General features: G+C 63.8%; 57 protein-coding genes and 6 pseudogenes (1 of these 63 cut by a window edge). 37 read left to right on the forward strand and 26 right to left on the reverse strand.

The genetic code is table 11. The annotated features are described in order from the left end of the window. The first annotated feature begins 394 nt into the window (after positions 1-394). The 9 genes from AB3X99_RS37765 (at position 395) to AB3X99_RS37805 (ending at position 10,053) form a co-directional block, all read left to right on the forward strand. On the forward strand, positions 395-1,237 hold the full coding sequence (locus tag AB3X99_RS37765) for a potassium channel family protein (protein ID WP_368619891.1): 843 nt from the start codon (positions 395-397) through the stop codon (positions 1,235-1,237). A 237-nt stretch (positions 1,238-1,474) separates the two neighbouring features. After that, entirely contained in the window at positions 1,475-3,220 is a 1,746-nt protein-coding gene (locus AB3X99_RS37770) for a PHA/PHB synthase family protein (RefSeq protein WP_368619944.1), read from the forward strand. A 66-nt stretch (positions 3,221-3,286) separates the two neighbouring features. Next, the gene (locus tag AB3X99_RS37775; RefSeq protein WP_368619892.1) at positions 3,287-5,029 is read left to right on the forward strand and encodes an ABC transporter permease; all 1,743 of its coding nucleotides are present in this window, start codon (positions 3,287-3,289) and stop codon (positions 5,027-5,029) included. A 25-nt stretch (positions 5,030-5,054) separates the two neighbouring features. After that, positions 5,055-6,389: a nitrate/sulfonate/bicarbonate ABC transporter ATP-binding protein gene (locus AB3X99_RS37780; RefSeq protein WP_368619945.1), complete on the forward strand. Its 1,335-nt coding sequence runs from the start codon at positions 5,055-5,057 to the stop codon at positions 6,387-6,389. Between the two features lie 126 nt (positions 6,390-6,515). Next, positions 6,516-7,553 carry a zinc-dependent alcohol dehydrogenase family protein gene (locus AB3X99_RS37785; RefSeq protein ID WP_368619893.1) on the forward strand — a complete coding sequence of 346 codons (1,038 nt, stop codon included), beginning with the start codon at positions 6,516-6,518 and terminating at the stop codon, positions 7,551-7,553. Between the two features lie 5 nt (positions 7,554-7,558). Beyond that, complete coding sequence (locus AB3X99_RS37790) at positions 7,559-8,419, forward strand: LOG family protein (protein ID WP_368619894.1); 861 nt, start codon at positions 7,559-7,561, stop codon at positions 8,417-8,419. A gap of 37 nt (positions 8,420-8,456) precedes the next feature. Continuing rightward, positions 8,457-8,969: a hypothetical protein gene (locus tag AB3X99_RS37795; protein WP_368619895.1), complete on the forward strand. Its 513-nt coding sequence runs from the start codon at positions 8,457-8,459 to the stop codon at positions 8,967-8,969. Beyond that, a complete protein-coding gene (locus tag AB3X99_RS37800; protein WP_368619896.1) occupies positions 8,966-9,274 on the forward strand; it encodes a DUF1488 domain-containing protein in 309 nt (102 codons plus the stop codon). The genes AB3X99_RS37795 and AB3X99_RS37800 overlap by 4 nt, the downstream gene beginning before the upstream one ends. 89 nt (positions 9,275-9,363) lie before the next feature. Further along, a complete protein-coding gene (locus AB3X99_RS37805) occupies positions 9,364-10,053 on the forward strand; it encodes a CBS domain-containing protein (protein WP_368619897.1) in 690 nt (229 codons plus the stop codon). Between the two features lie 183 nt (positions 10,054-10,236). Here the strand turns inward: AB3X99_RS37805 and AB3X99_RS37810 are convergent, their stop codons facing one another. After that, positions 10,237-10,731, reverse strand: a complete 495-nt coding sequence (locus AB3X99_RS37810; RefSeq protein WP_368619898.1) for a universal stress protein — start codon at positions 10,729-10,731, stop codon at positions 10,237-10,239. A gap of 44 nt (positions 10,732-10,775) precedes the next feature. After that, positions 10,776-11,615 carry a universal stress protein gene (locus tag AB3X99_RS37815; RefSeq protein ID WP_368619899.1) on the reverse strand — a complete coding sequence of 280 codons (840 nt, stop codon included), beginning with the start codon at positions 11,613-11,615 and terminating at the stop codon, positions 10,776-10,778. Positions 11,616-11,868: 253 nt separating this feature from the next. Here AB3X99_RS37815 and AB3X99_RS37820 point away from each other — a divergent pair, with 253 nt between their 5' ends. From AB3X99_RS37820 to AB3X99_RS37840, 5 genes are all read left to right on the forward strand, one after another. Then, positions 11,869-12,303 carry an Hsp20/alpha crystallin family protein gene (locus tag AB3X99_RS37820; RefSeq protein WP_368619900.1) on the forward strand — a complete coding sequence of 145 codons (435 nt, stop codon included), beginning with the start codon at positions 11,869-11,871 and terminating at the stop codon, positions 12,301-12,303. A 172-nt stretch (positions 12,304-12,475) separates the two neighbouring features. After that, entirely contained in the window at positions 12,476-13,309 is an 834-nt protein-coding gene (locus tag AB3X99_RS37825) for a universal stress protein (RefSeq protein ID WP_368619901.1), read from the forward strand. A gap of 111 nt (positions 13,310-13,420) precedes the next feature. Beyond that, positions 13,421-14,428: a universal stress protein gene (locus tag AB3X99_RS37830; RefSeq protein WP_368619902.1), complete on the forward strand. Its 1,008-nt coding sequence runs from the start codon at positions 13,421-13,423 to the stop codon at positions 14,426-14,428. Between the two features lie 109 nt (positions 14,429-14,537). Then, complete coding sequence (locus AB3X99_RS37835) at positions 14,538-14,777, forward strand: UDP-glucose 4-epimerase (protein WP_368619903.1); 240 nt, start codon at positions 14,538-14,540, stop codon at positions 14,775-14,777. A gap of 69 nt (positions 14,778-14,846) precedes the next feature. Next, entirely contained in the window at positions 14,847-15,197 is a 351-nt protein-coding gene (locus tag AB3X99_RS37840; protein ID WP_368619904.1) for a hypothetical protein, read from the forward strand. A 29-nt stretch (positions 15,198-15,226) separates the two neighbouring features. On the opposite strand, the gene AB3X99_RS37845 is transcribed toward AB3X99_RS37840, so the two are convergent. The 7 genes from AB3X99_RS37845 to AB3X99_RS37875 all read right to left on the reverse strand — a co-directional run bounded on the left by AB3X99_RS37845 (position 15,227) and on the right by AB3X99_RS37875 (position 21,954). Then, entirely contained in the window at positions 15,227-15,595 is a 369-nt protein-coding gene (locus AB3X99_RS37845; RefSeq protein ID WP_368619905.1) for a DUF3564 family protein, read from the reverse strand. Between the two features lie 20 nt (positions 15,596-15,615). Continuing rightward, on the reverse strand, positions 15,616-16,011 hold the full coding sequence (locus tag AB3X99_RS37850; RefSeq protein ID WP_368619906.1) for a c-type cytochrome: 396 nt from the start codon (positions 16,009-16,011) through the stop codon (positions 15,616-15,618). A 218-nt stretch (positions 16,012-16,229) separates the two neighbouring features. Continuing rightward, on the reverse strand, positions 16,230-17,018 hold the full coding sequence (locus AB3X99_RS37855; RefSeq protein WP_368619907.1) for a helix-turn-helix domain-containing protein: 789 nt from the start codon (positions 17,016-17,018) through the stop codon (positions 16,230-16,232). Between the two features lie 13 nt (positions 17,019-17,031). Next, positions 17,032-17,439 (reverse strand): response regulator transcription factor, encoded by a 408-nt coding sequence (locus AB3X99_RS37860; protein WP_368619908.1) that lies wholly within the window; start codon positions 17,437-17,439, stop codon positions 17,032-17,034. A 126-nt stretch (positions 17,440-17,565) separates the two neighbouring features. Further along, positions 17,566-18,219, reverse strand: a complete 654-nt coding sequence (locus AB3X99_RS37865; RefSeq protein ID WP_368619909.1) for a response regulator — start codon at positions 18,217-18,219, stop codon at positions 17,566-17,568. Further along, positions 18,216-20,300, reverse strand: coding sequence for a PAS domain S-box protein (locus AB3X99_RS37870; RefSeq protein WP_368619910.1), 2,085 nt, complete (start codon positions 20,298-20,300; stop codon positions 18,216-18,218). Before AB3X99_RS37870 ends, AB3X99_RS37865 begins: the two co-directional genes overlap by 4 nt. 214 nt (positions 20,301-20,514) lie before the next feature. Then, positions 20,515-21,954 carry an MBL fold metallo-hydrolase RNA specificity domain-containing protein gene (locus tag AB3X99_RS37875; protein ID WP_368619946.1) on the reverse strand — a complete coding sequence of 480 codons (1,440 nt, stop codon included), beginning with the start codon at positions 21,952-21,954 and terminating at the stop codon, positions 20,515-20,517. Positions 21,955-22,172: 218 nt separating this feature from the next. Between AB3X99_RS37875 and AB3X99_RS37880 the strand changes: the two genes are divergently transcribed. Further along, positions 22,173-22,634, forward strand: a complete 462-nt coding sequence (locus AB3X99_RS37880; protein WP_368619911.1) for a hypothetical protein — start codon at positions 22,173-22,175, stop codon at positions 22,632-22,634. A gap of 17 nt (positions 22,635-22,651) precedes the next feature. Here the strand turns inward: AB3X99_RS37880 and AB3X99_RS37885 are convergent, their stop codons facing one another. The 4 genes from AB3X99_RS37885 to AB3X99_RS37900 form a co-directional block, all read right to left on the reverse strand. Further along, the gene (locus tag AB3X99_RS37885; protein ID WP_368619912.1) at positions 22,652-23,776 is read right to left on the reverse strand and encodes a PAS domain S-box protein; all 1,125 of its coding nucleotides are present in this window, start codon (positions 23,774-23,776) and stop codon (positions 22,652-22,654) included. 157 nt (positions 23,777-23,933) lie between these two features. Continuing rightward, positions 23,934-24,959: a nitroreductase gene (locus AB3X99_RS37890; protein ID WP_368619913.1), complete on the reverse strand. Its 1,026-nt coding sequence runs from the start codon at positions 24,957-24,959 to the stop codon at positions 23,934-23,936. A gap of 43 nt (positions 24,960-25,002) precedes the next feature. After that, a complete protein-coding gene (locus AB3X99_RS37895) occupies positions 25,003-25,809 on the reverse strand; it encodes a universal stress protein (RefSeq protein WP_368619914.1) in 807 nt (268 codons plus the stop codon). A 66-nt stretch (positions 25,810-25,875) separates the two neighbouring features. Continuing rightward, on the reverse strand, positions 25,876-26,694 hold the full coding sequence (locus AB3X99_RS37900; protein WP_368619915.1) for a universal stress protein: 819 nt from the start codon (positions 26,692-26,694) through the stop codon (positions 25,876-25,878). 234 nt (positions 26,695-26,928) lie between these two features. On the opposite strand from AB3X99_RS37900, the gene AB3X99_RS37905 reads away from it, so the two are divergent. After that, positions 26,929-27,675 (forward strand): beta-ketoacyl-ACP reductase, encoded by a 747-nt coding sequence (locus AB3X99_RS37905; protein ID WP_368619947.1) that lies wholly within the window; start codon positions 26,929-26,931, stop codon positions 27,673-27,675. A gap of 55 nt (positions 27,676-27,730) precedes the next feature. Here the strand turns inward: AB3X99_RS37905 and AB3X99_RS37910 are convergent, their stop codons facing one another. Next, positions 27,731-27,958 carry a hypothetical protein gene (locus AB3X99_RS37910; protein ID WP_368619916.1) on the reverse strand — a complete coding sequence of 76 codons (228 nt, stop codon included), beginning with the start codon at positions 27,956-27,958 and terminating at the stop codon, positions 27,731-27,733. Positions 27,959-28,118: 160 nt separating this feature from the next. Here AB3X99_RS37910 and AB3X99_RS37915 point away from each other — a divergent pair. From AB3X99_RS37915 to ftsH, 4 genes and pseudogenes are all read left to right on the forward strand, one after another. Further along, positions 28,119-28,229 (forward strand): annotated as a pseudogene (locus AB3X99_RS37915) (1-phosphofructokinase family hexose kinase); the annotation flags it as partial. Positions 28,230-28,305: 76 nt separating this feature from the next. Continuing rightward, positions 28,306-28,582, forward strand: a pseudogene (locus AB3X99_RS37920) (TolC family protein); the annotation flags it as partial. A gap of 109 nt (positions 28,583-28,691) precedes the next feature. Beyond that, on the forward strand, positions 28,692-29,150 hold the full coding sequence (locus tag AB3X99_RS37925) for a universal stress protein (protein ID WP_368619917.1): 459 nt from the start codon (positions 28,692-28,694) through the stop codon (positions 29,148-29,150). 35 nt (positions 29,151-29,185) lie between these two features. Further along, positions 29,186-30,911 (forward strand): annotated as a pseudogene (ftsH, locus tag AB3X99_RS37930) (ATP-dependent zinc metalloprotease FtsH); the annotation flags it as partial. Between the two features lie 134 nt (positions 30,912-31,045). Here ftsH and AB3X99_RS37935 read toward each other — a convergent pair. The 6 genes and pseudogenes from AB3X99_RS37935 to acs all read right to left on the reverse strand — a co-directional run bounded on the left by AB3X99_RS37935 (position 31,046) and on the right by acs (position 36,114). Further along, positions 31,046-31,408: a sigma factor-like helix-turn-helix DNA-binding protein gene (locus AB3X99_RS37935; protein WP_368619918.1), complete on the reverse strand. Its 363-nt coding sequence runs from the start codon at positions 31,406-31,408 to the stop codon at positions 31,046-31,048. Further along, the gene (locus AB3X99_RS37940; RefSeq protein ID WP_368619948.1) at positions 31,333-32,130 is read right to left on the reverse strand and encodes a sigma-70 family RNA polymerase sigma factor; all 798 of its coding nucleotides are present in this window, start codon (positions 32,128-32,130) and stop codon (positions 31,333-31,335) included. Before AB3X99_RS37940 ends, AB3X99_RS37935 begins: the two co-directional genes overlap by 76 nt. A gap of 230 nt (positions 32,131-32,360) precedes the next feature. Next, a pseudogene (locus tag AB3X99_RS37945) lies at positions 32,361-32,800 on the reverse strand (hypothetical protein). Positions 32,801-32,851: 51 nt separating this feature from the next. Continuing rightward, the gene (locus AB3X99_RS37950; RefSeq protein ID WP_368619919.1) at positions 32,852-33,502 is read right to left on the reverse strand and encodes a nitroreductase family protein; all 651 of its coding nucleotides are present in this window, start codon (positions 33,500-33,502) and stop codon (positions 32,852-32,854) included. A gap of 22 nt (positions 33,503-33,524) precedes the next feature. Continuing rightward, positions 33,525-34,121 carry an acetate uptake transporter gene (locus tag AB3X99_RS37955; protein WP_368619920.1) on the reverse strand — a complete coding sequence of 199 codons (597 nt, stop codon included), beginning with the start codon at positions 34,119-34,121 and terminating at the stop codon, positions 33,525-33,527. A gap of 16 nt (positions 34,122-34,137) precedes the next feature. Then, a complete protein-coding gene (acs, locus tag AB3X99_RS37960; protein ID WP_368619921.1) occupies positions 34,138-36,114 on the reverse strand; it encodes an acetate--CoA ligase in 1,977 nt (658 codons plus the stop codon). A 242-nt stretch (positions 36,115-36,356) separates the two neighbouring features. Between acs and AB3X99_RS37965 the strand changes: the two genes are divergently transcribed. After that, a complete protein-coding gene (locus AB3X99_RS37965) occupies positions 36,357-36,494 on the forward strand; it encodes a universal stress protein (protein ID WP_368619922.1) in 138 nt (45 codons plus the stop codon). Positions 36,495-36,654: 160 nt separating this feature from the next. Continuing rightward, the gene (locus AB3X99_RS37970; RefSeq protein ID WP_368619923.1) at positions 36,655-36,960 is read left to right on the forward strand and encodes a DUF4158 domain-containing protein; all 306 of its coding nucleotides are present in this window, start codon (positions 36,655-36,657) and stop codon (positions 36,958-36,960) included. A 10-nt stretch (positions 36,961-36,970) separates the two neighbouring features. Here the strand turns inward: AB3X99_RS37970 and AB3X99_RS37975 are convergent. After that, positions 36,971-37,186, reverse strand: a pseudogene (locus AB3X99_RS37975) (IS5/IS1182 family transposase); the annotation flags it as partial. A 676-nt stretch (positions 37,187-37,862) separates the two neighbouring features. On the opposite strand from AB3X99_RS37975, the gene AB3X99_RS37980 reads away from it, so the two are divergent. The 3 genes from AB3X99_RS37980 to AB3X99_RS37990 all read left to right on the forward strand — a co-directional run bounded on the left by AB3X99_RS37980 (position 37,863) and on the right by AB3X99_RS37990 (position 39,655). Next, entirely contained in the window at positions 37,863-38,582 is a 720-nt protein-coding gene (locus AB3X99_RS37980; protein WP_368619925.1) for an ATP-binding domain-containing protein, read from the forward strand. 87 nt (positions 38,583-38,669) lie between these two features. Further along, the gene (locus tag AB3X99_RS37985) at positions 38,670-39,176 is read left to right on the forward strand and encodes an antitoxin Xre/MbcA/ParS toxin-binding domain-containing protein (RefSeq protein WP_083245708.1); all 507 of its coding nucleotides are present in this window, start codon (positions 38,670-38,672) and stop codon (positions 39,174-39,176) included. Beyond that, positions 39,173-39,655: an RES family NAD+ phosphorylase gene (locus AB3X99_RS37990; RefSeq protein WP_368619926.1), complete on the forward strand. Its 483-nt coding sequence runs from the start codon at positions 39,173-39,175 to the stop codon at positions 39,653-39,655. Before AB3X99_RS37985 ends, AB3X99_RS37990 begins: the two co-directional genes overlap by 4 nt. A gap of 76 nt (positions 39,656-39,731) precedes the next feature. Here the strand turns inward: AB3X99_RS37990 and AB3X99_RS37995 are convergent, their stop codons facing one another. Next, entirely contained in the window at positions 39,732-40,013 is a 282-nt protein-coding gene (locus AB3X99_RS37995; protein ID WP_368619949.1) for a hypothetical protein, read from the reverse strand. On the opposite strand from AB3X99_RS37995, the pseudogene AB3X99_RS38000 reads away from it, so the two are divergent. Both AB3X99_RS38000 and AB3X99_RS38005 read left to right on the forward strand, forming a co-directional pair. After that, a pseudogene (locus tag AB3X99_RS38000) lies at positions 39,995-40,978 on the forward strand (2-isopropylmalate synthase); the annotation flags it as partial. The gene AB3X99_RS37995 and the pseudogene AB3X99_RS38000 sit on opposite strands and share 19 nt — an antisense overlap. 133 nt (positions 40,979-41,111) lie before the next feature. Then, positions 41,112-42,206 carry a branched-chain amino acid aminotransferase gene (locus AB3X99_RS38005; protein WP_368619927.1) on the forward strand — a complete coding sequence of 365 codons (1,095 nt, stop codon included), beginning with the start codon at positions 41,112-41,114 and terminating at the stop codon, positions 42,204-42,206. Positions 42,207-42,371: 165 nt separating this feature from the next. Here the strand turns inward: AB3X99_RS38005 and AB3X99_RS38010 are convergent, their stop codons facing one another. Continuing rightward, a complete protein-coding gene (locus tag AB3X99_RS38010) occupies positions 42,372-42,551 on the reverse strand; it encodes a hypothetical protein (protein WP_342947535.1) in 180 nt (59 codons plus the stop codon). A 685-nt stretch (positions 42,552-43,236) separates the two neighbouring features. Beyond that, positions 43,237-43,785 carry a carboxymuconolactone decarboxylase family protein gene (locus tag AB3X99_RS38015; RefSeq protein WP_368619928.1) on the reverse strand — a complete coding sequence of 183 codons (549 nt, stop codon included), beginning with the start codon at positions 43,783-43,785 and terminating at the stop codon, positions 43,237-43,239. 633 nt (positions 43,786-44,418) lie between these two features. Between AB3X99_RS38015 and AB3X99_RS38020 the strand changes: the two genes are divergently transcribed. Beyond that, complete coding sequence (locus tag AB3X99_RS38020; protein WP_368619929.1) at positions 44,419-44,637, forward strand: BON domain-containing protein; 219 nt, start codon at positions 44,419-44,421, stop codon at positions 44,635-44,637. 104 nt (positions 44,638-44,741) lie between these two features. Here the strand turns inward: AB3X99_RS38020 and AB3X99_RS38025 are convergent, their stop codons facing one another. Continuing rightward, positions 44,742-45,638 carry a LysR family transcriptional regulator gene (locus tag AB3X99_RS38025; protein ID WP_069269311.1) on the reverse strand — a complete coding sequence of 299 codons (897 nt, stop codon included), beginning with the start codon at positions 45,636-45,638 and terminating at the stop codon, positions 44,742-44,744. Between the two features lie 98 nt (positions 45,639-45,736). Here AB3X99_RS38025 and AB3X99_RS38030 point away from each other — a divergent pair, with 98 nt between their 5' ends. The 9 genes from AB3X99_RS38030 (at position 45,737) to denD (ending at position 54,379) form a co-directional block, all read left to right on the forward strand. After that, positions 45,737-47,041: a citrate:proton symporter gene (locus AB3X99_RS38030; protein ID WP_342947532.1), complete on the forward strand. Its 1,305-nt coding sequence runs from the start codon at positions 45,737-45,739 to the stop codon at positions 47,039-47,041. Positions 47,042-47,059: 18 nt separating this feature from the next. Further along, a complete protein-coding gene (locus AB3X99_RS38035; protein ID WP_368619930.1) occupies positions 47,060-48,433 on the forward strand; it encodes an acyclic terpene utilization AtuA family protein in 1,374 nt (457 codons plus the stop codon). Further along, positions 48,420-48,734 carry a hypothetical protein gene (locus AB3X99_RS38040; protein ID WP_368619931.1) on the forward strand — a complete coding sequence of 105 codons (315 nt, stop codon included), beginning with the start codon at positions 48,420-48,422 and terminating at the stop codon, positions 48,732-48,734. The genes AB3X99_RS38035 and AB3X99_RS38040 overlap by 14 nt, the downstream gene beginning before the upstream one ends. A 126-nt stretch (positions 48,735-48,860) precedes the next feature. Continuing rightward, on the forward strand, positions 48,861-49,565 hold the full coding sequence (locus AB3X99_RS38045; RefSeq protein ID WP_368619932.1) for a FadR/GntR family transcriptional regulator: 705 nt from the start codon (positions 48,861-48,863) through the stop codon (positions 49,563-49,565). Positions 49,566-49,634: 69 nt separating this feature from the next. Further along, positions 49,635-50,525, forward strand: a complete 891-nt coding sequence (ltnD, locus tag AB3X99_RS38050) for an L-threonate dehydrogenase (protein WP_368619933.1) — start codon at positions 49,635-49,637, stop codon at positions 50,523-50,525. Positions 50,526-50,545: 20 nt separating this feature from the next. Then, a complete protein-coding gene (gene otnK, locus AB3X99_RS38055) occupies positions 50,546-51,868 on the forward strand; it encodes a 3-oxo-tetronate kinase (protein ID WP_368619934.1) in 1,323 nt (440 codons plus the stop codon). After that, positions 51,865-52,521 carry an aldolase gene (locus tag AB3X99_RS38060; RefSeq protein WP_368619935.1) on the forward strand — a complete coding sequence of 219 codons (657 nt, stop codon included), beginning with the start codon at positions 51,865-51,867 and terminating at the stop codon, positions 52,519-52,521. Before otnK ends, AB3X99_RS38060 begins: the two co-directional genes overlap by 4 nt. 28 nt (positions 52,522-52,549) lie before the next feature. After that, a complete protein-coding gene (gene otnI / locus AB3X99_RS38065; protein WP_368619936.1) occupies positions 52,550-53,338 on the forward strand; it encodes a 2-oxo-tetronate isomerase in 789 nt (262 codons plus the stop codon). A gap of 51 nt (positions 53,339-53,389) precedes the next feature. Next, positions 53,390-54,379 (forward strand): D-erythronate dehydrogenase, encoded by a 990-nt coding sequence (gene denD, locus AB3X99_RS38070; protein WP_368619937.1) that lies wholly within the window; start codon positions 53,390-53,392, stop codon positions 54,377-54,379. Positions 54,380-54,459: 80 nt separating this feature from the next. Here the strand turns inward: denD and AB3X99_RS38075 are convergent, their stop codons facing one another. After that, on the reverse strand, positions 54,460-54,751 hold the 3' portion of the coding sequence (locus tag AB3X99_RS38075) for an alpha-keto acid decarboxylase family protein (RefSeq protein ID WP_368619938.1). It continues 1,424 nt past the right edge of the window; only the last 292 of its 1,716 coding nucleotides appear in the window; the start codon falls outside the window, past its right edge; its stop codon occupies positions 54,460-54,462.

Below are 54,751 nucleotides of genomic sequence, written 5' to 3' on the forward strand. Positions count from 1 at the left end.
GCTAATTCCATTAGGGCCTGCAGGCGCATACCGACCTGCGAAAACGGGCCGGACATAAGCGTGCTGCCTTTACCTGAAAGCCAAAAATCGCAACACTGTTTGCAATCCGGGAGGCGTCCACATAAGAACTCCCTACAAACGGCTTCCGCGCGCCACGGTGAAACTGCCCGAACGGGACAAGGCGCGGGGCACAAGGAGCGGGACTACCCGTTCCGCTTCGTTGAGGAGCGGTTCTGAGCCGTCTTGATCCAGGTCACAGCCAGGTCCGGCAACGGTGAGACGCTGAGCGTATTTCCGTGCACGGAGTTCCCGACGTGACCTGCGATGAAATCTCGCCTGAACCGCAAACGCGACCTCCACGCCGCCGCGACTTGCATAACGAGGGAGACGGCAAATGAGTGTCGGCTGGCACAAGGCAGGGCTCGCGGGCGTCGATTCACATGACGGCCCCGCTGCACAGCGCGCGTGGTCGCACGCCCGTTGGGTTTTGCTTGCGGGCTGCCTGATTGCCATTCCGGCTTTCTATGTCGAACTGCTCGCAACGTCGAGTTCGATGCTCCTGACCGCACGCGTACTCTACGGCGCCATGGCGGTGGCGTGCGCGGCCGCCGTTGCGCGAACCGCATGGTCGAGCCGCAAACCAGCACGGTTTCTGGATCGCAATGCGTTCGATGTGGCGATCGCTTGTGGCGCGCTCGTCAGCATGATGGGCGGAGCGAACCCCTGGTCTTCGATCGAATGGGTGCTCAGACTCGCGTTGATGGCGATGATTGCGCTGCGTATCGTCGTTGCCCTGAGTTCGTATTTCGAACTCAACCGGCTCGCGCTGCTCCCGCTCGCAGGCGGGATCGTTCTGTTACTTGGTGGTGCGGGATTTTACGCGCTGGAGCCGCGGGTGCACAGCTACGCCGAAGGACTGTGGCTCGCATTCGAAAGCAGCGCCACAGTAGGCTATGGCGACATCGCGCCTACGACGCCCGCCTCACGTGTATTTGCCGTGTTCGTCGTGCTGCTCGGCTACGGCATGCTTTCGCTGGCATTTGCCGGCATTGCCGCGTGGCTGATCGGCAAGGAAGAGCGGCGCCTCAGGCGCGAGATGCATCGGGATATCAAGACCCTGCATGCGGAAATTGTGTCGCTGCATCGCGAGCTGGAAGGGCTGCGAGATACGCTCGCGCCGAGCCGCAGCGGTTCGCAACGAGGAGACAACGCGGCCCGACAGATCGGAGCCGGCTGATCGCGCGAGACGTGGCGTGCCACCGCATCGTTCTTTCCTCGTCCCGCCTGCCCGACGCTCGCATGGTTGATTCAGATCAATCGCCGCCCTCCCTAGCCAACGCACAGTAGTACGGTTGACGCCGCCGCCGGGCCGTACCGCGCACGGACGGTCCGACAAACGAAGAGCGCCCCCACCATGACCGATTCCGCTGTTAGCGACGCCGACTCATTTCATGTGAGCCGGGCAATCCACCGGGTGCCTGCGCATGCCACGGAGTGCAGGCAGCCGGACGACTCGCCCGCCGATCAGTGGAACCGTGCAGCCCATGCGAGTCTGGCCGCGGCGACATTCGGCCTTTCGCCGCTCGCGCTCATGCTTTCGGCGTTCGACTGGGCGGGGCACCTCGCAGTCTCACCGGGAAAATGCTTCGACCTTGCTACAAACAGCTGGCTACCGGCAACGTTTCCATCGCGATTGCGCCCTACCGGTGACGAAGCGCAGGAGGGCGGGATGACGGTGTACGCTGGACTTGCCGACCCTCGTTTCGCATCCACCGCATGGTCGAACTGGCCATTCCGGATGTACCGTGATGCGTTTCTGGCGATTGAGCGCTGGTGGCGCGAAGCGACGCGCGGGGTTCCGGGCGTCGAGCGGCACCACGAGGAGCTGGTCGGCTTCGCGGCGCGTCAATGGCTCGACGCGTGTTCGCCAGGCAACTTCATCGCGACCAATCCAGAGGTGTTGCAGGCCACGGTGCGCAGCGGTGGCGCCAACCTCGCTGCGGGCATGCGCAACTGGCTTGATGACGCGAACGCCATGGCCGACACGCTGCGAGGCGCGCGAGCACGCGTGGCACAGCCCTGGACTCCGGGGCGAGACGTCGCGGTGACGCCAGGTCGCGTCGTCTGGCGCAACGAGTTGTGCGAACTGCTGCAATACGCGCCCACGACACCGGATGTTGCGCGCGAGCCGATCCTGATCGTGCCGTCGTGGATCATGAAGTACTACATCCTCGACCTGCAACCGCACGACTCGCTGATCCGGTTTCTGGTCGAACAGGGTTACACGGTGTTCGCCATCTCGTGGCGCAACCCAGGCCCGGAAGCGCGCGATCTCGGCCTCGACGACTACTTGCGCGACGGGTTCCTGGCGGCGCTCGAGTCAGTTCGCACCCGGTGCGGCGAGGCAATCCACGCGGTCGGGTACTGCCTCGGCGGCACGCTGCTCGCGATCGGCGCGGCGGCGCTCGCACGCGACGGGCGGCGCGACTTGCTGTGCTCCATCACGTTGCTGGCCGCACTCACCGATTTCAGCGAGCCGGGCGAGCTTGGCTTGTTCATCGACGCAAGCGAACTCGCCGCGCTCGACGCGCTGATGTGGCGGCAGGGCTATCTGGACGGCGCGCAGATGTCCGCGGCGTTCCAGTTGCTCAACGCGCGCGATCTGATCTGGTCCCGCATGATGAGCGAGTATCTGCTGGGCCGGCGCACGAAGCCGAACGACCTCATGTCGTGGAACGCCGACACGACGCGCATGCCGTACCGCATGCACAGCGAATATCTCACGCATCTATTTCTCGACAACGATCTCGCGGCGGGACGCTATTGCGTGGACGGACAGCCGATCGCACTCTCGGACATCGAAGCGCCGATGTTCGTCGTCGGGACCGAGCGCGATCATGTTTCGCCGTGGCGTTCGGTCTACAAGCTGCATCTGCTCACGCACAACGCGCTCACGTTCGTACTCACGGCGGGCGGCCACAACGCTGGCATCGTGTCCGAGCCGGGTCACCCAGGGCGTTACTTCCGATGCGCGACGCGCGAACCCGACGCGCCGTACCGCAGCCGCCATGAGTACGTGAGCGACACACCCGTGATCGACGGTTCGTGGTGGACCTGCTGGTGCGACTGGCTGCACGAGCACTCGACGGGCGAGGTTCCGGCGCGCACGCCGGAGGCCGGGCTTGGGCCGGCGCCCGGTGAATACGTGCTCGAAAAATGAACGCGCGCAGCCAGTCAGCGGGCAAGTGGTTCGAGGTCAAACGCAGCCGGGCGGGCAGGTAATGCCATGGAGCATCATGCCGAAGTATTGAGAGGAATGCGCTGGTACCCGCGCATGCCAGGCTGGCGCGACGTTGCGGCCGTGGTGCTGGTATTCGGCACGATCGTGTTGCTGGGCGAAGGCGCGCGCCAGATGACCGGCCCGCTGGCGGGCGGCCACGGAGCCTCGATCGCGCTCTCGCCCGCGGCGCTGCCGGGCTATACGCTGCGCACCGTGCTGCGCATGCTGATCGCACTCGTCGCTTCGTTCATCTTTACGTTCACATACGCGACGCTCGCGGCAAGGAGCCGCCGGGCGGAGCGCATCCTCATCCCGCTGCTCGACGTGCTGCAGTCGGTGCCGATACTCGGCTACCTGTCGTTCACGGTGGTGTTCTTCATGTCGCTCTTTCCGGGCAACGTGCTGGGCGCCGAACTGGCCTCGATTTTCGCTATTTTCACGAGCCAGGCGTGGAACATGGCGTTCAGCTTCTATCAGGCGCTGCGCACCGTGCCCTCCGATCTGGACGAGGCGAGCCGCAGTTTCCGTCTGTCCGGGTGGCAACGGTTCTGGCGGCTCGAAGTGCCGTTCGCGATGCCGGGGCTCGTATGGAACGCGATGATGTCGATGTCGGGCGGCTGGTTCTTCGTGGTGGCTTCGGAGGCCATCTCCGTGGGCGACGTGCAGGTGGCACTGCCCGGCGTGGGGTCGTGGGTGGCGCAGGCGATCATGAAGCGCGATCTCGCGGCGGTGGGTTGGGCGATACTCGCCATGAGCCTCGCGATCATGCTTTACGACCAGTTGCTGTTTCGCCCGCTGGTGGCCTGGGCCGACCGGTTTCGTTATGGCGATATCGCGGCGCAGGCTTGCCCGCGCAGCTGGCTGCTCGACCTCTTTCATCGCTCACCGTGGATGCGGCACGCGTGCCGCCCGGCTGGCGCGGCGCTCGCGCGCGCCGCGCATTTGCGGCTCTCGCCCGGAGCAGGTTGGCGCGGCTTCGCACTGGCAAACGGGCCGTTTTCGCGACGCGCCGGCGAAGCGGTCTGGTTCGTACTGTGCGCTGCGGCCGTAACCGCTGCGGCGATCGCCGTGCTGCGCTTCGCTGCGCCGGCTCTCGGATGGGCCGACGTGGTCGATGCAGCACGCAACGGCTTGCTCACGTTGCTGCGAGTCGCGGTACTCATAGCGCTCGCCTCCGTGATCTGGGTTCCGGTGGGCGTGGCGGTGGGGCTTCGCCCGATGCTCGCGGCCTGGGTCCAGCCGGCCGCGCAATTTCTGGCCGCCTTCCCCGCCAATCTGCTGTTCCCCGTCGTCGCGTTCTGCATCGTGCGCTTCAGGCTCGCCCCGGAGATCTGGTTGTGCCCGCTGATGATCCTCGGCGCCCAGTGGTACATCCTCTTTAACGTGATAGCCGGCGCTACCGCCTTGCCGAGCGATTTGCGCGAGGCGGCGAGGAGCCTGCGGCTGCGGCGGCGTGCGCGGTGGCTGCAGGTGCTGCTGCCCGGCATCTTCCCGTATTACGTGACGGGCGCGCTCACGGCGAGCGGCGGTGCGTGGAACGCGAGCATCGTGGCCGAAACCGTCAGCTGGGGCACGACCAGCCTGAGCGCAGGCGGCCTCGGCGCCTATATCGCGCAGATGACGGCAAGGGGAGACTACCCGCGCATCGCCCTCGGCATCGCCGTTATGTCGATCATGGTCGTCGCTGCCAACCGTTTGATCTGGCGACCTCTCTACGCCTTTGCTGAGCGCCGTACGCGGCTTGCCTGAACGCTTTGCCATGGAAATTGCCCCAATGCCCGACGCCGCACGCTCCGCGCTGGCACTTGATGACCCGCTGCATGGTGACTCCGCTGCGCCGGTGCTCGAACTCGACCACGTGGGCATGGCGTTCGCGCGGCCCTCCGGCGAACCGCTGCCGGTGCTTGTGGATATCGACGTGACGCTGCGCGAAGGCGCAATCCTCGGCCTGCTCGGGCGCTCTGGGTCGGGCAAGTCGACGCTCTTGCGCGTAGCAGCCGGCCTCGCGCGGCCGACTTCGGGCCGCGTGCTGTACCGAGGCGCGACACTCGCGGGTCCCGCCGAGGGCATCGCCGTGGTGTTCCAGACCTTCGCGCTCTACCCGTGGCTCACGGTGCTCGCCAACGTCGAGCTGGGGCTCGACGCATCGGGACTCGCGCCTGGCGTGGTGCGCGAGCGTGCGATGTCCGCTATCGAGATGATCGGGCTCGACGGCTTCGAATCCGCGTTTCCGCGCGAACTTTCAGGCGGCATGCGCCAGCGTGTGGGTTTTGCGCGGGCGCTGGTGAGCGAGCCGAAACTGCTGCTGATGGACGAGCCGTTTTCGGCGCTCGACGTGCTCACCGCCGAAACGCTGCGCAGTGACTTTCTCGACCTGTGGACCCAGCGGCAAACACCGATCAAGGCAGTGCTCATGGTCACGCACAATATCGAGGAAGCGGTGCTGATGTGCGACCGCATCCACGTGCTGGGCGGCCATCCGGGCCATATCGAGGCGACGCTGAACGTGCCGCTGTCGCGCCCGCGCAACCGGCTTGACCCGGCTTTTCGCGCCATCGTCGACACGCTGTATGGAATCCTGACCGCTCGCCTCGCGGAGTCCGCCAACGGCTCGGGCACTGTGCGCGGCGCGTTTGGACTGCGACTGCCGGCGGTCTCGAGCCATCGTCTTGTCGGATTCCTCGACGCGCTCGCGGCAGCCACGCACGACGGCCACACAGAATTGGCCTCGATGGCCGCGGCGCTGATGCTCAAGCCCGATGAGCTCTTTCCCGTGGCTGCGGCGCTGCACCTGCTGGCATTCGCGGAGCTGCAGGAGCGCACGATCAAGCTCACTGCGGCTGGACGCATGTTTGCCCACGCCGACGACAGCGAGCGCAAAAAGCTTTTTCGCGAACACGTGGTGCAGTTCGTGCCGCTCATCGCCCATATCCGCGAGGTCCTTGACGAACGCGAAGGGCACCGCGCGCCGCGTGCGCGTTTCGAACTGGAACTGGAGGACCACCTGCATCGCGCCGATGCCGAGACGACCCTGCGCAGCGCGATCGACTGGGGTCGGTACGCCGGATTGTTCAGCTACGACGATCACTCGCGCACGTTTGGCGATTGAATCTGCCAGCCTGGGCGGTACTTGATCGATGTCAAATCTTGCGGCCTCACCGCCGCTCATCATGAGACAGGTGTTGATACCGTCACGGCCACGCCGGCCGTCGTTCCGAACATTCTCGGAGGGAACATGAAAGCACTGGTCTACAACGGCCCGGGCAAATTCGCAGTCGAATCGCGGCCGATGCCCGCCTTGCAGGGACCCGGCGACGCGATCGTCAAGATGTCGAAAACGACGATTTGCGGCACCGATCTCCACATTCTCAAGGGCGACGTGCCGGGTTGCGAGCCGGGCCGGATTCTCGGCCACGAAGGCGTGGGCGTCGTGCATGAAATCGGCAGCGGCGTGTCGACGCTGAAAGTCGGCGATCACGTGCTCGTCTCGTGCATCTCGAGCTGCGGGCAGTGCGAGTACTGCCGGCGCGGCATGTATTCGCATTGCAAGACGGGCGGCTGGATACTCGGTAATCGTATCGACGGCACGCAGGCCGAATACGTGCGTACGCCGCACGCGCAAACGAGCCTGTACCGGATTCCCGACGGCCTCGACGAAGCCGCGCTCGTGATGCTCTCCGATATCTTGCCGACGGGTTTCGAATGCGGCGTGCTCAACGGCAAGGTCGAACCCGGCAGTACAGTGGCCATTGTCGGCTCCGGGCCGATCGGGCTGGCCGCGCTCCTGACCGCGCAGTTTTATTCGCCCGCGCAGATCATCATGATCGATATGGACCCCAACCGCCTGGAATGCGCGAAGAAGTTCGGGGCGACGTCATGCATCGATCCGCGCGCAGGCGACGCCGTGGATGCGGTGATGAAGCTCACGGATGGTGTGGGCGTGGACTGTGCCATAGAGGCAGTCGGCGTACCTGCGACGTTCGAACTCTGCGAGCAGCTCGTGGCGCCGGGTGGCGTGATCGCGAACATCGGCGTGCATGGCGTACCGGCGTCGCTTTTCCTAGACAAGCTGTGGGACCGCAACGTGGCGATCACGACCCGTCTCGTCGATACAGTGAGCACGCCCATGCTGCTCAAGACCGTGTGTGCCGGACGCATCGATCCCAGTCGGCTGATCACGCACCGCTTTGCGTTCGAGGACGTGCTCAAGGCCTACGAGACGTTTTCACACGCGGCCGACACGCAGGCATTGAAAGTCATCATCGAGATGTGATTCACATGGGCAACCGGGGCATCTCCGTTGCAGAGCGTCTCGCGCCTCGCGTGCGCCGGCTCGTCGAAAGCCAGAGCTATGTTCAGGCCGACGAGGACGCGGCGTTTCTGCGACGCCCGGAAATGTGCGGTGTGCGGCTCCAGCTCGACTACTGGAAAACCGAAGAGCGGCTGCAGCAACTCGGCATCGCGCATACCGTGGTCGTCTACGGAAGTACGCGCGTCGCGAGCCCGGCGCAAGCGCGCAAGCGGCTCGCCGCGGCGCGCCGTCTCGCCGTGGCCGATACAGACGCCGCACAGCAACGCGAACTGCGCGTGGCGCAAGCGCTCCTTCGGCGCAGCATCTACTACGACGTCGCGCGCAAGTTCGGTACGCTGGTCGGTCATGCGCCGGGCACCGACAAGCTCCCCAGGCTCACAGTCGTGACGGGCGGCGGCCCCGGCATCATGGAGGAGGCCAACCGTGGCGCGTTCGATGCCCGCGTGCCCACGGTGGGGATGAATATCACCTTGCCGCACGAACAGTTTCCGAATGCGTATCTAACGCCGGAACTGTGCTTCCGCTTTCACTACTTCGCCATTCGCAAGCTTCATTTTCTGGAGCGGGCGAAGGCAGCCGTCTTCTTTCCCGGCGGATACGGAACCTGTGACGAACTCTTCGAAGTCCTGACGCTTCTGCAAACGGGAAAGATCGCGCCAATCCCCGTCCTCCTGGTGGGAGAGACGTGGTGGCGCGGCGTAGTCAACTTCGATGCTATGGCCGAGGCCGGCATGATCGACCCTGACGATCTTGCGCTCTTTCGCTTCTGCGAATCAGCTGAGGATCTCTGGGACGCAATACGCAACTGGTATGGAGAAGAGGGCTGAGGCGGCATGTCCGACAGTCCGATGCAAGGAGAGAGAGATGAACTGGCTTACCGACTACTTCGCTCAACGCACACCTGAACTGTGCCTTTCGCTCGCGGCATGGCCACCTCTGCGCCTCGGACCCGAAGGTCCAATACCACAATCGCCGCGCTGTCTGCCGTATCAGGGAGCAACGCTGGTTTACCGGCCTGCAGGTCGGGTTTCCCACGGCGAACAGACCATCGAGTTGCCGGCGTGCTATGTGATGCGCAGTCCCACGCCTTCGCAAGCGACAGAATGGGCACGCAACGCGGATGGCGCGGTCTTTTTTAAAGCGGTAAAGATTTTTGCGCCGTCGTGCTACAACCCAGAATTTCTCGTCTCGATCAGCAACTCGTTCTCCTTCGTTCCGGTGTTTTCGGTCGACGGCGCCCCCGGCTTTTTTGGCTCGTGCATGGCGCGCGCCAACCACGACAGAGATATTGCACATGGAACTGCCGTGGTCCTTCCAGGGTTACATCACGATCTAGCTCGTTCACGAGCGCCCATGCGCAGGAGTGCATCAGCATGAACATCATCTTTTCCGACCGGTCGCCGCAGTATGACGCCAGCCGGCTCGCGTTGACCTTTCCTGCCACGGCCGGCGGCACGCGCGTCGAATGCGCGATCACAGCGGAGGCGCTCGAGGACCATTTCGGCGCCGCATCCCTGCGGGAAACGGATTTGCGCGGCGCGTTCCTTGCCCACCGGGCCGCGATAGAAGGGGCAGCAGCTCGCATGATCGAGGCGACGCAGTCCGAAGCGATCACGCCCCACAGCGGCTACTTCCGCATGTACAGGGATTCGGACGATGCCGTGAAAACCCGTCCGCAGTGAGGCCGTTCGCTTGATTCAAGTCAATGCCCGCAGCCCCGCAAACGTTAAATTGAATCACATCGGGGCGTTGGCCCTTAACGGAGGACCTCATGCAAGCATCAGACATCATGACGACGGACGTCGTTACCGTGCGCCCCAATGCGTCGATTTTCGAGGCGGCAACGCTGCTCACCGAACATCACATCAGCGGCATTCCGGTCGTTGACGATGACGGAGCGGTCGTCGGTATTCTCAGCGAAAGCGATCTGCTGCATCGCGTGGAAACCGGCACAGGCAAGCCGCAGCGAAGCTGGTTTGGGGAATTCCTCCATTCGACACGAAAGCTTGCGGGTGAGTACCTGAAGGAAAACGCGGTGAAGGTGGATGACGTCATGACGGGCAACGTCGTTTCGGTTTCGCCTTCCACGCCGCTCAGCGAAATCGCCGACGTACTCGAACGCCTTCATATCAAGCGTGTTCCCGTACTCGATCAGGGCAAGCTGGTGGGTATCGTAAGCCGTGCGAACCTGATACGCGCGCTGGCGAACGCCGCGCGGCCCGACCAGGCGGCCCTGGCTTCGGACGAAGCCATCCATCGCAGCGTCATGCACGCGCTCGATGGACATCGCTGGGCAATGGCGGCGGAGAACGTCGTAGTCAAGGAAGGGATCGTGCACTTCTGGGGTACGGTAAACTCGGAAGAGGAGCGCAAGGCGATACTCGTCTCAGCGGATCGTGTGCCTGGCGTCAAAGGTGTCGAGGATCATCTCGGCTACCCGGTCGTGTTCACACCGATGTAAGGAAGGTGGGTGCCTCCAGGCGCGGTGAAGGCTGGGCCAGCAACACGACTGGCCCAGTCGTTTTCCTCCTCAGCCGTCACGGGGCTTCTCGCTTGAGGAGAAGATAAGGAGACGACTCGGACGACAATGCCCGGAGCGACGTCGGCAAGAACGTGGATCACGCGCGGCTATCCATCCGGTCATTCACGCCGGTATGCTGAGCTTCGCCTGCTCTTCCTCGTCAGACGCCGCCGTACGGGCAGGTACGAGCAACACGGGACAGCACGCGCACCGCAGCACGCGCTCGGCAACGCTGCCCAGCATGAGGCGGCGCACACCACGGCGCCCGTGTGTGCCCATGACGATCAGATCGGCATGCCAGTCGGCCGCCGCCTGCTGGATACACTGCGCGACGTCTTCCGCAGGGAGTTCGACTTCAACCGAGCGCGATAAGCCTTTCACGCCTTGGTGCGCCATGCGAGCATCCGCGTCGGCACGAATCACGCGCCCTTCCTCGGTGTACGCGTCGCGCACGATCGAAGGATCGTAGCCGGGCACGTCGTACGCAATGACGGGCAGGTCGACCACATAGAGCGCCTGCAGTTGCGCGCCGGTGTCGAGCGCCAGCCTGATCGCGGCGTCGAGAGCGTGTGAGGCGGTCTTGCTGCCGTCGAGAGCGACCAGAATGCGTGAGTACATGGTGAGGCTCCAGTGGAAGCTGATCAGAGTCGAGTCGAGGTATGTCAATGAGACATGAGCACCGGCAGCGTCATCGTGGCAAGGATCGAACGCGTCGCCCCGCCCAATACGAGTTCCTGCAGGCGCGCGTGCCCGTATGCGCCCATCACGAGCAGATCGTAGCCGCCATCGGCCGCATAACTGAGCAGTGCATCGCCAGCGGATTCGGCTGCGTCACGGTCGAAGCGGGTGATATCGACCGTCGTCGCGCCGTGGCGCGCAAGCATGGCCGCAAGGTCGGTACATGACGCCTGCGATTCGGCGGGCGTAAAGGTCGTGGAAGCGGCCACGATGTTCACGTGGGCTGCCGACGCAATGAAAGGCATGGCGTCGTGAACCGCGCGAGCGGCCTCGCGGCTTCCGTTCCAGCCCACGAGCACGCGTTCGCCGACCGACTCAAAGCTGCCTGCGTATGGCATCAACAGAACAGGGCCGCCCGCGCCCAGAAGCACGGTCTCCGGAAAGTGTTCGGCAATATAGGATTCCGGGTCTTCCTGGTCGGTTTGCCCGAGGATCACGAGGTCGGCGGTCCGGCTGCGCTGCATGACCGCCGTGACCGGGTCGCCCTCTGGAGTCACCCAGGCGCCTTCGACCTGCGCTCGCGCCAGTTCGGCGCGAAAGAGCCGTTCGATCGCGCCGCGCTGTTCGCGGCGCAGCTTGCGGTGCGTGTCGTAATAGTCGGCCGTGCCAGCCATCACGTAGAACTCGCGCGGGTTCGGCTCGAACGCCGCGAAGAGTCCATCCAGATGTGCGCCGAACCTGCGGGCCAGCTTCAGCGCAAGCGAGAGTCGAGCGCTCGCGCGCGCGCTCGTATCCATATGCACCATGATCGTCTTGTAGCTCATCGTGATCTCCAGCGTACGGGGTGGTCGCGCCGCCCCCCTCGGGGCGGAGAACGTGATTCGAGTCTAAGAACGGAGCGCTCACGACGATTGATTTGAATCAAGCATCTGTGCACGGATGAACATGGCGCCCGTGGATTTCAAAAAAACGGAGACATTGAGGCAGATCAATCAGAAAACTCAGTTGCTGCCTAGATTGGGTACAGCGCGACTCATCGCAGGGTTGTGCGCACAAAGGACTAAAGGAGGCAATGCAATGAGCAATCTCACACGTTATGACCCGTTTTCCATGGAGCCTGTTTCGGACCTCTTCCAGGGGCTGTTTCGACCGATGCGCGGGATGCTCGCCGCCGAGGAAAGCGAACTCGCGGCGATCAAACTCGACGTCACGGAGAGCGAGAAGGCCTACACGGTAAAGGCCGAACTACCGGGTGTGGACAAGAAGGACATCGACGTAAAAATCGAAGGGAACGTGGTTTCGATTCATGCGAAGGTCGAGCGCAAGACCGAGCAGAAGGATGGCGAGCGCGTCATTCGCCGCGAACGCTACAGCGGGTCGTTCGCGCGCACGTTCTCGCTTGCGAGCGACATCGACGAAGCCAGCGCCAATGCGCAGTATCAGGACGGCGTGCTCTCGCTCACGCTGCCGAAGAAGGCAGCCGCAGAACAGAAGCGGCTGCAGATCCAGTGAGCGCCTGAGGTTTTCGAGACAGGGGAGAGGGCGCGTCGATCGGGCATGAAAGCACGGCGCGCGCTGTTACGGCGCAGGGGCATTGGCTCCGCGCCTTCTTTTTTGCGTTTGTGCAGCCCGGCTTGCGCGCGGCGCAACGCGTAGCGAGGGCATGAACGAGAGGAGGCAAAAAATGAAACGACCGACTGCCGCGGCCGCCAGTATGCAGCACGTTGCGCCTTATTCACGCCTCTATGTCTTGTTCACCGGAATGGAGCGCGTAGCCTCGCTGCTCGACTACGTAGCGGGGTGGGCAGTTCGTGGCGCGCACGTACGGCTTGCGGGCCTCGCACCTTCGGCTCTGCTGACAGATCCGGATCAGCGGGCCGCGCAGAACTTTTCCACACGGATCACCCTGGCCGCGACCCTCGAAGCCGCTCGCGAACTGCTGGCGCTACGCGGAATCGAGGCGGACTGTGAATTCCTCGGCACCGGGCCGGACAACGCGGCGCGCAACGAGGCGCTGGCTCGCGCGGTACGCGGCTGGAAGGCGGACTTGACGATCGGGGCGCCGGCCAATCCTGTCGCGCTCGCGGGCGAAACCGCATGCCCTGTGCTTCTGCTTCCAACGCCCACCGCGCGACACTGTTCGGTGCCGCCACGGCGTGTTTTCGTTGCGAGCGATGCAAGCGCAGCATCGGCTTGCGCCGTGCGTGAAGCGGCGAGGCTGGCAGGACCGGGCACGGCAGTGCGCGTGGGATACCTCGCATGTGACCCAGCGGCCGCGCAGCATCCCGAAGACTTCGACGCGGCCATCCTCGAAGCCCAGCACGATGGCGAGTCAACGGCGCACGCGATCATTCAGGCAGCGCTGCAGTGGCGCGCGGATCTGCTGGTGCTCGGCACGCGCGGCGGCCATGAAGGCGGCCGGTGGCGCTACGCGAGCGTCGCCGCCGACGTGGCGCAGCGAACGGTGTTGCCGCTGCACCTTGTACCGCAGGGTTCAAGAAACTCGATGCTGGCGTGAGGGTGGATCCGGGGCGCGGCCACGCATTGTGCCGCATTGTGCCCCTATGGTCTTTGGTCAGTTGAACTGGATACGAAAATGGAACGCCCATCGAAACCTTTCCAGCGCCTCATGGTGACCGCCGAAGGCGGAAGTGGCCTTGCTGCGCTCGCGGCATTTGCCTGCCGCCTTGCAGATCGTGATGCGCCGATCAGTCTCGTCGAACTCATCGCCAACCCCGCCTCCCTGATGCCCGCGCACCAGTTGGGACTGCCGCAGGGCGCCGGGACACACGCGGCGATGCTCCGCCGGGCACAACTCAACTTGAGCGATTCCGCGACCGCGTTGGCACTCGAGCGACGCGAACCGGACGTGCAACTGCTTGATCTCTCGGTGCTGCATACAACCGCGCCTGTCGCCGTTGCGCGCGCTGCCGACGCTTGCGACGCCGATCTGGTGGCGCTCGCCGCGCATCACCCCGGGCAGCACTGGGCGTGCAGGCTTGAGCCAGAGGAAATCGCGTACGCGACGCGCCGTACGTTGCTGTATGTGCCGTCGCAGCTGCTTGCCTTGGAGGAACCGCCTCTTGCCCGCGCGCTGATTGCCGTCGACGGAAGCGCAAGTGCCTACGCCGCCCTTCAACTTGCGGTTGGGTGCCTGCCGGCGGACGTGGAATTACGCGTGATCTACGTCGTCGAACGCACTCTCCATGTGGGAGGGCGAGAACTCGACCATCTGTTCGAAGACGACCGCACCACTGCGCTTGCACGTGCAAAAGCGCTCGTAGCATCCTGCGGCGCCCGGGTATCGCTTGCGGCGCTGGCAACGCATGTCGAACTCGACGACGTCGCCAGCACAATTCTGCGCGAGGCGCGTGGCTGGGGCGCTGATCTGCTCGTCATCGGGTTGCAGGGGCGGCGTACGCGCGCGCAGGCGCTGCCCGGCAGCGTTGCGTCGCACGCCCTGCGTGACGCCCTGTGCCCGGTTCTCGTTTCGGCGCCAGCGATCCGTGCAACAGATCAGGCGATCGTGACGCGCGCATCGCATGGGGCAGGTGTTGGCAGTGAAACGTCGGTGCACTCTCGCAGCGGCACGCGTGAGCGGCGCGCTACGCGGGCGTTCGGTAGCACACCGCTGTGAGCGGCGCGAGTCAGGTTGATGTGCGTCAATTGGCTTCAGCTACCCGGTCTTATCCTGAATTCAATCCCAGATCCAGTCGATCGCCATCACGCCCCAGGGGAACGGAATCATGTCACTTAACGGCCATATCGATTCGGGCGCCTGGCGCGTCCAGGCACTCGCGTCGCCGGCCCCGCAAGGTGGTTTTCGCTGCGAAATTTGTGTCACGCACGGTCCGCAGACACAATGCTTCTCCCACGCCTTTGCGCATCACCGCGTGTTCGAAACTGAACGGGAGGCGGTGCTCGAGGGGCTGCGCGAAGGCATGGTGTGGATCGATCTGAAAATCCGTCACGCGTTTGACGTGTAGTCAGGCACGGTCGATGGCGGCGACGAGCCTTCGGGCAGCAACAACGCGGATTTCTGAAGGGGCACGGTGATGGGACTCGGGATGCAAATCGTTTATCTGGGTTTCCCCGGTTCGGCTACCCTCGAGGCGGAAGCCGGCGTTCAGTTGTTGCGCCTCGAGCGGTTCAGCGGCGTGCTGGCAGGCTGTCATCTCGCGATCGAGCGGGTGCACCCCTTGCAGCCAGGAATCCGCGAGCCGGCCTATGACGTTCGTCTCGACCTCGTTTCAGCTTCGAGGGAGCTCGCGCCGCTTGGCCATTGCGAGGGTGACGACCCTGTGGCCGCCATGCGCGCGGCGTTCGACGCGGCCGAGCGCCAACTCGGTTCCGCTGCGCCCCCAAGCGCCTTTTGCCGAAACGGTGCTGGGCGCCGCGACCACTGAGCAATGCTGCGTCTCAAGAGGAAGCCCGATCAGACTTCATCAGCGAAGAGGCCATCCTCTGGTTCGGGCGCGCTCTCATCGACACATTGCACGTGCCAGCGTGCATCGAGCGGCTCGGCACGCATGCGCCCACGCCAGTGCACGGCACCGCACTCGCCTTCAAAGGGCCCTTCGCTCGCCCCGAGATTCAGGCCCTCCAGCGTGCAGACCTCGCGCTGGTCTTCACACGCCAACAGGCTAATGCCGTCTGGCGACGGGGAGCATCGCCCCCATTCGGAAAGACTCACACCTGCATGTCCTTCGCGAGACCATTTGTTCGCTTTGGTGTCGATCCAGACGATCGCGTAAGCGGAAGGATCGACCCGGTCGAAGCTGTCGAGATGGACGGTAACGCGCATGGAGATGCTCCTTTCTGCAATTATTGGCTCAGTACCCATTGAACAAGCGTACTCGCGTCCTGGGCCGAGACGGGGCCGCCACGGTCGGCGGGGAGGGGCATGGGCATGTCGCCCCAGTGCGCCTTGCCGCCGTGCCTGAGTTTTTCTTCGAGCATGGTGCTGGCGTTCGGCTTGTCGCGGTAGCGCTCAGCGATCTGGTGAAACGATGGCGCGAGAAATGGCGCGTCGGATGTGTGGCAGAACATGCAGTGCTGCTGATCCACGAGTTCAGTGGGTTCGGCGAGTTGCGCATGCGCAGCAACGGCATACAACGCGACAGCGCAGACCGCCGCGGAGTGAATCAGGATCTTGCTAACCCGGTCATGGAAAGACGGAATCACCAGAATGCAAGTGGCGGGCGTGGGAGTGCGTGACATCGAATGTCTCCTCGAGTGCGGCCGGGAGCGGAAGGCCGTCGGCCAGATCCATGGTGTCATCGGGGCCTCTTTTCCCTTTGATATGTGTCAATCGCCAGGCGAATCCGGCCGCGGGCGCTCGCACCAGGATCTCTTAAAAGAGAGCGGTGCCGGGTGCACTTCAGCGACGAGGCTTGCTGTGCCAACACCGGGCGGCGACTGCGACGTCGCTTGTTGCTTCACACACGCGCAAGTCCCTCCAGGTCGACGATGCGGACCTGCTTGCGGTTCGGCTCGACCAGGCCTTCGCGCTGAAAGCGCGAGAACATCCGGCTCACGGTTTCGAGCTTCATGCCGAGAAAGCAGCCGATTTCCTCCCGGCTCATCTTCAGGTTGAATTGCGCGCCGGAGTAGCCACGCGCCTGGAAGCGCGCTGCGAGGTCGAGCAGAAACGCGGCGAGGCGCTGTTCGGCGGTCATCGTGCCGAGCAGCATCATCAGGCTGGATTCGCGGACGATCTCGCCGCTCATGAGCTGATAAAGATGGCGCTGCATGCGCCGGCTCTCGCGACAGAACATTTCGAGCTGGCCGAACGGCATGATGCAAACCGTGCTGTCTTCGAGTGCAATGGCGTCGCAATTGTGCGTGCCGGAGCAAACGCCGTCGAGCCCGAGCGGCTCGCCCGGAATCTGGAAGCCCGTGACCTGCTCACGTCCGTCGCGATGCATGACGACCGTCTTGAACGATCCGGTCCGTACGGCGTAGAGGCTCTGGAAGGTGTCGTGCGCACGGAACAGCGTCTCGCCTTGGTGCACGTTGCGTGTGGTGAGGACCACGTCGTCGAGTCTCTGGAGTTCCGTGGACGTGAGGTCCGGCGGCATGCAGACCGCACGTAGCGAGCACGTCGAGCAGCGCGTAGCCGGCTGGCGCGGCGCGGCTTCGCGCACGGCCGGCTGCAGCGGCACGACGGGCCAGTGGGGGGCCGGCGGCGTGGACAGTGAGGAATCGCAGGCAGGCTCGGCATACATGATCGTCTCCGGTTCAGCGCGAGGGGACGGCGCGCTGTTTCACTAACGTTTCAATGGCTTTGCAAGCGGCGTCGAATTCCGACGTCTTGTCGAAGAAAAAGTGGGCTCCCGCTCTTTGGCAGGCTGCGCGAAACGGTGCGCCGGAGTGGTTCGTCAGCACGACCGTCACAACCGAGGGTTGCTCGCGGCCAAGCAGGGTGAGCAATTCGATGCCGCTGCCGCTCGCGAGCCTCAAGTCGACCACCGCGACGTCTGCACCGCTTTGCGCGATGCCGGTCAGGGCGCTAGCCGCATCCTCGGCTTCGCCAATCACGGTCACATCGGGAATGGCCGACAACGCTTCGGCGATTTTCCTGCGTACTGCAGTCGCATCCTCGACGAGGAAGACCTGCAGGCGCTGGTGAACGGGACTGGCTTTCATGTAGCCAGTATCGGCAACGCCGTCTCAAAAAAATATCGGCGGCGATGGAAAGTGACGTACGCGGAACGGAAGGCGTGTAGGGCGATTCCTACAGTCATGCGGCAATCGGCCGCGACACCTGAGGTGTCAGGCTTCGTCGGGATCGTCGATGAGCTTGTGCCGCATCGCGTAGCGCACGAGCGCGGCTTCGTGCGGCATCTGCATCTTTTCGAGGATGCGCACCTTATAGGTGCTGACAGTCTTCGCGCTCACGCAGAGTTCCTGCGCGATTTCGGTAATGGTCTGACCGGCCGCGATACGCCGGAACACCTCAAACTCCCGATCTGACAGTCTTTGGTGGGGGAGCGTGTCGGCGGGCTCGTTCAGGCTTTGGGCGAAGCGCTCGGCCATCGTCATGCTGATATAGACGCCGCCCCCGGCGATTTTCGTCACGGCGTTGACCAGCTCCGTGCTCGCGCACTCCTTGGTGAGATAGCCCGAAGCGCCCGCCTTGAAGGCACGCACCGCGTATTGCTGTTCGGCGTGCATGGTCAGCACAAGAATGCGCAACTCGGGCTTTTCGTCCTTGATCTGCTTGACGAGGTCAACGCCGCTACGCCCCGGCATCGAGAGGTCGAGCACCAGGACGTGGGCGGGGCGCTCGCGTACGAGCGCGAGGGTGGTCGAGCTGTCACAGCCTTCGCCGACGATTTCGAACTGGATGTCGCGCGCGCTTTCGAGAATGCGGCGCAGTCCGTCACGCATGAGCGCATGGTCGTCGGCAATGATCACTTTGATCATGATGCGGCCTCTTCGGGGAGGAGAGCATGAAGTGCGAACGTGATCGTCATGGCAAAACCCTTGCCAGGCGCGGTATCGATTGAAACGGTGCCGTCCAGCATGCGGGCGCGCTCGCGAATGCCGATGAGGCCAAACGATTTGTCCCGCAAGGCGTCGCGCTGTCTGTCGGCAGGGTCGCCGGTCGCGCCGAGGCCGTCGTCGGCAATGCGCAGGACACAGAGTGGCCCGTCCACCTTCAGCGTAATCTCGACGAGATTCGCGTCGGCATGACGGGCGACATTGGTCAGCGCTTCCTGAACGATGCGAAAGAGTGCAGAGGAGGCGTCGTTCGAGAAGTTCGTGGCGTCCGCGTCCAGATCACTCTCGACGGCGATACCGTAGCGGTTCGTGAAGTCGTTCGCCAGCCACTCGATGGCCGGCACGAGGCCGAGGTCGTCCAGCATGACCGGCCGCAGGTCAGCCGCGATGCGCCGCAAGGACCCGACCGTCGAATCGATCAGGTTGCGCATGCCTGCGAGGCGCGCTGGGACGTCGGCGGCATCGTCCTCACCGAGCCGGTGCTCGAGGGCGGAAAGATCGATCTTGAGCGCGGTGAGCTGCTGGCCGAGGTCGTCGTGAAGCTCGCGCGCGATGCGTGTTTTTTCGGCCTCACGCACATTCTGCAAATTGGCCGACAGTTCCCGCAGTTCTTCGCGCGAACGCTTGAGCGCCTCTTCCGCGCGGACGCGTTCAGTGATGTCGCGTAGCATGACCGTGAAAAGCTTGCCCGAGTCGTCACGGATCTGCGAAATCGATGCCTCGATGGGAAACTCCTCGCCATTGGTTCGCAACCCGTGGAGCACCCGTTGCGGGCGTCCCATCTGGCGCTCGGTGACGCCGGTCTCGCCAAACTGTTCGACATGTTGCACGTGTGCGGCCCGGAATCGCTCGGGAATGAAACGCGAGAGCGGCGAGCCGATCGCCTCCATGGCGGACAGGCCGAACACCTGTTCGGCGGCTGGATTGAAGATCACCACGCGCTGGGTCTCGTCGACGGTGACGATCGCTTCCATCGACGAGCGGATGATCCCCATCATGCGGGCTTCGTTGAGACGCGCGTCGCCTGCGACCTTCGGTGGCGCCAGGTTTGCGCGCATGAGGCGTTGCGCGAGAAACGCGATCACGGCGGCCCCGAGCAGCCCCGCGAGCAGAATGGCCGTGGCGCAGGCGGCTGCGCCCGTAAGCAGCGGACTTGCGTCGGCACTGACGTCGAGCGCGAGCGTTGCCCCGCCAAACACGAGCGAATCGCTACGCCGGAACCGCTGACCGGGCAACACCTCGTCTTCTTCGCCGCGCCCACTCGTGTAGAGGTGCAAGGCAGGAGTACCGATCCGTGCGCTGATCGCAAGCCCAGGATCGGCGGCAACGAGCGGTGCGAAGAGCCGCTGTGCGTCCAGCACGGCAACCGCAAAGCCGATGACCTTCTGCGCATTGCCTTGTGTATCGGGTGCCGTCTCGTAAACGGGCAGCCAGAGCGTGAGAAGCGGTGGCGCATTGGCCAACTCCGGCACCGCTGCGAGCGCTGCGTTGCCGGTTCCGGCAGCGTAGCGGCGCGCGGCACGCGTCGCGACGGTCTCCGCGAATGCGTTTGCGGGGACAGTGGCGCTCAGCCCTGCCCACTGCGTCGTGACGTCGCCGCTTTCGGCTGCGCCCGCCAACGGGCCGGCGTGGGGAGTCACATAACCGAGCGCGGTGATCGCCGAACAGGAGTTGTTCAGATCGATCGCTGACACGAAGTGCTTCCAGGCTGCCGGATCGGGGCCAGGCGATTGCTCGAGCACGGCGCGTGCGCCGCGCAAGATAGCCTCGTTGGCGACCAGCGCCTGCGTCAGTGTTTCGTGTAGCGCCGCCGCGCGCCGTGTGAACCGCTGTTCCGCCGCCGCTTGCCACTGTCGCGTAACAAACGTTGCAACGACGCCGGCCAGCGCGAAGGCCACGACGAATGCCAGCACGGCCGAGACGACGGGATCGCGCAGGCGCGCGACAATTGCGGGCCCCGCGCCTTGTCCAGCGCGCATGTGCCGGTCAGCGCCCGCGCTCATGACGTTTATCCGGGGCGCAATACTTGCGCGAGATCGATGCGTAGGCCGTTCGCATATGAAGTGTCGACTTTAATGGGAGGGACGACGTTATCCCGTGTGAGGGATGCATGCCCATTTTATGAGCCACTCGAAACGGTGTCCCAAAAAAATTTGGCGCGCGTCCGCCAGGCTCGCGCGGGAGGCGCCGCCTCCCGTTTCGCGTTCAGGCAGCCTTTCAGGGCTCCGCGCCTGCCGACGGCGCGGGCGCCAGCTCATCCGCAGCGCACGGTGTGCAGGGATCGGGCCGCACGGCGTCCTCGGCCAGTTCGAACGACTGCCCGAATTCCGGCACGCAGCAATCCCAGTGCAGCGTCTCCACGATGCGCCGCCGCAAGGCATCCGCCGCTGCGGGCTCGCCGTGCGTCACGAACGTACGAACAGGCGGGCACGTCATGCCGGCGAGCCAGCGCAGGGTTTCCCGGTAATCGCTATGCGCAGACAGAGACGTGATTGAGGACACCTCGGCGCGTACGCGCACGTAGTCGCCGTGCAGCTTGATGGCTGGCGCGTGAACCTCGAGCGCTGCACCGCGCGTGCCGGGTGCCTGGTAGCCGACGAGCGCAATCGTGTTACGCGGGTCTGAAGCATACAGGCTCAGGTGATGCAAAATCCGGCCGCCGGTTGCCATGCCGCTGCCGGCGATGATGACCATGGGGCCGTTGCGTCCGGCAATGGCCTTCGACTCGTCCACCGTTCGGGCCATGAACGCCGCATGGTCGATGGCGTGCACCTGCGAGACCGTTAGCCGATGGTCGCTCATATGACGCCGGTAGAGGTCGGTCACGCTGATCGCCATCGGACTGTCGAGGTAGACCGGTACATTTGCCATGCGGCCCGACTGTTTCAATCGCGCGATGTAGTAAAGGACCTCCTGTGCGCGTCCCACGGCGAAACAGGGCATCACCACGATCCCGCCACGCGCAAATGTGCGCGAGAACATCTCGGCGAGCTCGTCCTCGGGGTTGAGCGCATCGTGCAGCCGGTCGCCATAGGTCGACTCGACCACCAGGTAGTCCGCATGGACCGGCGGGGACGGCGCACGCACGATCGGATCGTCGGGGCGCCCAAGGTCGCCCGAAAACGCAACGACCGTATGTCCGTTACACAGCACGACGCTAGCCGCCCCAAGGATATGGCCGGCCGGCAGCAGCCGGAAAGTCAGATGTTCGCCGAGCGTGACGGGTTCATCGAACGGACGCGGCGCGACGAGCCGCAGCGCCTGTTCGGCGTCTTCCAGCGTGTAAAGCGGCAGCGCGGGATGGTGTTTGGAGAAGCCGTGGCGGTTTGCAAACACCGCGTCTTCCTCCTGCAACCGGGCGCTGTCGCGCAGCATGATGCCGCACAGGTCCGCAGTTCCCGGCGTGCAATAAACCGGACCGCGAAAACCGTTGCGCGCAAGGACTGGCAGGTAGCCGCAGTGGTCGATATGGGCGTGCGTGAGGATGATGGCATCGAGCGAGTCGGCGGGAAAGGGCCGCGGTTCCCAGTTGCGCAGGCGCAGGTTCTTGGTGCCCTGGAACAGCCCGCAATCGATCAGTACCCGCTTGCTCCCAGCCTCCAGCAAGTAGCGTGATCCGGTGACCGTCTGCGCCGCACCTAGAAACGTCAGCTTCATCATGCTCTCCTCGCGTCAGGCGCGACGTGCGCGTCCGACATCGATTGGAGCGCACGCCTGTGCTTCGGCTTTGACTTGAATCAGATGAACGGGCATTGACTCAGATCCGTTTCGACTTGAGATAGATCAATCGAAACGCGTCATTCGATTCATACATTGGAATCGGTGGGCCGCGGTCGCGGGCCGAAACACGGGCGGGGGCGGAAATGTCGAGCAGGTTGTCCTTCGGCGCGGCGCTGGGGCTGATGCTGTTGATTGCATCGCTTTTGGCGTGTACGACGTACCGCGCTACCGGCCGCGACGAAAACGTCGCCTTCCGTCGGTCCGAAACCGAACTGGAAGCGCGACGCGAGCAGAGTGCGATCAAATGCGCAACGCCCGACGACTGCGCGCAAGCCTGGGCTCGCGCCAGAGTCTTCGTCCAACGGCACTCCCCCACGCCTGTCGAACGTGCGACTGACGAAACGATCGAGACACGCATGCCGCATGAATTCGGCATCGCCTACTTCTGGGCGGTGCGCCAACTGGCCGAAGATGGAACGACGACGATACGGCTCAAGGGCTTGTGCCGCGGCATGTATAGCACTGACAACGGACCTGGCTGGCTCTATGCGCGTTGCGCAGAGCAGCTCCTGCAGGCACAGCTCGCATTCGTGCGCGAAATGGGTAGCGTCAGATAATGCGGCGTGGATGTTTGCTACCGTCTAGTGCGCGCGAGCGCCGGATGAATGTCCACCGGCAAACGAATGTCCGCCGAGATCGTGACGCCCGCGCCGGGGCGCCCCTCGACCGTTAGCAAGCCGCCGAGCTGCAAAATGCGCTCGCGCATGCCGATGAGCCCGAACGCATCGGGACGCGACGCCGAGCGCGGGTCGAAGCCGACGCCGTCGTCGCTGATGCGAAGCCGGCAATGTTTCGCGTCGTTCTCAAGCTCGATCGTCACACGGTGCGCGTGAGCATGGCGTGCCACATTGGTCAGCGCTTCCTGGATGACGCGAAAGAGGGCCGTCGTAGCGAAGTCGCCGAGGTCAGGTTCCGAAACCTTCAGCCTGCACTTGACGCTCACGCCGTAGCGGCTCTGAAAGTCCTCTGCCAGCCATTCCAGCGCAGCCTGCAGTCCGAGATCGTCAAGCATGGTGGGACGCAGATCGGCGGCAATGCGCCGCACTGCCACAGCAAGCGCGTCGATCTGTGCGCCGATTTGCGCGATGGCTTCCAGTTCGGCATGCAATTGCGTCGGCAATGCAATCTCGAGTTCGGCCCCGTGGATGCTGAGCGCCATTTTCAGTGCAGCGATGCGTTGCCCGAGATCGTCGTGCAACTCGCGGGCAATGCGCTTTTGCTCGTTTTCGCGCGCCTGCTGGACGAGCGCCGACGCGGCATTGGCGCGCTCGAGTTCTTCGAGCCTGCGCCGCTCGGTCAAGTCGCGTGTGATTTTGGCGAAGCCGACGAGCGCGCCTTGGTCGTCGCGCACGGCGGTGATGACAACGTTCGCCCAGAAGCGGCTGCCGTCCTTGCGCACGCGCCAGCCCTCGTCTTCGATGTGCCCGTGCAACGCGGCAGTCTCCAGCAGGTACGTGGGCTTGCCTGAGGCGATATCGTCCGGCGTATAGAACACGGAGAAATGCTGACCGACGATTTCATCCGAAGAATAGCCTTTGATGCGCTGCGCGCCGGCATTCCAGCTCGAAACGCGCCCGCCAGGTTCGATCATGAAAATGGCGTAGTCGCGCACCGCGTCAATGAGAAGACGATACCGGTCTGCGATTGCAATATTGCTGTCGTTGCGTCCGACCCAGTTGGTGGGCCCAGCCGTTTGCATGAAACGCTCCGGATGATTTGCCGAGTCAGCGGGTATCGGACGCAGCCTGGCGCACCAGGCATGTCGCACCGATATGCCGCATGGTAGGGCAAATTCCTTGCCGCGTTCAGATCTCTTGCAGGCCGAAGGATCTTGATGACTGGCTTGCGACGAGTACTTATGCTACGACATCGCTTAGCGGGCGGCGCGGCGACGGCGCGTCCGGCGTGCCGTGTCCGATGCGCAGCAAGAGCTGCGGGCAAGCGGATTTCGGCATGCCGAGCAGCGTACCCAGCTGCGCGCGTAGTTCGGCCACCTCGATGGGCTGGTTCAGATAGGAGGCGCACAGTCCGTGCAAGGTCAGCACGAGCAGTACCCTTTCGAGCGCCTCGCCCGCGGCAAGCCACGCCTGCGCATCGTCGACGCTCGTCGCGATGCACAGCAGCAGAGGCGATCCTGCCGCGAGCTCCCGGTGGGTCGCCGCCACGCCGCCACCCACGTCGAATGTACGGATCGCGGAGGCAACGAGCGGCGTTGCGAAGTCGAGCAGGGAATGGAGTCCGGCCGCATAGGCCGGCATGCCGTCGCCGGTGCGGCGCGGATGGATCCATTTCGCGAGTTCGCGGCGGAAGCTGGGATCGGCGAATTGCCGCCGGTCGGCTTCGGCGATGAGTTCCGCGATCGCCTCGCGCTTTCCGGCTTCGGTTGCGCATGCAACTTCGACGCCCTCGGCGCGCGCCGCTTCGACCAGTTCGTGTTCGACGACCGCTGCGACCGGCGCGGGAGAGAACGGGTGGCGTGTGGTGATCCGGAGCGAAATGGCATTGATTAGCGGAACCAGATCGGCGCCAACGGGCCGCTCACGGAGCAGGCGCACATCGGCGAGGAGGTCGGGATCGAGGCTCGTTGGAAAGAGCGTGATGGCATAGCCGATGCCGAGGCTCGCGAGCGCAACGCGCAGATTGAAAAGCGCCGCGCCGCAACTGATGATCAACTCCCGATCGAAAGGGTCGACGACTGGCAGCGCCCGCAGACGGTCGGCGCACAACAGGATTCGGTCGTGGGCGGGCACGAAGCGCCATGGCTGGCTGTTATGGCTCGACGGGGCGAGCGTGGCGTGGCGCACGGCGTAACGCAACGCGTAGTCGTCGAGCTTGTCGAGCGGGCTGGCGCTGGCGGCAGAGTCGTGGGGCTTGTCGAGCATGGTGATTTCCCGCCTCTTCAAAGGTGCGGTGCACCAGTTGGAGTCAGTGCGACATGAGGACCGGAACCGTCATCGCTTGCAGCAGCGTGCGCGTCACACCGCCGAGAACGGATTCATGGACACGCGAGTGCGCGTAAGCGCCTGCCACGATCAGGTCGGCGTGCAGGTCACTGGCGCGGCTGAGCAGCGCCGCTCCGGTCAGGACCGCGGGATCGCGTGCGCTTTCGTGGAACGATGCCTGCACGCCGTGCAGATCGAGCCACGCGGCAGCGTCGATAGCTTCGTTTTCGGCGCGTGTGCGCTGCACGCCACGGTGAGAGGTGATCACTTCGATCGAGACAGACTGGGCGCGCTGCAATAAGGGAAGCGCGTCGGAGACGGCGCGCGCTGCTTCGCGGCCGCCGTTCCACGCGACCAGAATGTTCTGCGCGAATTCCGTCAAGGCGCCGGAATGTGGCACCACAACGGCAGGGCGCCCGGCTGTCATCAGCAGATCCGCCACGAAGCCACCAGCGCTCTGTGCGACCCAATCGTCGTCTTCTGGCTGCCCCAGAACGAGCACGTCGGCATGCCGCGCGTGCATCGTCGCGATCGCGGTATCGCAAGGCTGCGGCGCACGCCACTCGACAACGCGGCCCGCCCGCTCCGCGGCGAGGAGAAAGCGTCCATGTGTTCGCGCGAGGCGCGCCTCTGGTGTTGGCACGCCCGCGGAGGCGTCCCGGTACGCATGCGACCAATACAGCCCCGTCAGATGCGCATCGAAGCGTTCTGCCAGATCGAGCGCGAGCGCGAGGCGCACCGCGCATCGTTCCGAGTCGTCAAGGTGGACGAGCAGGCTCTTGTAGCACATGGCGATTTTCCTTGAACCTGAGCATGTGCGCCAGCCAACGCAGGCGCACGATACGTCAATGCGAGTTCAATGCGACATCATCACCGGGACAGGCATCGACCCGAGAATGGTTTGCGTGACGCCGCCGAGCACGATTTCCTTCCAGCGCGCATGACCGTACGCGCCCATCACAAGCAGGTCGCCGCCCAGTTTGTTCACGCGCGAAAGCAGCGCATCGGCAACCGACACCGTGGGGGGCGTGTGCAGGTGAGTAATTTCCACGTCGATGCCGTGGCGCGCGAGGACGAGGGCGATATCGGCGCCTGGTATGCGGCCTTCCCGCTCCGCATTTAGCGTGACGATCGTGGTATGCCCGGCAAGCCGCATGAAGGGCAGAGCGTCGTACAGTGCCCGCGTGGCGGACTGGCCTGCGTCCCACGCAACGACGACGCGTTCGCCCACAGTTGGAAACGTTCCGACATAGGGCGCCCACAGGACCGGCCGTCCCGCTGCCAGCGTCACCTGAACCTGCAGGCGGTTACTGAGCGAAGCGTCCGGATCGTTTGGATCGCACTGGCCCAGCACGATGAGATCTGCGAACGGAGCGAGGGCGAGCAACTCGTCCCGGGCATGCCCCGAGGCTGTACGCCAGGTGCCTTTGAGGTTCGCCTGCGAGAGCCCGTTAAGGAACTGGTGCTCCAGCGCGCGCCGCGTGGCTTCCCGGGTCCGCACGCGATACCCCGTGTCGAACGTGACTGACCATGCGTTTTCGTGGTTGGTCGTGACTGGTGCGAATAGTGCCTTGACATGGGCACTGTGCTGCCTCGCGACAAGCAACGCGAGATCGAGGCAGGCGCTTGCGCGCTCGCTGCCGTCCAGATGAACAAGAATGCTGCGGTACTCCATGATCGGCGCTCCACGATTGAGAAAACCGCGAACAAGGGTGGCGTGGGATGAGTCTAGGTCCCGGCGAGTGGTCACAATTGATTTGAGTCAACCCTTCGCGGATAGCGATGATCCCCGGCGCGAAAGCATCCGATTGATGCATATCAATTGCGGGTGAAGGCGCGTTTTTATAGTGGTGCGACAGTTCGATCGCGCCGATCCGCGGCCGATCACCCATCTGCGAGGAGAAGCATGATGCGCAAGGACCGGATTGCCTTTGTGAGCGGCGGAATGGGGGGGCTCGGCGCCGCCATCAGCCGGAAGCTGTACGACGCCGGCATGACTGTGGTGGTTTCCCATTCGGAGCAGAACGATCACGTGGCGACATGGCTACACGGCGAACGCGAAGCGGGGCGCACTTTCCATGCGTTCGGACTCGACGTGGCCAGCTACGACTCGTGTGAGGAGTGCGCGCGAAGCGTGATTGCGGAGTTCGGCGGCGTCGATGTGCTCGTCAACAACGCCGGCATCACGCGCGATGCGAGCTTCATGAAGCTCTCGAAGCCCGAGTGGGATGCGGTGATGCACACGGATCTCGACAGCCTGTTCAATCTCACGAAGCCATTCTTGCCGGGCATGTACGAACGTCGGTTTGGCCGCATCGTCAACATTGGTTCCGTGAACGGTTCGCGCGGGGCCTTTGGGCAGACGAACTATGCGGCCGCAAAGGCCGGCATTCATGGTTTTACGATGTCGCTCGCGCTCGAAGTTGCGAAACGTGGCGTGACCGTGAATACGGTATCGCCGGGCTACCTTGCCACTGCGATGGTGGAGGCCGTGCCGCAGGATATTATGGATACGCGCATCCTGCCGCAGATTCCCGTTGGGCGTCTTGGGCGGCCGGAGGAGGTGGCTTCGCTGGTTGCGTACCTCTGCTCGGACGATGGCGCATTCGTGACCGGGGCCAATTTTCCCGTCAACGGTGGCATGCACATGGAGTAGGCACGGGCCATCTGCGCTCCCTGAATCGCGAGGCGGCGCGCTGTGCTCGCCGCGCTCAGGACGCGCCGGCTGCGACAAGGGCGTCGCGCAGTGCGGCAGCGAAGCGCTGGAACGTATGCAACGAGTCCGCCACGCTCTGATATTTTTCCCGGCCTATCTGACCGTCGAGGGTGACGAGCAAGCCGGCGGTACCGGCGAGCGCGAGCAGGGTTTCGGGATCCTCGGCGACGCTGGCGCTCAGGAGCGAAGCGTCGGTCAGCGAGCGGATTTCGACGGTGGACATCTCAGCGCTCCTTGCATCGGATTGGGTAAGCGGGTGCAGTGGTACGTCTTCAGTATGTGACGCCGCCGGCCGCGTTCCAATGAGCGTGCGCTGAAATTGGCGTAAGAATTTTTCTTGGCGTGTAGGCAAATGCCTACGAAAGGGGGCGAAGGTAGTCGAAATCGTGACGCTTACGCTTAACCCTGCCGTCGACGTCTCGACGGCAGTGGAACGGGTTGTCGATACGCACAAGCTGCGTTGCGACGCCGCGCGCCGCGATCCGGGCGGCGGCTGCGCATTGCCGGCGAGATGCGCGAAAACTTCTCGGTCACGGTGCGCTCGCCGGGCCACGAATTCCGGTTCGTCTCCTCTACGCGCTCGAATACGACGCGGGCGCACTCGACGCGCAGTCGCGCGCTCACTGCGGTGCAGGAGGCGCTACGCCTGCTGCGAGCCGACCATCGCGCCGGGACGGTGGACTATCTGCAGATTCTGGTCGCCGACGGCCAATTGCATCAGGCGCAGATCGCATCGCTCGAAGCGGCCGCACAGCGTTTGGAGGACACCGTGGCGCTGTATGCGGCGTTGGGCGGCGGCTGGCACGACGAGCCAGCCAGCGGCCAGGGCACTGCGGCCGCGAACTGACGGTGACGCACGCCGCGCCCGCGTTAGTTGATGCAAATCAAGCGCATAGCGCTGATCGATTCGAAGATAGAGGCAGATCCGCAGGGCATTGGCTCAAAAGGAGATCCGTATGTACGAAAAGATCCTGGTCGCCTACGACGGCAGCGGAACCTCCGGACTGGCGCTCGCCGAGGCGCTAAAGCTCGCGGCCCTGGCCGGCGCGCAACTGCACATCGTGCATGCGCTCGATATCCTGGCGCCCATCGGCATTGGCATGGGCATGGCCTACGTGCCGGCTGACATCATGGAAACGTACCGCGAGGCCGCCATCCAGCAGCTCGACGAGGCCGGCGCCGAAGCGGTTGCGGCTGGAGTGCGCTGCGAGACGGAGTTGATCGAAGTGCGGGACATCAACGACACCGTGGCGCAATGCCTGCAGCGCTGCGCGTCGAGCCACGGCGCGCAGTTGGTGGTGCTCGGCACGCATGGCAGGCGCGGTTTCAAACGCGCATTGCTCGGCAGCGTGGCGGAGCAGTTCGTGCGCGTGGCGCCATGCCCGGTGCTCCTGGTTCGGGGTACGGGCGAATGACGCGCGACGTATAGCCAACGTGAAGCGAACGGCGCATGGAGAAGAAGTCGGACATTGCCAGCATCGCAATATTCCTCGGCGTATTGGTGCTGCTCGCCGCGCACGAGATCGACAACCTCGTGGTCACCCCCACGCGCATTAGCGGCGAGTTGCGCTCGGAGCACGCGAAGGCGAGCCTTCCCGCCTCCGACGCCGCGGCCTTCACCGCCGACAAGCCTCCCTGGCCGTTCACGACGATACGCGTTGCCGACGAGTCGCTGCCCGCGCTTCTCGTTGCCTCGGGCGTGCGTTTTCGCGGCGCGCTCGACAGCAACTGGAGTGACCTGCTGCTCGCCTGGATTGCACCGCTGGTGGTCTGTGTCTTCGCATGGCAATTTCTCATGCGGCGCGGCGGCGCGTGGGATTTCATGGGAATCGGTAGAAGCCGCGCGCGGATTTACGTGCAGCAGGCAACTGGCGCGACCTTCAACGACATTGCGGGTATCGACGAAGCCAAGAAGGAACTTCAGCAGATCGTCTCGTTCCTTTGTCACCCGGAACGTTATCGCCGCCTAGGTGGAAAGATTCCAAAAGGCCTCCTGATCGTCGGCGCCGGGAACGGGCAAGACCTTGCTTGCCAAGGCGCTCGCGGGCGAGGCCGGAGTGCCGTTCTTTTCGATCAGCGGTTCGTCGTTCGTGGAAATGTTCGTGGGCGTGGGCGCGGCGCGCGTGCGCGATCTGTTCGAGCAGGCGCAGCAGCAGGCGCCGTGCATCGTCTTCATCGACGAACTCGACGCGCTCGGCAAGGTGCGCGGTGCGAATCCGGTTTCGGGCAACGACGAGCGCGAACAGACGCTCAATCAACTGCTCGTGGAGATGGACGGCTTCCAGCCCAATGCGGGCGTCATGCTGCTTGCCGCGACCGACCGGCCCGAGACACTCGATCCCGCGCTGCTGCGGCCGGGGTGGTTCGACCGCCATATCGCCATCGATCGGCCTGATCTGAACGGTCGGCGACAGATTCTTTCGGTCCATGCTCGCGGCGTGCCACTGGCGCCCGACGTCGATCTCGACGAACTCGCCGCGCGCACACCGGTTGCGTCGGCGCCGATCTCGCCAACATCGTGAACGAAGCGGCGCTCCACGCTGCGGAAGCGGATCGTGCGAACATGGCTGACTTTGAGGAAGCCATCGACCGTGCGCTAGCGGGCTCCGAGCGCAAGAGCCGCGTCATGAACGCGCATGAGAAAGTGACCATTGCGTACCACGAGGCAGGCCACGCCCTCGTCGCCCAGAGCCGCGCCCATTGCGACCCGGTGAAGAAGGTCTCGATGATCCCGCGTGGGGTGGCGGCGCTCGGCTACACGCAGCAGGTGCCCACCGAGGACCGCTATGTGCTCAGGCGCAGCGAACTGTTAGATCGGCGGCAGGGTGTCGGAGGAACTCGTGTTCGGTGACGTTTCCACCGGCGCGGAAAACGACCTGGAACGGGCAACGACGATGGCGTGGCACATGGTGGCCCGCTATGGCAAGAGTGAACGCGTCGGCCTCGTCAACTGCGCCGACGACGGCTCGATGCCGCCATCACGGCTGGCAGCCGAAGGGCCGCACCCGGGCGCGCGCACGGCTCAGCTCATCGACGATGAAGTGCGTAGGCTGCTGGCGCAATCCCATGAGCGCGTGACGCGCACGCTAGCCGACCAGCGCGCCGCGCTCGACCGGATCGCGAAGCGCCTGCTCGAGCGGGAAGTGATCGAGCACGACGAACTGCTTGCGCTGATCGCGGACTCCGAGTCTGCAGACACGTGGGGGACGGTCGTACAATCCGCGGCGACAGCGCAATTGCAGCTTGAACCCAGCAGCACATCGGCCGCGACCGAACTCGCTGCGAACCCGTCACAAGAAGCGCATCCGAGTCAGTGTTCGGCTTCGAGATAGTCGTGCGCGGCGCGCATGCGCTCTGACGCGCGCAATGCGTCTAGCGCCCGCTTTTCAATACGTCGCACCTGCTCGCGCGAGATGCCTGTGCTTTGGGCGATTTCCTCGTACGTTTGCGGCTCGCCATCGCCGATGCCAAAACGCAGACGTACGATGTTTGCCTCAGCGGGAGGCATCGCTTCGATGAGCGTCTTCACGAACTCACACATACGCGCGCGTGCGAGTGCGTCCATCAGCGTCGGTGCGTTGTCGGGAATGAGATCGATCAGTCCGGTTTCCCCATCCGGCAGTACGATATCCAGCGACGCTGGCTCGACGGGAAGCGCCAGCAGGCTGCGCACCTTAGGCTCGGCCATACGAGGGTGGTAGCCACTTCTTCTGGGCAGGCATCGCGCCCTGTCTGTTCGCGGATACGCTCGCGCGTACGCCAGACGCGCACGAACTCGTCGCTCACGTGGACGGGCAGGCGGATCGTGCGCGAGCGCTCGGCCACGGCGCGCGCCACGGCCTGACGGATCCACCACGTCGAATAAGTGGAGAATTTGCAACCGCGCCGGTACTCGAACTTCTCGATTGCGCGCATCAAGCCGAGACTGCCTTCCTGAACGAGATCGGCAAGGTCCGTGCCGCGATTCTCGTAGCGGCGCGCGATGCAATACACGAGCCGCATATTGGCCTCGAACATCTTGCACGTTGCCGACTGTAGCCGGCGCAAGTCTGCGCTCGTTTCGCAAAGGCGTTCGCTCGCTTTGACGTCCACCGTTGCCTTGCCGACGTGCGCGACGAACGCATCGCAGGCTGCCTCGATGGCGCCCGCGGGCCATTCATGGATCTCCTGCAGCGCCGCTGCCTCTGCGCGCTCGCCGGTTGCGAGAACGCCGATAGCCTCAGGGCAGGACTCGAGAACGTGCAGCAGATCCTGGCGGCTTGATTCGATTTCACACGCGAGGTCGATTTCCTGTTCTCGCGACAATAGCGGCACCGCCGTCATTCGCGCGCGGAAGAGGCCGAGCGTGTCGTCGGGCAGGCGAACATCCTGCGGGCCCGCATCGATTTCGAGCATAGGCTCGCCCCGCCCCTTGCGGGCGCGGGGTGGTGACTGATGGCGTTTCGTCTTCATGGCGCTGGCGGGTCCATCCGCATGGTGGAAACGCGACCACCGGCTGCCCGCGCATTCCGGCGCGCTTCATTGCACGAATACCATTCGCTACGGACCGCCTTACGATGGCGATCTTGGGGCGAACGCCTGCGATTCAACTGGTCACGCAAGGGTTTTTTTGCGTCGCCAGTCGTTCAACGCCCGGCGCTGGAGACGAACTGGAGCGTGGGCAGTTCGCCGCAGCCAAGCGGCGCGTAGACCATTCCCCCTGATAGCTCGACTAACTCCGTGAACCGCTGCAGCGTCAATCCGACCATGATGTGAATGGTGGGGCCGCCAAGGTGGCTCTCGGTCGTAGCCACGACGCCAGCTTCGAATTGATCTCCTGCACGCTGTACGGATGGCCGTGCTTCCCCTCTTCAGGGCCGAGGAGCGGACCGTCGAATCCGACCTTGAGAATCTGGTCGGGTTCATCGGAGTAGGGCAAGCCGGACTCGCGCATATACGGCGCGCGTTCCCAGTGCTCGCCCCATTGGTGATCGAGTGGGATGCGCGTGAACCACGCCCATGGCTTGCGGACGTAACAAAGCCGGTAAGCGCTTTGCACGGCGCTCAAATCGACGCGTGTGAACATCGTTGCTTCCTTTACCGGCTTGCGCCGCTACCTCCTGGTCCAGACGGCGGATCAATGCGCTGCTGGCATGCCGACTGTCTGTGCGAGCAGGGGCGTCTCGTCCTCGTTCAGGCGCAGCGCGTCGGCGAGCAGCCTGCGGTTGATCCAGCCTCGCACGACGGTAGCGAGTCCTTCGGATGCACAGTAGAGCGAAACGTTCTGGCAAATCGCCCCGGCGGCAATGGCAGCAAAGAGCTCGCGCTGTTGCGGCGGTGTATCGAGCACTTGCGATCCGCGCAGCACGTACACGAGGTCGAGCGGCGCCTTACTCACGAAGTCCTGGTAGCCGGTCATGTTGCGTGCATCGGCGCGATGCTTGAGCACGAGATGGTGAAGCGCCGGCTCGTAGCGATACACGCCGAGGGCAAGCGCGACGTAAATGTCGATGTCGTGAAAGCCATGCGCGGACGGCGCGGTGTGGCCGCCGGTCTCGGGACGGTTGACGCCGTTGGCAGCCCAGAGCAGTTCGCCGAGCGTATCGAGCGCGATCGGCGTATCCGCATAGGTGCGTGTGCTCTTGCGACGCGCGAGAGCCGTCATCAGCGGCGCGCCCGCGTCGGAGCGCGCGCGCGGCAGGGCGATGGATTCGGCCGACTCGGCGCTCGCCGGGGCGAGCGGCAGCAACGTTGCCGGTTCGTAGTCGATACGTTGGAGCTCTGTCATGATGTTCTCCAGACACTCAAGGTCAGGCGGTGCGGGCACCGGCAAGATTGTCGGCATTCGCGCTGGCCGGCGCGCCCGTTGGCAGCACGCTGCGGCCGTGGGTTTCGTTGATGATTTCCGCCGCCGAGAGATAGAACGCGACGAGCGCTGTGAACAGCCCGGCGTAGCCGCCCGCGTGGTGGATCAGAGCCGATCCGGTCCATTCGCTCGCAGCCAGCAGGAAGAATGTGATCCACAGAGCGACGAACAAGAGTTGCAGGGCCCGCGAGGCGCGCCAGGTGGCGATCCACATGTAAAACGTGAAAACGCCCCAGAGCAGCAGATACCAGCCGACGAAAGCGGGCACGACATGCTCGTGCAGATACATGAGATAGAGCGCCAGCGACCACCAGAAGGCGCCATAAGCGATGAATGCCGTGGCACCGAACGTGTTGCCACGCGGAATTTCGATGAGTCCGGCTATCGCCTGCGCGCTGCCGCCGAACGCCAGGGCGCAGGCGAGCACGAGCCCTAGCGCGTCGCCGCCGAACCATCCGGCGTTGATCATGCTGAGCAGCCACGTGGTGAGGGCGAATCCGGCAAGGCCGAGCGATGCGGGGTTGGGTGCGGAAGTTTTCATGATGAACGTCTCCTGATCAAGCAGCCTTGCTGAACTGTGTGATGACGCCGGGGTTTTCGACAGTCGAGGTATCCTGCGTGATCTCCTCGCCCTTTGCGACCGAGCGCAGCAGGCGGCGCACGACCTTGCCGGAACGCGTCTTCGGCATGGCGTCGCCGAAGCGGATTTCCCGCGGCTTGGCGATCGGGCCGATTTCGTGACCGATCCACGTGCGCAGTGCTTCGGCAATGTGTTTAGCCTCTTCGCCGATGGGGCGTTCGCCTTTGAGCACAACGAAGGCAACAATCGCCTCGCCCGTGGTTGCGTCGGGACGGCCAACCACGGCAGCTTCGGCAACCTGCGGGTGAGCAGCGAGCGCGGATTCGATTTCCATCGTGCCCATGCGGTGGCCGGAGACATTGAGCACATCGTCCACGCGGCCCGTGATCGTGAAATAACCGGTTTGCGCGTCGCGAATCGCGCCGTCGCCGGCGAGATAGAGCTTGCCGCCGAGTTCTTCCGGGAAGTAACCGGCGCGATAGCGCGCGGGGTTGCCCCAGATCGTGCGCAGCATGGAGGGCCAGGGCCGCTTGATGACGAGCAGGCCGCCATTGCCGTTCGGCACGTCATGCCCGGACTCGTCGACGATGGCCGCTTCGATGCCCGGTAGCGGCAGCGTGCATGAACCGGCGACGAGCGGCGTGACGCCCGGAAGTGGTGCGATCATGTGACCGCCCGTTTCGGTTTGCCAGAACGTGTCGAGAACGGGGCAGTGGCCGCCGCCCACCTGCGCCGCGAACCAGCGCCAGGCCTCAGGGTTGATCGGCTCGCCCACGGTGCCGAGCAGGCGCAACGAACTCAAGTCATACCGTGACGGGTGGACGGCGGGCTCGTTGTCCGCGGCCTTGATAAGCGAGCGAATGGCAGTCGGCGCGGTGTAGAAGATCGAAACCTTGTGGCGCTCGATCATCTGCCAGAAGCGGCCGGCGTCCGGCCAGGTCGGTATGCCCTCGAAAATCACCTGCGTCGCGCCGGCGGCCGTTGGGCCATAGCAGATGTAGCTATGCCCCGTGATCCAGCCGATGTCGGCCGTGCACCAGAATACGTCGGACGCCCGGATATCGAACGTCCACTTCATGGTGAGGGCCGCCCACAGCAGATACCCGCCCGTGCTGTGCTGCACGCCCTTGGGAGTGCCCGTCGAGCCGGATGTGTAAAGGATGAAGAGCGGATGCTCCGCGTCGACCCACTCGGGCTCGCACTCGGCGGGCTGCGCTTCTTCCAGTTCATGGAGCCAGACGTCACGCAGCGAATTCCACAGAATCGAGCCGCCTGTGCGGCGATAGACGATCACGGTATGGACGTTTTCGGCACCGCCCATTGCGAGGGCTTCGTCCGCAATGCTCTTGAGCGGCAGATGGCGGCCGCCGCGCACCTGCTCGTCGGCGGTGATGAGCACACACGCGCCGACGTCGGCCATGCGTTCATGCAGCGACTTGGCGGAGAACCCGCCGAACACGACCGAATGCGGCGCACCGATGCGCGCGCACGCCTGCATGGCGACCACGCCTTCAATCGACATGGGCAGATAGATCATCACGCGGTCGCCACGCCGTACGCCGCGAGCACGTAGCGCGTTCGCGACGCGGCATACGCGCGCGTGCAGTTGCGCATACGTGAGCGTCGTGACCTTGCCGTCGTCTGCCTCGAAAATCAGCGCGGTGCGCTCGCCGCCACCGTTCGCGAGATGGCGGTCGAGGCAGTTGTACGAGGCGTTGATCAGTCCGTCGTCGAACCACTTGAAGAATGGTGCGTTCGACGCGTCGAGCGTGCGCGTGAACGCACGCTTCCAGTCCAGGTACTCGCGCGCGAGACGGGCCCAGTACGAATCGGGGTCGCGTCGCGCTTCTTCGACGAGCGCGCGATAGGCGGCCATGCCGTCGATGGCGGCGCCCTTTAACAGCGGGATCTGAGATGGGGCGATGTCAGTGGGCGTTGCTTCGGGATGGGTCATAGTCTCCTCGCATGCACAAATCGATTGCAGTCACGACGTAACGTCACGTCTCGTGCGGCTTCAGTCTCATGTCCAGGCGTCGGATGACGATTGACTCAGATCAACCAAAATTTGGGGTACGCGAAAGCGGGCATTGCCTCGCTTTGTCTGCGCAACCAATTGATGAAGATCAGTCGATATTGAGGATGGGTGCGTATGTTGACTGGGTCGTCATGACATGAAGCGCGCAGGCAGATCGCCAAATGACAAAGCCTGTTTGTCGGAAGATTCTGCTGGCCGTGGACGGTAGCGATTGCGCCCGGCGCGCCACACGGGAAGCCGTGGCGCTTGCGGCGCTTGCTCACGCACGCGTGCATGCCGTGTACGTCGTGCACAAATGAGGGTAATCGTCCTCTTCGTGCAAAATCTGGCGCTTCCTCCTAGACGCCTTTAGCGGCAAGGCTCAGCGGGCGATCCAGACGACTATTGGCAGGCTTGGCGGCGATCTGCGGTAGCCTAGCCGCCCGCGCTTTCGAATCGCCCTCCGACGGGAGGCAAGCCATGCCGGGACTGGCGTTTCGCTATGTGGGGCAGCGTCGTCTGCCCTCGAGGTTGTCGGAATTCGATGCCGAACGCTACTTCGCGCTGACCGATAGCGACATCGCCGCGCTTAACGAGCGTTTCCGGGGTGATCGGCGTGCTGGCGCTGCCATTCAGTTGGTGTTTCTGCGCGCAAGCGGACGCACGCTCGATCATGTTGGCACCCTCCCACGTCAGTTGCTGCGCTACATCGGCGAACGGCTCAGCTTGCCCATTCCGACCATCGCCTCGTTGCGCACGCTGTACCAGCGCTACAAGACGCAATAGGATCATCAGGTTCCTGAGCGCCGTAACCCTTGTCTGCACCCAACGTGGTTTCTACGTTCGGATCTTCTGCCGCTTGCCGCGCGTCGTGGATCATGATCTTGGCGGCTTCGCGCTCGGCATGCCCGTCGGCGCGTGTCACGCGCGCATTGACCACGAGGCCGTGCCGGTTATCGGTCAGCGTATGGTCCATGTACCGCAATTTGCTAGCCGTTTTGCCTTTGCGATAGAAGTTTTTATTTACCATCGCGATGCGAATTTAACATAAAAGAAATGATCGTAGTTTGGTCGGCTTTGATTCGTATTCCTATATATTTTGCATCGATGCAGTGCCAGTTCTGAAGCTTCCGGCATATCAGTCCCGTAGCGCGACCGCATGGAAGCCACCGTGCGGCATGACCTCATCGAACGCGCCGATCATGGATGGCGTTTGACCTTGCTGATCAAGTGGCGCCAGACACCTGGCACCAGTCAGGGCTGCTCGTCGTGTCTGTCAAAATAGCGGCATCCGTTCGCCAGCTACTGCGCACCCCAATACGCCTTCGCGGGCCGTATGTTGCCGCCAACGTCGGATCAATAGTGTCGAAAACGGCAACCGGAAATCAAGATCCTGGCGATCACAGGGAAAACGTTACAGCGGGCACGATATGGCACACAAGTGATGCGAACGATGCGGCAACCAGACGCCGCCCTGGGACACCGTCCACTGCGGTTCTGGCGATGGCCACTATGAGTTACTCTGCACTTCGTGCTTCAATGCCAGGATTGCCGAGTCCGCCGGATTCACCGATTTCGAGAACGTTCGGCTTGACCCCATCCAGCTGATTGACTGCGAGGGGGACACTCACCAGTTCCATTTCCAGCCTTACCAGCAGATCTACGAGTGGCGCGGCGCGATCAATGCGATGGCGCAGATCGACACGCCCGAGTGTGTGCTCACGGAGTCGTTCCGCTTTGGTGCCACGTTCGCGACGCTGGCGAGCCGCCTGCTCGCACTGCTCGGTGAGCGCAAGCCCATCCGGGGACAGGAAGCCATTGGCTCGATCATGGTGGAGGATCCTGCGCTCGCGCCGCCGGTTGACGCGATCCTGTGCCGGAGGAACGTCACGGCGATCTGGCAGTTCGCCGTGGGACTCGAGGCAGGACACCGACTGGCGATCCGGATGAGCCCCGCCGAGATTCTCGCCTACGCTGATGGCGCTGACCGGTTGCTGGCCGGCCAGCGCGCGTTCCGTCCGGCGGCGTTCTCGCTGTTCGGGACGTGGAGCGACGCACAGGCGTTTGCGCGCAGTGCATTTGGTCAGGACCTGCTGCCGGTTGTGCGCATCGTCGACGAGCTGGGGACCGGCTATCTGCGGGCCCTGGCGCAGCGCTCGGTGGTGGAAGCTGCCGCCCACTATGTGATCTCAACCGTCCACCGTGCCAAGGGTCTCGAGTGGAAGCGGGTCAAGGTTGCGAACGATTTCCGCCTGCGCGGGGCCGACGGCAGCCCGATGCCGGACGAGGATAAGCTCCGCCTCCTCTATGTGGCTGTGACCCGGGCGCAGCATGTCCTGGATGTCTCGGAATTGCGGGACGAACTGCTGCGGCTTTTCAGTCTCCGCCGCCAGGACCGGTCAGCATAATAAATGATCAACTGGGATAATCTTGACTCCCGTTTGAGAGTGATCTAGAATGGGAAACATGAAATTCCCATCTGGGAGGCGCGCAACATGTCCCTGAATCAACCGTCCGGCCGTCATTCGGCGGCGCGTCCGGGCGCAGCACATGCCGGCAAAGCCCTGGCCGGCTCTGGCAGACCCGGCGCCCACTCTGACGATATCGAAACGTTTCTCGTCAGGTTCGATCCGCTAGAGCAACGCCGGCAGATCCGGGAAGGCATGGAAGCGGCGATCATCGAGCGCGTAGCGAAGGACCTGCTGCACGTGCCGGTGCAGACGCTGCTGGCGAGTCTCAATCTGCCGAGTTCGACGATCCTGCGCAAGATGGCGCGCGCGGAGCGACTGTCGCCAGCCGAGTCGGATCGCGTTGCGCGCGTGTTGTATGTGCGTCAGCTTGCTGTGGAGGTGTTTGAGGACCCGGCGCTGGCCGCCGAGTGGATGCAGCGATCGAATGCGGAATTGGGTGGACTCAGCCCGCTCGAGGTGCTCGACTCGCAACCGGGCTACGACCGCGTGCGTGAGATCCTGCTGCGAGTCATTCACGGCGTGTCTGCATGAGGCTTTACCGCCTGGCGAAAGAGCGGCGCGGGTATTACCGTGCCGATGACCTGAGCGGCAATGGTGCGGCGATCGCCGGAGGCCGCTGGAACCCGCGTGGCATGCGAGTGCTTTACACCTGCTGCCACGCGTCAACGGCGCTGCTTGAAGCGCTGGTGCACATGGCGGGCTTGCTGCCGGCCGGTGGCTATTTCCTCGTGACGCTGGAGGTGCCGGACGCCGTCTACGATGCCGCATTCGCACCTGGCCTGCCGGACGGCTGGACAGACCTGACGAGCGATCCAACGGCGACGAGGGCGCTTGGCCGGCAATGGCTTGAGGCGGGCGAGCAACTGGCGATGCGGGTCCCGTCGGTCGTTTGTCCTACCGACTTCAATCTGCTGCTGAACCCGATGCATCCGGAGATGGCAAGCGTAAAGGTGATCAGCACGGAACCCTTTACGCTGGATCCGCGGCTGTTTGGCCAGCCGACGCGATGAGCCCGATGTCGATTGCAGGCGGATGGACCAAGCCCCCGCGATCAAATGTCAGGGTTCGCGATGTGCGTGCCGGCGGTCAAGGTGCTCTCCAGACATCTAACCTAAAAAGCACGATCGCTCGAAAACGGTTGGATTCGTTTTGTGAGTGGACGCGGAGACTGCAGTCAACCTGAGTTCGTCTTCGGGTTAGTGCTTCACTTCCCAGCCAGCGGTGGTCAGGGGCATGACGACCGAGGACGTACAACACGTCGACCCGCATACGCTCGAGTTGCCTCGCGATGCGGAGTTTTTCTTCTTTTGTCATCGACGCACCCGGCGACTGCTCTCCATCCCGCAAGGATCGAGGCGGGCTTCGCAGCGAGTTCTGATGGCGATTTCGAGGCAGTGCGCGCAATCGTAAGCGAAGTGAAAGATAGCATAATCTGTTCTCTCGCACGCGCGAACGCGCGTGACATTTCACGTGCGGCCGAAGCGCTGCGGCCAGCCAAACGTTTTCGCATCCATACCTTTCTCGCGACATCGCCGCTGCATATGGAGAAAAAACTCCGTATGTCGCCCGACCAGGTGTACGAGCAGGCGCGCCGCGCAGTTTCACCGATGACGTCGAGTTCTCGCCGGAAGACGCCAGTCGCTCAGATATGGACTTTCTGTGCCGGGTGCTGGAGGGTGTGATTGCCGAGGGCGCGACTACGATCAACGTACCCGATACCGTTGGCCATGCCATGCCGGAAGGTTATGCGGCACTGATCCGCGAACTACGCGAGCGCATTCCAAATTCAGACCGGGCGGTTTTTTCGGTGCACTGTCACGATGATCTTGGCCTCGCGGTGGCGAACTCACTGGCCGCGGTCAAATCGGGCGGCGCAAGGCAGATCGAGTGCACGCGAACGGGCAGGGAATACGGCGCTCGAGGAAGTCGTCATGGCGGTCAAGACCCGGAGAGATCACTTCGACCTCGACGTGCGCGTCGATGCAAGCCAGATTGTCACGGCTTCACAGTTAGTCTCGGATATTACCGGATTTGCGGTGCAGCCCAACAAGGCGGTAGTCGGCGCTAACGCGTTCGCTCATGCGTCCGGCATCCACCAGGACGGTGTGCTCAAAGCGCGCGATACTTACGAAATCATGCGCGCGGAAGATGTAGGCTGGAGCGCAAACAGGATCGTGCTCGGGAAGCTTTCTGGTCGAACTGCCTTCAAACAGCGCCTGCGTGAGCTTGGTGTCATGATGGATAGCGATGCAGAATTGAATGCAGCGTTCGCGCGCTTCAAGGCTCTCGCCGATCGTGAGGCCATCGTTTCCGATGGCGCGCTGGTTGCCCTGGCACGTCAGGGCGAGGGCGTGAATTGCGGCAGCGCGCATTCATAACGGTCAGCGACCAAGGCTTTCACATCGCAAACCGCCGGACAGCAGGAACCCTGCGACCGCGTTATTTTCGTCATAGCTCGAAGAAACCATGAATACTGAAACGATTGCCCAGTTTGTTATTTCGCCCAGCACGACACCGACCCCACACGATGAGATCACCGCGAGCATTGCCAACCCGGTATTTGGTCGCGTGTTCACCGATCACATGGCGACTGTCCGATGGACAAGTGCCCTTGGTTGGCACGACGCGAAAGTTGAGCCACGTCGGCCGTTTCAGATTGACCCCGCCTGCGCTGTCCTGCACTACGCGCAGGAGATTTTTGAAGGCATGAAAGCCTATCGCGGCGACGACGGCTCGATCTCGCTTTTCAGGCCTTACGAGAATGCCAGGCGGTTTCGCGCGTCGGCAGCGCGCATGTCCATGGCAGAACTCCCCGAAGCACTCTTTGTCGGCGCAGTGGATGCACTCGTGAAGATCGATCGGGACTGGGTTCCTGGCGGCGATGGCAGTTTGTACCTGCGGCCTTTCATGTTTGCAACGGAGAGTTTTCTCGGGGTGCGCGCCGCCAACGAGTATCTGTTCTGTGTTATCGCTTCGCCCGTTGGGCCGTATTTCAAGGCGGGCAAGACGGCGGTCACTGTTTGGGTCTCCGACCAATATACCCGCGCGGCACCAGGTGGAACAGGCGCGGCCAAGTGCGGCGGAAATTATGCCGCCAGCCTGATTGCGCAAACCGAGGCGGCCGCGAAAGGCTGCGACCAGGTCGTGTTCCTCGACGCTGCGGAACACAAATGGATCGAAGAGCTGGGCGGCATGAACGTGTTCTTCGTGATGGACGACGGCTCCCTGCGTACACCTCCGCTCTCGGGCACCATCTTGCCTGGCATTACGCGTGCTTCCATTATTGAGCTGGCCAAACGGGAGGGCATCACAGTTTCCGAAGAGCCTTATGCATTCGTATCGTGGCAAGCCGATGCGATCAGCGGTCGCGTCAAGGAGGCCTTCGCCTGTGGTACGGCAGCGGTCGTGACGGCCATCGGGGACGTTCGTCACGCTGCGGGCGAATTCAGGATCGGTGAGGGTGGCGAAGGACCTGTCACGCAACGAATTCGCACTACGCTCACCGGTATTCAGCGCGGCAAGATTGCAGATCCATTCGGCTGGATCCACAAGGCATCTTAAGCGATTTTCCTGGAATCCGTGTGCAGGCATACAAACCATCACTCGCCGGTTGACGCATTTGCCGACGACAGGACCCATCCAATCCACCTAACACCGACGATCGATCGCGCGAGCACAAACCGCCGGGTCGCAATTGTCGTCTCGCCGCGCTGAGCCGGTGCGGAGTTACTCGACGCGGCAATTGCATCGCGTGAACTTGCGATAGAGCTGAAGCGCTAGCCCGCCGGCCACAACGATCAATGCGCGACCGACACTCGAGTCGACACTCGTCATGACCTCGGTGAGATAGATCGCGGCTCCTGCTACCAGGGGATGAGAGAGCCCCTTGTCACGAAATTCATCCATTTGAATTCTCCAACGTATAGACCACGGTCGGACAACCCGCGCAACGCCTTCCCACTTGATGTCGAAGGCGACTTTGTCGCTGATTCGCTGAAATGTTTCGCATACCTGATTTCGTCTTTCCATGATCGACCGATCGTCCTGTCTGGCTGGTGCACTGTTCCTTTTCCTCTTCCCGAGAACGTAAGCGAATCATATTGATCGTGCGACTGCAATTCAATTACCTCACGGGTAATCGAGGCGCTTCGATGAGGCGGGCGCGCGATACGGTTTTTTTCAGTCAGCCACGATTGCACGAAACGAGGAGTGTGTAGGGAAACGAAGCTGCCGTGGGTGCGCTCACGTCCTTCATGACTGGCCTCTGCCCTTCAACGATCGCCGCTGCAGGATCGCGAAAGAGACCGCGACTCGAACTGCGCGCGTTTTGATGCCGAACTCCCTGGAAAACCATATATGATTAAGAGTGCGAATAAAACGTTTGGTGACCTGGGTGTAAGTATAGGGTGCGCGCCTGCGATTCGCACGCAGTCTTCAACCAACGTGCCAGGAGCCTGCGCAGCTGGTTGGGCGGTCGATACCCTGGTTTAGAGGAACCGGATCGAAGACCCTTTCCCGACGGGGGAAAGGGCTTGAACGAGGCATTCTGCGGCGGCGGGTTTGGGTGGGGCTCCCGCCGCTCAAACTCGCTTCACGCCTTCCACGCGTAGGGCTGGAACATTTCTTCGAGCGGCGGCTGGGTGACGCTCGCGGTGTAGTTCGTGATCGTCGAGGCGGCGACCACGAGGATGACGTCGAGCACGAGTGCCTGATCGAAGCCAGCTTCGGTGAACGCAGCGATGTCGTGATCGTCGACGTGGCCGCGCTTTTCGATCAGCGTGCGTGCCAGACGCGAGAGCGCCGCGAGTTTCGGGTCCTGCGGAAGGCGGCGTTCGCCGATCGCCTGCACGTCGGCCTCGCTCAGGCCTTCCTTGAGACTGAGGCATGAGTGGAATGCGACCGGCCAGGTGGCGCCATTGGTCACCGCATTGGTGAGCAGCAGCGTCTGGACGTGTGCTTCGGAAAAGTTGCCGCCATGCGCCTGCTGAAACAGGCCGACGAGGCCATTGATCAGCTTCGGCGAGCCGGCAATTGCGCCAGCGATATTTGGCACCATGCCGAAGGCCTGGGCAAGCCCGTTCAGCGCGGGCTTCGATTGTTCAGGTGCGGATTCGAGCGTATAGATGGGGAAGTGAGCCACGGTATTTCCTTGAAAGTCGAAGGTATCGCTGATGTCGATCAGGCGACAAGCACAGATTAGTGAGAGAAACGAGCCTCGCCAATTACATCGCTGGTAATCAGCGAAGCGAATCAGTCACGGGACGCGTGCCTCGCACCTCTCGCCAACCGCGGAGCAATCCACCCCTCATGGTCTTTCCGTATGTACGAGAACAAACGGTCTGTTGCGATCGATGTGCAATCGCGCTCGACCGGACAGCGGAAATGATCGATTCGCGACGATTTCGAGCAATTACGTCGCAGGTAATCTTCCCTGCGGTACGCCTGCTGGCGCACGGCCGCTCGTTTGTGCGACGAGAAGCTATATTGAGCAGTGACGACATTCACGTATGAGCACGCCGGGTGTCCGTCCTGGCGTTGCGCACGCTGTTGGGCTCGCGCGAGAACATTCGTCGCGAGGTGCCGTTCGTAAGTCGACACTGGGGGGAGCATGGGAAGTCGCCTTGGAGGACAAGTCGTTTGTGTCACTCTGGCATTTGCCATCGCGGGCGGCGTGCCCCGTGCCAGCGCACAAACAAGCGTAAGTCCAGCTGTCGACACGTCCGCGCAAATGGCGGCGGTTGCGACGTCCGCGCCGCGACGGAGGTCCGATGCCATGCTGGCTGGCGACGTCCGTCGGGCCCTCGTGCGCAATCCTGGGGTGAACTCCATGAATATTCACGTACAGGTGCGCGGTGGCACCGTTACGCTGACTGGGTGGGTACCACAGCGCTCGCAGATCGAGCGGGCCAGTATCGCGGCAAGATCAGTTCGCGGCGTCAGAGCGGTTTCGAATCGTTTAACGGTACGAACGGGGCACGGCGGCGGTCGTTGAGCCGCACCGATTGGGACGGCACACCCATACCAGACCAGCGCGAAAGACTGCTCACCATTTTCGGAACGACAGTGCAGAGGGCCGACCGCTACGTGTAGGCCGCGTTACCCCGCCGCCTTGCCCCCAAGATCGACCGTATCGACAAAATCCTCCGTCACACGAGGCAGCGTCCGTCCACGTTTCTTGACAAGCGCAATCGGGCGCACGAATGCCGGATCATCGATCGGCCGCATAACGAGACCTCGCTCCGCGTGCACTTCGCGCGCGGACTCCGGAAGGACCGAGATCCCGAGGCCGCCGCGCACCATCGCAACGGCGGTCATCATGTACATCGGCTCGCACGCGATATCGGGCGTGCAACGGGCGTTCGCCAGCGCGGCGTCTACGACAGCGCGCACACTCGTTCCCGGCGCGGTCAGCACGAGCGGCATCGAAGCGAAGTCGTCGACCGTCACCTTGCGCTTGCGGGCTAGCGGGTGGGTCTTCGGGCACACGATCACCAGCCGGTCTTCGCCCGTCTGCAGGACATCGAGCGTCGCATCGACGCTGTGCCCGCCCGTCAGACCGATATCCACCTCTTCATTGCGCACGAGCGCGTTGACAGCGCTCGCGACGACATCGCGAACCTGAAACCGCGCCTGTGGCACGCGCTGGCGAAACGCCCGGATCAACTCGGGCAGCGCGCTGGCGGCGAAGGTCGGCAGGCACGCGAGTCGCACCGTGCCGCTCGACCCGTCGCCGAGCGCGCGCGCATCTCTAAGAGCCTGCTCCATATCGCTTAGCGATCGCGTCAGGATAGGCAGCAATTCGCGGCCCGTCTGGGTCAGCGCAACGCTGCGGCTGTTGCGATCGAACAAACGCGCACCCACCGTTTCCTCGAGGCGTCGAATCTGCACGGTCAGCGCGGGCTGCGACAAATGCAGCCGCGCCGCCGCGCGCGTGAAGTTGCCCGCGTGCGCCACGGTCACGAAAGCACGAATGTCGCGTAGATTGAGATCCATAACGAACTATGATTGCTACGATCAATTCATTTCAATTGCGTTATTGAAGCGCCGAACTTACGCTGGTCCGCACTAAAAGACAAGACTGGAGACACAACATGCTGCCTTTGCTGGGGCTCGTGACGATCGTGGTGCTGCTGGCCGCGATTCTTTCAAAACGTATGTCGCCGCTCGTCGCGCTCATCATCGTGCCGATCGTCGCGTCCCTGATCGGCGGATTCGGCTTTCAGACGAGCAAGTTCGTCATCGACGGATTGAAAGGCCTCGCGCCCGTCGTCGGCATGTTCGTGTTCGCGATTCTCTATTTCGGCACGATCACGGATGCGGGCACGCTCGATCCGATCATCGACCGCATCCTGCGCACGGTCGGCACCAAGCCGACGCGCATCGTGGTGGGCACGACGCTGCTCGCGCTGCTCATTCACCTCGACGGCTCGGGCGCGGTCTGCTTTCTCGTCACCATCCCGGCCATGCTGCCGCTATACGAGCGCCTGAACATGGACAAGCGCGTGCTCGCGGCGGCCGTTTCGATGGCGGCCGGCATCAACTTCCTGCCGTGGACGGGGCCGATGATCCGCGCATCGGCGTCGCTGCATCTGCCGATTTCTGCGCTTTTCAATCCGTTGATTCCGGTCCAGGCGATCGGCCTCGTGTTCGTGTTCAGCATGGCCTGGTGGCTCGGCCGGCGCGAGGAAAAGCGCCTCGGCTATTCTTCCGCCAGCGGCACAGTTCCGCTACCCAAACGCGAGCTCACACCCGAGGAACAGGCGCTGCGCCGCCCGAAGCACTTCTGGTTCAACATCGTGCTGACGATCGTCGTGCTCGGCACGATGGTCGTGATGGGCGAGAAAATTCCGCCCGCGATCATGTTCATGGTGGGCTTGTGCATCGCGCTGATGGTGAATTACCCGAACGTCGACATGCAGCGCAAGCGCATCGACGCCCACGCGCGCGCCGCGCTGATGATGGCGGGTATTCTGCTCGCAGCGGGCGTGTTCACCGGCATCATGCAGGGCAGCGGCATGCTCAAGGCGATGGCGCAGGCCGCGGTCGGTTTCGTGCCACCTGCGTTTGCGGGGCACATTCCGGTCGTGCTCGGCGTGCTGTCGATGCCGCTCTCGATGCTCTTCGACCCCGATTCGTTTTATTTCGGCGTGCTGCCGGTGATCGCCGAAGTGGCGTCGCAGCTTGGCGTGCCGGCGGTGCACATCGGGCAGGCCGCGCTGCTCGGCCAGATGACCACCGGTTTTCCCGTGAGCCCGCTCACGCCCGCGACGTTTCTCGTCGTCGGCCTGTGTGGAATCGATCTCGCGGATCATCAGAAGTTCACGTTTCCGCTGCTGTTCGGCGCGTCGATCGTCATGACGATCGCGTGCGTCGTGCTGGGCGTGTTTCCGCTGTAAAGAGGAGTGGCAGAAGTCATGAACCGGACCGAATCACCAAGGCGCGTACGGATAGGAGCGGGTGCAGGCTACTCGGGCGACCGCATCGAGCCCGCTGTCGAACTCGCCGAGCACGGCGCGCTGGACTACCTCGTATTCGAATGCCTCGCGGAACGCACGGTCGCGATCGCCCAACAGGCGCGCCGTCACGATGCCGCACTCGGCTACGATCCGCTGCTCGAAGCCCGCATGCGCGCCGTACTGCCGGTCGCCGTGCGCAACCGCGTACGGATCATTTCGAACATGGGCGCGGCCAATGCACGGGCGGCGGCGATCAAGACGGCGCGGATTGCGCAGGAACTTGGACTCAGCGGACTGAAGATTGCCGCCGTCACCGGTGACGATGTGCTCGATGTCGTCCTGCGTTCCCACCTGCGCTTCGAAGAGTCCGGCGACGATGTCAGCGCCTACACGGACCGCATCGTTTCGGCAAATGCGTATCTCGGCGCAGCGCCGATTGTCGAGGCGCTCGCGGCGGGAGCGGATATCGTGCTCACGGGTCGCGTCGCGGACCCGTCGTTGTTCGCCGCGCCGCTCATTCACGAGTTCGGCTGGCGCATGGACGACTGGAATACGCTCGGGCAGGCGACCGTCGTCGGTCATTTGCTCGAATGCGCGGGACAGGTGACAGGCGGCTATTTCGCCGATCCTGGTTTCAAGGACGTGCCGGATCTCGCGCGGCTAGGCTTTCCGATCGGCGAAGTCGGCGCCGATGGCAGCGTCGTCGTGACGAAGGTGCCGCATGCGGGCGGTCGCGTGACCGAGGCGACATGCAAGGAACAATTGCTCTACGAGATTCACGATCCGCAACGCTACTTTCAGCCCGATGTCGTCGCTGACTTCAGCGGGGTGAGTGTCGTAGAAGAGGCGCAAGACCGCGTGCGCGTGATGGGCGGGCGCGGCAGTACACGCACGGGAACACTGAAGGTATCGGTCGCGTATGTCGATGGCTATATCGGAGAGGGGCAGATTTCCTACGGCGGACCGGGCGCGGTTGAACGTGCGCGACTTGCGCTCGACATCGTGCGGGAGCGCCTCGCGACCACGGGCGTCGACACGAGCGAACTGCGTTTTGACCTGATCGGCGTGAATGCGCTCTATGGCGACGCCCTCGCGGCACGTCACGACGCGCCGTACGAAGTACGCGTTCGCGTGGCAGGGCGCGCGGCGAACGCAAAGGAAGCGGCGCGCATCGGCAACGAGGTCGAGACGCTCTACACCAACGGGCCCGCGGGGGGCGGGGGCGTCACGAAATCGACTCGTGAGGTGCTCGCCGTGCAGTCTGTCTTGCTGCCACGCGAACAGGTAAATCCGGCATTCCAGGTTGTCGAGGCAAGCGATGAAACTGCGTGAACTGGCCCATGGCCGCACTGGCGACAAAGGCAATACGCTGAACATCTCGGTGATTTGCTACGACGCGAAGCACTACGCCCATCTGCGCAACGTCTTGATGCCGGAGCGCGTCAAGGCGCATCTCGCCGACGTCGTCAAAGGCGAGGTCGTGCGCTACGAACTGCCGCTTCTCGGTGCGTTCAATTTCGTGCTCGGCAACGCGCTGGGTGGGGGCGTGACGCGTTCGCTGGCGCTGGATGCGCACGGCAAGTCGATGAGCATGGCGCTCCTCGATCTCGAAATAGACGACCTTCCTGAATGACCGCATGACGGCGCGCTTTCCGAAAGGCGCCGTGTGACACCCGGGGTTAGCTTTAAGGGTTCTCCCCAATGCAGACCCATGTCCCAAATTTGTATGATGACCCTATGACATGGCAAATCTGCTGATATGTTCGAGAAGATTCCCAACCGGGCGCTGAGCGACACGGTCGCGCAACAGCTGCTCGCCCAGATCGACAAAGGCACGTTCGCGCGCGGCGGCAAGCTGCCGACGGAAGCCGTGCTCGCCCAGCAGTTCGGCGTCAGCCGCACGGTAATCCGCGAGGCCATTTCGCGTCTGAAAAACGAAGGCGTGGTCGAGCCGCGTCAGGGCAGCGGCGTGTACGTGGCCGCGCATGGCGCGATCCGGCCGCTGCGCATCGACTACGCGGAAGCGATGGAAGGCGGCTCGGTGCTGCAGATCCTCGCGGTGCGCCGCGCGATCGAAGCCGAAGTCGCGGCGGAAGCCGCCATGCGCCGCACCGACGCCGACATGATGGCGATCGACGCCGCACTCAAGAAGATCGATGAGGCCGTCGCCGAAGGCCGCGACGGCGTTGCCGAAGACGTCGCGTTTCACCGCGCGATCGCCAGCGTGACGGGCAATCCGTACTTTCTGAAGACGCTGACGTTTCTCAATCAATACCTCGAAGCGGGAACGGTCATCACGCGCCGCAACGAGGCGCTGCGCGAGGACTTCTCGCGCCAGGTGCGCGACGAACACGCCGCGATCGCCGCCGCGATCCGCGCAGGCGACCCGATGGCCGCTCGCAATGCCGCGCAAACCCACATGTACAACGCGGCGCGCCGTCTGGCCGAAGCCGGTATCGGCTGAGTTCGCAGATGCATTCGCTCGCGCAATCCGCGGCGCACTGTCTGCGGCCCTGTTCGTAGAGGAAAAGGTATGTCGAGAAATGTCGGAGTGATCGGTCTGGGCGCGATGGGCATGGGTGTCGCGCGTTCGCTGCTGCGCGGCGGTTTCAACGTCCATGCATGCGACGTGCGCCGCGAAGCGCTCGACCAGTTCGTGGCCGCCGGCGGCACGGCTTGCGCGAGTCCCGCCGAGCTTGGCGCGCGGTGCGACGTGGTCGTCACGCTCGTCGTCAATGCCGCGCAAACGGAAACGGTGCTGTTCGGCGAGCAGGGTGCGGTGCATTCGATGAAGCCGGGCGGCGTCGTGATTGCGTGCGCGACGGTTGCGCCCGACTTCGCGATCGACCTCGGCCGCCGTGTGGAAGCGGCCGGCCTGCAACTGCTCGATGCACCCGTATCGGGCGGCGCGGCGCGCGCGGCATCGGGCGAAATGACGATGATGACGTCCGGGCCCGCCGCCGCATATGCCGCGTGCGAGGACGTGCTCGCCGCGATGGCGGGCAAGGTGTACCGGCTGGGCGAGCAGCATGGCGCGGGCTCGAAGGTGAAGATCATCAACCAGTTGCTCGCGGGTGTGCACATCGCCGCCGCCGCCGAGGCGATGGCGCTCGGTCTTCGCGAAGGCGTCGATCCCGATGCGCTCTACGACGTGATTACGCACAGCGCCGGCAACTCGTGGATGTTCGAAAACCGCGTGCCGCACATTCTCAACGGCGACTACACGCCGCTGTCAGCGGTCGACATCTTCGTCAAGGATCTCGGCCTCTTGCTCGATACCGCGCGACGCTCGAAGTTTCCGCTGCCGTTGTCGGCGGCTGCGCATCAGATGTTCATGATGGCCTCGACGGCAGGTCACGGCGGCGAAGACGATTCAGCCGTGATCAAGATTTTCCCGGGCATCGATGTGCCCGCGAAGCGCTGAGCGGGGAAGGGTGCAACAACATGACAAACACGAACGCCTCTGCCGCAAAGCCGCTGCTCGGCTGCATCGCCGACGATTTCACGGGCGCGACCGATCTCGCGAACATGCTGGTGCGCGGCGGGATGCGCACCGTGCAGACGATCGGCGTGCCCGGCGCCGACACGCGCATCGAAGCCGACGCGCTCGTGGTCGCGCTGAAGTCGCGCACGATCGCTGCTGCCGACGCCGTGGCGCAGTCGCTTGCCGCACTCGAATGGCTGCGCGCGCAAGGTTGCCGCCAGTTCTTCTTCAAGTACTGCTCGACCTTCGATTCGACCGATCAAGGCAACATCGGGCCCGTGGCCGACGCGCTGCTCGACGCGCTGTCGACCATCGAAGGCGACGTGCCGTTCACCATCGCCTGTCCCGCGTTTCCGGAAAACGGCCGCACGATCTATCGCGGGCACCTGTTCGTTGGTGACGTGCTGCTGAACGAGTCGGGCATGGAGCATCATCCGCTTACGCCGATGACGGACGCGAACCTCGTGCGCGTGCTGCAACGTCAGACGCGCTCGAAAGTCGGTCTCGTGAGATACGACGCCGTGGCGCGAGGCGCGCAAGCCGTGCGCGCCTCGATCGGCGCGCTGCGGGCCGACGGCGTGCGCATGGCAATCGCCGATGCCGTCTCGGATGCCGATCTCTACACGCTCGGCGAGGCGTGCGCGGCCCTGCCGCTGATCACGGGCGGCTCGGGCGTCGCGCTCGGGTTGCCCGCGAATTTCCGCCGCGCCGGTTTGCTCGCCGATGCCGGCGATGCAGGCGAGTTGCCGCGTATCGACGGCGCGTCGGCGGTGCTGGCGGGCAGTGCGTCGAAGGCGACGAATGCCCAGGTGGCCGCATGGCGCGAAACGCGTCCCGCGTTCCGCATCGACCCGCTCGCGGCGGCGCGCGGCGAGCCCGTCGTCGAGCAAGCGTTGGCCTTCGCGCGCGAGCACATGCGCGCGGCACAGCAACCCGTGCTGATCTACGCGACGGCATCGCCCGACGAGGTGAAGGCGACACAGCGCGAACTCGGTGTGGCGCAAGCCGGCGAACTGGTCGAGCGCACGCTCGCGTCGATTGCGCGCGGGCTGCGCGATTTCGGCGTGCGCAAGTTCGTTGTCGCGGGCGGCGAGACCTCGGGCGCGGTGGTGCAGGCGCTGGGCGTCGACATGCTGCGCATCGGCAAGCAGATCGATCCAGGCGTGCCCGCCACCGCCACGATCGCGGCCGAACCGCTTGCGCTCGCGCTCAAGTCCGGCAACTTCGGCGCAGTCGACTTCTTCGCGAAGGCGCTGCATATGCTCGATGGAGGTGCGAAATGACGGCGGCCATTCACACGAGCAGCGAAGCGAAAGTCCGCGAGGAAATCTGCGTGACGGGCGCGAGCCTCTACGAGCGCGGCTACACCGTCGGCAGCGCGGGCAACATCAGCGCGCGGCTCGACGACGGCTGGCTCATCACGCCGACGGATGCCTGCCTCGGCCGCCTCGATCCCGCGGAGATCGCGAAGGTCGATCTCGACGGCAACGCGGTGTCGGGCGGCGAGCCGTCGAAAACGCTGGCGCTGCATCGCGGCGTCTACGAGCGTAACCGTGAAGCGCGCGGCATCGTGCACACGCATTCGACACACCTTGTCGCGCTGACGCTCGCAGGCGTCTGGAGCGACGCCGACGTGTTGCCGCCCATCACGCCGTACTACGTCATGAAGGTCGGGCACGTTCCGCTGATCCGCTACCGGCGTCCTGGCGATCCGCAAGTCGCGCAACAGATCGCCTCGCTCGCCGATGGCGTGCGCGGCGTGCTGCTCGAGCGGCTCGGGCCGGTCGTGTGGGAGCGTTCCGTTTCGCAGGCTTCGTACGTGATCGAAGAACTGGAAGAGACGGCGCGTTTGTGGCTGATGACGAACCCGCGCCCCGCGCCGCTCGACGACACCGCGCTCGAGGAGTTGCGCACGGTGTTCGGCGCGCGCTGGTAACGCTTACCGTATTCAAGGAGTCGCTTCGATGCCACGCTTCGCCGCCAATCTTTCGATGATGTACAACGAACACGCGTTTCTCGACCGCTTCGCTGCTGCCGCGCGCGACGGTTTCGAGGCCGTGGAGTTTCTGTTCCCTTATGAGTTTCCGGCCGCCGACATCAAGCAGCGTCTTGACGACAACGGCCTCACTCAAGCGCTGTTCAATGCGCCGCCGGGTGACTGGGCGGCGGGCGAGCGCGGGACCGCGTCGCTGCCGGGCCGCGAGGACGAGTTTCGCCGCAGTATCGAGACCGCACTCGAATACGCGCGTGTACTCGGCAACGACAAGCTGCACGTGATGGCCGGGTTGATCAAACCGGAGCAATCGCGCGCCGCGCATCGCGAGGTGTATCTGAAGAACCTTGCCTATGCGGCGCAGGCCGCCCAGGCGGACGGCATTACCGTCGTCATCGAGCCGATCAACACACGCGATATTCCCGGCTTCTTTCTGAACCGGCAAGACGACGCGCAGGCGATCTGCGCGGAAGTCGGTGCGCCGAACCTGAAAGTACAGTTCGATCTCTACCACTGCCAGATTGTCGAAGGCGATCTCGCCGTCAAGCTCAAGCGTGACATCAAGGGCATCGGGCATATCCAGATTGCGGGCGTGCCCGAGCGGCACGAGCCGGATCTTGGCGAAGTGAACTACCCGTATCTGTTCTCGCTGATCGACGCACTTGGCTACGACGGCTGGGTCGGTTGCGAATATCGGCCGCGCGCCGGCACATCGGAAGGGCTTGGATGGATCAGGCCGTACCTGAAGGCGCGCAGCTGAGCGCACAGACCTGAGCGCATTCGACGGACACACTGGAGGAACCACAGCGACATGAAAGTACTGATCACGGGCGGTGCGGGATTTCTGGGCCAGCGTCTCGCGCGCGAGCTGCTCGCACGCGGCGAACTGAAGGGCGCGGACGGGCAGCGCGAGCCGATCACCGAACTGGTGCTGCTCGACGTCGTCGCGGCGCCGGGACCGGCTGACGAACGCGTGCGTGTGGAAGTCGGCGACATTGCCGAGCGCAGCGTGCTTGAACGCATCATCGACGAGAAGACGGCGGCGATTTTTCATCTCGCGGCGATCGTCAGCGGCCAGGCGGAAGCGGACTTCGATCTCGGCATGCGGATCAATCTCGACGCCTCGAGGCTGCTGCTCGACGTGTGCCGCGAGCGCGGGCATCGGCCGCGCGTCGTGTTCACGAGTTCGGTTGCCGTCTATGGCGGCGATCTGCCCGAGGTCGTCCACGACGACACCGCCTTGAATCCGCAGTCGTCGTACGGCGCGCAAAAGGCCGTCGCCGAGTTGCTGCTCAATGACTTCTCGCGGCGCGGTTTCGTCGATGGCCGCGTGCTGCGGCTGCCGACTATCAGCGTGCGGCCAGGCAAGCCGAACGCGGCGGCGTCCTCGTTTGCCAGCGGCATCATTCGCGAGCCACTCAACGGTGAGCCGACGGTGTGCCCGGTGAGCGGTTCGACGCGGCTGTGGCTGCTCTCGCCACGCAAGGCCATCGAATGCCTCGTTGCCGGATGCGAGGTCGACGGCGCCGCGCTCGGCAACCGGCGCACGGTGAATCTGCCGGGCGTCTCGGTGACGGTCGACGAGATGATCGTCGCGCTGCGCGACGTGGCGGGCGATGCCGTCGCGGCACGGATCGAATGGAAGGCGGATGAGCGTGTGGCGAAGATCGTCGGCAGCTGGCCCGCGCAGTGGGACATTGCACGCGCGACCCAGCTTGGCCTGCAAGGCGACGCGTCGTTCAAGGATATCGTGCGCGCGTTCGTCGACGATGAACTCGGCGGGAAGCTTGCGCAGCATTGATTGCGTGCCCGGCTTCTTGCGCGAGAAACAACACGCGCCGCCATCGCAGACCTGAGTCTTTGCGAGGCGGCGTTCTCGTTTTACCGCAGCTGGAGACCTTCGCGGTTCTGCGGGCCGCGCGGACCGTAGTCGAGTTCGGCGCCCAGATTGCTGCTTCGCGTGATCGGCGCGGGTGCATCGCAGGCGTCCATGATCGATTCGACGAAAACCGGTTTGTCGTTCGGCGCGGCGAGGGCGTTTTGCAGATCCCCGCAAGTCCTGGCCACGAACGACTGCACGGCGGCGCCCGGATGGAGCACTTTCGGCAGCTCCGCGTAGGCCCAGTTCGCGATGTCGTTGTAGGGCTCGGTCTTGCCGAGGTAGCCGCGTTCG

Source organism: Paraburkholderia sp. BR10882 (assembly GCF_040948855.1).
Taxonomy (GTDB): domain Bacteria; phylum Pseudomonadota; class Gammaproteobacteria; order Burkholderiales; family Burkholderiaceae; genus Paraburkholderia; species Paraburkholderia nodosa_A.

Excerpts from the sequence above, each read along its gene's own strand:
- AB3X99_RS37845 (WP_368619905.1), bottom strand. The coding sequence starts at position 15,595 with ATGCGCGTTACCGTCCATCTCGACAGCTTCGACCGGGTCGATCCTTCC.
- AB3X99_RS37890 (WP_368619913.1), bottom strand. The coding sequence starts at position 24,959 with ATGCTCGACAAGCCCCACGACTCTGCCGCCAGCGCCAGCCCGCTCGAC.
- otnK (WP_368619934.1), top strand. The coding sequence starts at position 50,546 with ATGACAAACACGAACGCCTCTGCCGCAAAGCCGCTGCTCGGCTGCATC.
- AB3X99_RS37775 (WP_368619892.1), top strand. The coding sequence starts at position 3,287 with ATGGAGCATCATGCCGAAGTATTGAGAGGAATGCGCTGGTACCCGCGC.
- AB3X99_RS37825 (WP_368619901.1), top strand. The coding sequence starts at position 12,476 with ATGAAACGACCGACTGCCGCGGCCGCCAGTATGCAGCACGTTGCGCCT.
- AB3X99_RS37940 (WP_368619948.1), bottom strand. The coding sequence starts at position 32,130 with ATGCTCGAAATCGATGCGGGCCCGCAGGATGTTCGCCTGCCCGACGAC.
- AB3X99_RS37805 (WP_368619897.1), top strand. The coding sequence starts at position 9,364 with ATGCAAGCATCAGACATCATGACGACGGACGTCGTTACCGTGCGCCCC.
- AB3X99_RS38020 (WP_368619929.1), top strand. The coding sequence starts at position 44,419 with ATGCTGGCTGGCGACGTCCGTCGGGCCCTCGTGCGCAATCCTGGGGTG.
- AB3X99_RS38035 (WP_368619930.1), top strand. The coding sequence starts at position 47,060 with ATGAACCGGACCGAATCACCAAGGCGCGTACGGATAGGAGCGGGTGCA.
- AB3X99_RS37965 (WP_368619922.1), top strand. The coding sequence starts at position 36,357 with ATGACAAAGCCTGTTTGTCGGAAGATTCTGCTGGCCGTGGACGGTAGC.
- AB3X99_RS38030 (WP_342947532.1), top strand. The coding sequence starts at position 45,737 with ATGCTGCCTTTGCTGGGGCTCGTGACGATCGTGGTGCTGCTGGCCGCG.
- AB3X99_RS37765 (WP_368619891.1), top strand. The coding sequence starts at position 395 with ATGAGTGTCGGCTGGCACAAGGCAGGGCTCGCGGGCGTCGATTCACAT.
- acs (WP_368619921.1), bottom strand. The coding sequence starts at position 36,114 with ATGACCCATCCCGAAGCAACGCCCACTGACATCGCCCCATCTCAGATC.
- AB3X99_RS37835 (WP_368619903.1), top strand. The coding sequence starts at position 14,538 with ATGTCACTTAACGGCCATATCGATTCGGGCGCCTGGCGCGTCCAGGCA.
- AB3X99_RS37780 (WP_368619945.1), top strand. The coding sequence starts at position 5,055 with ATGCCCGACGCCGCACGCTCCGCGCTGGCACTTGATGACCCGCTGCAT.
- AB3X99_RS37860 (WP_368619908.1), bottom strand. The coding sequence starts at position 17,439 with ATGAAAGCCAGTCCCGTTCACCAGCGCCTGCAGGTCTTCCTCGTCGAG.
- AB3X99_RS37850 (WP_368619906.1), bottom strand. The coding sequence starts at position 16,011 with ATGTCACGCACTCCCACGCCCGCCACTTGCATTCTGGTGATTCCGTCT.
- AB3X99_RS37980 (WP_368619925.1), top strand. The coding sequence starts at position 37,863 with ATGGCGCAGATCGACACGCCCGAGTGTGTGCTCACGGAGTCGTTCCGC.
- AB3X99_RS37905 (WP_368619947.1), top strand. The coding sequence starts at position 26,929 with ATGCGCAAGGACCGGATTGCCTTTGTGAGCGGCGGAATGGGGGGGCTC.
- AB3X99_RS37840 (WP_368619904.1), top strand. The coding sequence starts at position 14,847 with ATGGGACTCGGGATGCAAATCGTTTATCTGGGTTTCCCCGGTTCGGCT.
- AB3X99_RS37925 (WP_368619917.1), top strand. The coding sequence starts at position 28,692 with ATGTACGAAAAGATCCTGGTCGCCTACGACGGCAGCGGAACCTCCGGA.
- AB3X99_RS37865 (WP_368619909.1), bottom strand. The coding sequence starts at position 18,219 with ATGATCAAAGTGATCATTGCCGACGACCATGCGCTCATGCGTGACGGA.
- AB3X99_RS38060 (WP_368619935.1), top strand. The coding sequence starts at position 51,865 with ATGACGGCGGCCATTCACACGAGCAGCGAAGCGAAAGTCCGCGAGGAA.
- AB3X99_RS38010 (WP_342947535.1), bottom strand. The coding sequence starts at position 42,551 with ATGGATGAATTTCGTGACAAGGGGCTCTCTCATCCCCTGGTAGCAGGA.
- AB3X99_RS37985 (WP_083245708.1), top strand. The coding sequence starts at position 38,670 with ATGTCCCTGAATCAACCGTCCGGCCGTCATTCGGCGGCGCGTCCGGGC.
- AB3X99_RS37900 (WP_368619915.1), bottom strand. The coding sequence starts at position 26,694 with ATGGAGTACCGCAGCATTCTTGTTCATCTGGACGGCAGCGAGCGCGCA.
- AB3X99_RS37870 (WP_368619910.1), bottom strand. The coding sequence starts at position 20,300 with ATGAGCGCGGGCGCTGACCGGCACATGCGCGCTGGACAAGGCGCGGGG.
- otnI (WP_368619936.1), top strand. The coding sequence starts at position 52,550 with ATGCCACGCTTCGCCGCCAATCTTTCGATGATGTACAACGAACACGCG.
- AB3X99_RS37785 (WP_368619893.1), top strand. The coding sequence starts at position 6,516 with ATGAAAGCACTGGTCTACAACGGCCCGGGCAAATTCGCAGTCGAATCG.
- AB3X99_RS37950 (WP_368619919.1), bottom strand. The coding sequence starts at position 33,502 with ATGACAGAGCTCCAACGTATCGACTACGAACCGGCAACGTTGCTGCCG.
- AB3X99_RS37820 (WP_368619900.1), top strand. The coding sequence starts at position 11,869 with ATGAGCAATCTCACACGTTATGACCCGTTTTCCATGGAGCCTGTTTCG.
- AB3X99_RS37815 (WP_368619899.1), bottom strand. The coding sequence starts at position 11,615 with ATGAGCTACAAGACGATCATGGTGCATATGGATACGAGCGCGCGCGCG.
- AB3X99_RS38045 (WP_368619932.1), top strand. The coding sequence starts at position 48,861 with ATGTTCGAGAAGATTCCCAACCGGGCGCTGAGCGACACGGTCGCGCAA.
- AB3X99_RS37895 (WP_368619914.1), bottom strand. The coding sequence starts at position 25,809 with ATGTGCTACAAGAGCCTGCTCGTCCACCTTGACGACTCGGAACGATGC.
- AB3X99_RS37875 (WP_368619946.1), bottom strand. The coding sequence starts at position 21,954 with ATGAAGCTGACGTTTCTAGGTGCGGCGCAGACGGTCACCGGATCACGC.
- ltnD (WP_368619933.1), top strand. The coding sequence starts at position 49,635 with ATGTCGAGAAATGTCGGAGTGATCGGTCTGGGCGCGATGGGCATGGGT.
- AB3X99_RS38025 (WP_069269311.1), bottom strand. The coding sequence starts at position 45,638 with ATGGATCTCAATCTACGCGACATTCGTGCTTTCGTGACCGTGGCGCAC.
- AB3X99_RS37990 (WP_368619926.1), top strand. The coding sequence starts at position 39,173 with ATGAGGCTTTACCGCCTGGCGAAAGAGCGGCGCGGGTATTACCGTGCC.
- AB3X99_RS37885 (WP_368619912.1), bottom strand. The coding sequence starts at position 23,776 with ATGCAAACGGCTGGGCCCACCAACTGGGTCGGACGCAACGACAGCAAT.
- AB3X99_RS37955 (WP_368619920.1), bottom strand. The coding sequence starts at position 34,121 with ATGAAAACTTCCGCACCCAACCCCGCATCGCTCGGCCTTGCCGGATTC.
- AB3X99_RS37830 (WP_368619902.1), top strand. The coding sequence starts at position 13,421 with ATGGTGACCGCCGAAGGCGGAAGTGGCCTTGCTGCGCTCGCGGCATTT.
- AB3X99_RS37910 (WP_368619916.1), bottom strand. The coding sequence starts at position 27,958 with ATGTCCACCGTCGAAATCCGCTCGCTGACCGACGCTTCGCTCCTGAGC.
- AB3X99_RS37970 (WP_368619923.1), top strand. The coding sequence starts at position 36,655 with ATGCCGGGACTGGCGTTTCGCTATGTGGGGCAGCGTCGTCTGCCCTCG.
- AB3X99_RS37795 (WP_368619895.1), top strand. The coding sequence starts at position 8,457 with ATGAACTGGCTTACCGACTACTTCGCTCAACGCACACCTGAACTGTGC.
- AB3X99_RS37810 (WP_368619898.1), bottom strand. The coding sequence starts at position 10,731 with ATGTACTCACGCATTCTGGTCGCTCTCGACGGCAGCAAGACCGCCTCA.
- AB3X99_RS37855 (WP_368619907.1), bottom strand. The coding sequence starts at position 17,018 with ATGTATGCCGAGCCTGCCTGCGATTCCTCACTGTCCACGCCGCCGGCC.
- denD (WP_368619937.1), top strand. The coding sequence starts at position 53,390 with ATGAAAGTACTGATCACGGGCGGTGCGGGATTTCTGGGCCAGCGTCTC.
- AB3X99_RS37800 (WP_368619896.1), top strand. The coding sequence starts at position 8,966 with ATGAACATCATCTTTTCCGACCGGTCGCCGCAGTATGACGCCAGCCGG.
- AB3X99_RS38005 (WP_368619927.1), top strand. The coding sequence starts at position 41,112 with ATGAATACTGAAACGATTGCCCAGTTTGTTATTTCGCCCAGCACGACA.
- AB3X99_RS38040 (WP_368619931.1), top strand. The coding sequence starts at position 48,420 with ATGAAACTGCGTGAACTGGCCCATGGCCGCACTGGCGACAAAGGCAAT.
- AB3X99_RS37790 (WP_368619894.1), top strand. The coding sequence starts at position 7,559 with ATGGGCAACCGGGGCATCTCCGTTGCAGAGCGTCTCGCGCCTCGCGTG.